Below are 56172 nucleotides of genomic sequence, written 5' to 3'. Positions count from 1 at the left end.
GGCACGCGCACGCCAAGCATGCGACCGTGAGCCTGTGCTTCGCGGACGAGAGCCTTCGTCTCACAGTCTCCGACGACGGGCGAGGAATCGCCTCGACGGGGCCGCGGGCGGGCCCGCGGGTAGCCTGGGACTCATCGGCATGCGCGAGCGGGTCGACATGGCCGGGGGGACGTTCGCCATCGCCGCGCTGCGGCCGCACGGCACTCGGGTGCAGGCCATTATCCCGTTGAGTTCGGTGCGAGGGTCGCACCCCTGAGCTGTGGACCATGCACAACTCCGGCGATCAGCAGGCGGGCGCAAGGGCGTCATTGAGCCATTACAGTGGCCGGTGTGATGCACACTGGAGCGGTCGCCGTCGGACAGCTGCTGGTCGCCACGCAGCCGGGCCGCGGGGGCTACTTCGACCGTTCGGTCATCCTGCTGCTCGAGCACAACCCCGAAGGCACCCTCGGCGTGTGTCTGAACCTCCTCTCGGACCTGCCGGTCTCCAGCATCCAGGAGGGCTTTCGCGACCACATGAGCCCCCCCGTGCGCGTGTTCGAGGGCGGCCCAGTCAACCCGGATGTGGCCATCGCGCTCGGCGAGCCGGCGACTCCGGATTCACCGCCTCCGGGGTGGGAGCGGATCGTCGGAGACATCGGGGTGGTGGATCTCAACTTTCCCACCGAGTTGATGGACACGTCGTTCAGCCATCTCCGCCTGTTCGTGGGGCTGTCGGGGTGGGCGCCGGGCCAGCTCGAGAGCGAACTCATCCGCGGTTCCTGGTTCCGCACCCGGGCGCGCCCGGAGGACGTGTTCGGTCACCCCGAGGGACTCTGGCGGCGGGTACTGCGACGCATGGGAGGCACCGCGGGCCGCTGGTCCACCTGGACCGACGAACCCGGCCACAACTAGCACCGCGCTGTCGCGGCTACGATGGGGACGCGAACGCAAGGAGGCCGGTGTGAGCGACGCCAAGGGCAAAGCCCGCATTCTCGTCATCGATGACGACGCGGCGCTGTCCGAGATGCTGCAGATCGTGTTGAGGCAGGAAGGCTTCGACACGGTGCACTGCACCACAGGGGAGGCGGCTGTGCAGGAATTCCGGCACTCCCACCCCGATCTGGTCCTGTTGGACCTCATGCTCCCGGGTCGGGACGGCGTTGCGGTCTGCCGCGACATCCGCGCCGAATCGGGGGTGCCCATCATCATGCTGACCGCCAAGTCGGACACGGCGGACGTGGTGGGAGGCCTGGAGGCCGGGGCAGACGACTACGTCGCCAAGCCGTTCAAGTCCAAGGAACTCATCGCCCGCATCCGCACCAGGCTCCGGCGCACCAACGGCGACGCGGGCGACGATGCGCTCTCCATCGGGGATCTCACCATCTCGGTGTCGTCTCATGTGGTCCGACGCGGCGGCACGCACCTACCGCTCACGCCTCTCGAATTCGACCTGCTCCTCGCGCTCGCGAAGCGGCCCACGCACGTGTTCACCCGCGAGGCCCTGCTCGACGAGGTGTGGGGTTACCGCAACGCGGCGGACACCCGGCTCGTCAACGTGCACGTCCAGCGGCTGCGGGCCAAGGTGGAGAAGGACCCGGAGCGTCCCGAGATCGTCATCACCGTCAGGGGAATCGGGTACCGGGCCGGTGAATCGGCGGCGTAGGGCCCGGACGGGGGTGCGCCAGCTGTGGTGGAGCTCCCTCCCGCTGCGGGTCCTCATCTCCACGCTCGCCCTCTCGATCGTGCTCATGATGCTCGCGGGCATGGTGCTGCTGCAGCAGGCGACGGTGGGCGTCGTCGCCGCGAAGAAGGCGGCGTCTCTCAACGAGGCCACGGGCGTGTACGCGTTCATGCAGGATCAGCTCCGCAGCCCCGAGAACCGGGGAGTCGCGGTGAACGAGGCACTGAACCGTCTCGCCGATCTGGCGGACGCGCAGGCGGCGCAGTACCGCGTGGTCATCCAGGGCCCCACCTCGCGGCTGGTGTCGGCTGGCATCCGCCCCGAGTCGGTTCCGGGTTCCCTCATCGCCCAGGTGGAACAGGTCGAGGGCATGTTCGTGACCCCCACCACCGTGGTGTTCACGGATCCCGACGCTCAGGCGGAGCCGGGGTGGGCCATCGGGACGGCGCTGACCGGGTCCACGGGGGAGCGGTACCCGATCTACTACATCTTCCCCATGACCACGGAGACCCAGACGCTGCGTGGCCTGCAGGGCGCGGTCACCGGGACCGGGATCGCGTTGGTGGCCGCCCTCGCGCTGGTCGCCTACCTCATCACCAACCAGGTGGTGCGGCCCGTGCGGCGCGCGAGCCAGGCCGCACTCAAGCTTGCCTCCGGACAGTTGGGGGAGCGCATGGCCGTTCGCGGCACCGACGATCTGGCCAGCCTCGCCAAGTCCATGAACCGGATGGCGGCCCAGCTCCAGCAGCGCATCCGTGAACTCGAGACCCTGTCCACCCTCCAACAGCGTTTCGTCAGCGACGTGTCCCACGAGCTGCGCACGCCCATGACCACCATCAAGATGGCCTCGGACGTGATCTACGACTCCCGCTACGCCCTCGACCCCCTCACGGCCCGCTCCGCGGAGTTGATGAGCCTCGAGATCGAACGCTTCGACGGCATGCTGGCAGACCTGCTGGAGATCTCGCGCTTCGACGCCGGCGCCGCGGTGCTCTGCCTCGACGAGACCGACGTCGCCGCCCTCGTGGAGGCCGAGGTCGAGGCGGGTCGTCGGATGGCGGACAAGCTCGGTGTCGCCGTCACTCTGGAACGCAGGGGGCTGGACACCATGGCCGCGGTCGACTCCCGGAGGATCCGTCGCATCCTGCGCAACCTCATCACCAACGCCATCGAGCATGCCGAGGGCAGGCCCGTCCGAGTCGTGGTGGCGGCCAACGAGGCGGCCGTCGCGGTGACGGTGCGCGACCATGGTGTCGGCTTCGAGGCCGAGGACGCGGCGCGCGTGTTCGACAGATTCTGGCGGGCCGATCCCAGCCGAACCCGCGTCGTCGGCGGCTCCGGGCTCGGGTTGGCGATCTCCATGGAGGACGCCCGCCTGCACCACGGATGGCTGACCGCCTGGGGCCGTCCGGGCCGGGGGGCCCAGTTCCGGCTGACGATTCCCCGCGAGCCGGGACATGAGCTGACCACGTCGCCCCTCTCGGTGATCCCCGTCGACGACCGGCCGCCGGAGGTGACCCGGTGAGGCCCCTGATGGCGGCGATCCTGGCCGTGATGGTTTTTGCCGCTGGATGCACGCAGATCCCCACGTCGGGTCCTGTCGAGGAGGTCCCCATGTCGGCGGAGCCGTGGGGCGTCGATCTCGCGCCCCAGCCACCCGAGGAAGGCGTCCAGCCCGCGCGGCTGGTAGAGGGCTTTCTTCAGGCCATGGCCTCCCCTGAGGGCGGATACGCCATCGCCCGACGGTACCTGACGGAGGCCGCGGCGGCGCGCTGGGACCCCACCTCGGCCGCCGTCGTGGACGCGCTGGTCGTCGGGCTGTCCGACGGCACGGTTGAGGGTGTCCAGGTGGGCGTGCTCGACGGCAACGGGCGCTTCGCGGCCGTCCCGCAGGAGTTCGAGCACGACTTCCGCACCGTCCAGGAGAAGGGCCAGTGGCGCATCGCCTCCCCGCCGGCAGGGTTGCTGCTCTCGCGCTACATCTTCGAGCGCTACTACGAGCGCGTTCCGCTCTACTTCACCAGCCGCTCGGGGACCCATGTGGTCCCGGACCCCATCCACGTCCCGGAGATGGTGGTGACACCGACGGCCATCGTCGAGGCCCTGCTCAGCGGACCGTCGGAGGCCATCGCCCCCGCCGTCGCCGACGCCGTCCCCAGCGGCGTCCACCTGGCCGACGGCGGGGCGACCATCGATTCCGCCGGCGTCGTGACGGTTCAGCTGACCGGCTTGTACGACAGGCTGAGCGACGACGCCCGACGCAGGCTGGGGGCGCAGCTCCTCTGGTCCCTGACGGCGGTGCCGCGGGTCACCGGGCTGGTGGTGACCAACGACGGCATCCCGTTCACCCTCCCGGGGGCGCGGGCCGACGGGGTGGTGGAGCTTGCCGGCCAGCAGGGGTACCAGATCCTCTCGCGTGCCTCGACCGTCGACCTGTTCGGCGTCCGCGACGGTGCCCCGGGCCGGGTGCTGGGTGACGATCGCTTCGAGCCCTGGCGTGGGGTCGAGGCGGCGGTGGCGGACCTGGCAGTGTCGCTGGACGGGGACTCCGCCGCCCTCATCGACGAGGGCCGGACGGGTCTGCTCATGGGAACCATCCAGGGTGAGATGACCCCCGTCGAGGTGCCGTACGTGAACCTCAGATCCCCCCAGTTCGTCCTGGGGACGCTGTGGCTCCTCGGCGAGGATGCCGAGGGCAGCACCCGGCTGTTCACGGTCAACCGGATGGGTGACGTGGAGGAGGCCACGGTCCAGATCCCCGACGGGAGAGGTCTTGAGCAGTTCGCCGTCTCGCCCACCCGGGCTCGGGTGTCGCTTCTGCTGTCGGCGGGGGGAGTGCGCGAGGTGGGGATGGCCACGGTCCTCCCGGGGGGCCCGCTCACGGTGGTGGAGTGGCGGCCCCTGCCGTTGGTGGCCCCCTCAGGCCAGATCCTCACGGATCCGAGTGCCGTAGCGTGGCACGGCGAGACATCGGTGGCGGTGGCCGGTGTCGCGGCAGGTCTGCGGTCCGTCTACAGCGCGGAGGTGGACGGCTCCCTCGTCGAGGAGCTCGGCCCCCTCTCCGGTGAGGTGGAGGAGCTGACGGCGATGGCAAGGTTGGGCGGTGGCGCGGTGGCGATCCGGACCTCGGCCGGTGTCACCTGGCGATATGAGGCGCGCACGCGGTGGACGCGGCTGGCCGAGGACCTCACGGCCATCGCCTACGCCAGCTGAGTTGCCCTGTGGAGGGGCGGTGAGGTGCGGCCGGGGCTGACGATCATGGGGGCATGACCCGATTGATCGACGCAGCCGCTGATCTCCTGCTGGGGGCCACCTGCCCTGGATGCTCGACGCCGGGTTGGGGCCTCTGCGGGCTGTGCCTCGCTGCCCTGTCGGTCCCGGTGAGGTGGGTTCATCGGGGGCTTGATGTTCCGCTCAGCGCCGCCTGTCCCTATCGCCCGGTGCTCGCCCATGTTGTCCCGCGCTACAAGGACGACGGCGCCCTCCACCTCGACCGCATGCTGGGCCGTCTCCTGGCGCGGGCCGTGAGCGTCCACGACCCGCCACCGGAGGCCATTCTCGTTCCGGTCCCGTCAAGGCCCGCGGCGGTGCGGGCGCGCGGCTACGACCATGCCCACCGGCTCGCCGTCGCCGCGGCCGGCCGCCTCGGCCTGAGAGCGGTGCGGGTGCTCCGGAGGAGCCCCGATGGTGCGGACCAGGAGGGCCTCGGCAGGGCTCAGCGCGCCAAGAACCTCGCCCACTCCATGCGGGCGCGGCCCACCGTCGCGCCCGTGATCCTCGTCGACGACGTGGTCACCACGGGGGCCTCTCTCGGTGAGTCCCTCAGACGCCTCACGGCGGTGGGGGTGCAGGTCCTGGGTGCCGCAGTCGTGGCCGACGCTGACTACCGTTGAGACACTTCCCGTCAAGCCTGACAGCGTTCGCCGGCAGGGGTAGCGTTGGTACATGTTGAGGCCGCAGGATGGATCGTCAGATCCCCTGCGGTCTGCTGCATCCGTCGCGGGGGAACTCCCCGCGGTGGAGTTGGAGTCGGGCCCCTGGGGCCCCACGACAGACGGAGGAAACATGGACATCGTCGTCACGGGTCGGCACTGCACGATCAACCCCGAACTGAAAGAACTCGTCACGGATCGATTGGCCGCTGTCGAGCGCCTGCGGGATCGGGTCATCCGCGTTGAGGTCGAGTTTCATGCCTCGGAGGGGACGAAGGATCCCTCAGACGCCGTCGAGGTGCAGCTCACCCTCCGGAGTCGCGGGCCGGTCGTCCGGGCGGAAGCCAGGGCCAACGACAAGGTGGCGGCATTCGAGATGGCGTTGGAGCGGCTGAAGGCTCAGCTACGGAAGGCGGCCGACCGCCGCAAGACCCACCGCGGGCTCCGTGCGGGCAACATCGCCGAGATCGCGCATCCTGTGGCCGAGGTCAACGGGCACGCGCAGGACGACGTGGAGACCCATGAGGTCGCCGGTCTTGTCGTCACGGGGGACGGGCCACTAGTGGTGCGCGAGAAGGAGTTCAGCACGGCTCCACTCACTCTGGCCCAGGCCCTCGACGAGATGGAACTCGTGGGACACGACTTCTTCCTCTACCAGGACGCGGACAGCGGCCGCCCGTCGGTGGTGTACCGGCGCAAGGCCTACAACTACGGCGTGATCCACCTCAACGTCTCCTGACCGGTTCTCTGACAGCGCCCCGGCCGTGGCCGGGGCGCTGTCGCGTGTCGTCGTTGCCGGCTGGCGTTAGGATGGCTGGCGGTACCGCCGCGTGAAATCGCGGTGTTCGCGAGATGTGAGGAATCGACCTGTGGGTGTCATGGATTTTCTGAGCGGCCTCGGCTCCGGAGCCCAGCTTCGACGGCTGCAGAAGGTGGCCGACCAGGTCAACTCCATCGAAGAGGAGTTCCAGGCCATGTCCGACGCCGAGCTGCGGGCCGAGACGGACACCTTCCGTCAGCGCATCGCGGACGGTGAGTCGCTGGATCGCCTCATGCCCGAGGCCTTCGCCACGGTACGCGAGGCGTCGGTGAGGGTTCTGGGGAAGCGTCACTTCGACGTGCAGCTCATGGGCGGCGCAGCGCTCCATTGGGGCAACATCGCCGAGATGAAGACCGGTGAGGGCAAGACGCTCGTGGGCACGCTCCCCGCCTACCTCAACGGCCTCACCGGCGAAGGCGTGCACGTCGTCACCACCAATGACTATCTCGCCAAGTACCAGTCCGAGCAGATGGGGCGAATCCACCACTTCCTGGGGCTCGAGGTGGGTGCCATCCTGGCGTCCATGACCCCGGCGGAGCGCCGCGTGGCGTACGCCTCGGACATCACCTACGGCACCAACAACGAGTTCGGCTTCGATTATCTGCGTGACAACATGGCGCTGCGCAGTGACGATCTCGTCCAGCGCGGGCATCACTACGCCATCGTTGACGAGGTGGACTCCATCCTCGTCGACGAGGCCCGCACCCCACTGATCATCTCCGGCCCGGCCGAGGACACCCACGAGTGGTACCCGGTGTTCTCCAAGCTGGTGAGGACCCTGCGCCGCGACGTGGATTACGAGGTGGACGAGAAGAAGCGCACCATCGCGGTGCTGGCGCCCGGCATCGAGAAGGTGGAGGACCGGCTGGGGATCGAGAACCTCTACGAGTCCGCGAACACGCCCCTCATCTCGTACCTCAACAACGCCATCAAGGCCAAGGAGCTCTTCAAGCGGGACAAGGACTACGTTCTGGCCGGCGACGAGGTGCTGATCGTCGACGAACACACCGGCCGCACGCTCGCGGGCCGCCGCTACAACGAGGGCCTGCACCAGGCGCTGGAGGCCAAGGAGGGCGTCCGGATCAAGGACGAGTACCAGACTCTGGCCACCATCACGCTGCAGAACTACTTCCGTATGTACTCCAAGCTGGCGGGCATGACGGGCACGGCCAAGACGGAGGAGTCGGAGTTCCAGAAGATCTACGGGCTCGGCGTCATCCAGATCCCCACCAACCGGCCGATGATCCGCAAGGACCAGCCGGATCTGATCTACCGCACCGAGGAGGCCAAGTACGAGGCCATCGTCAAGGACGTGGTGGACCGGCACGCGCAGGGGCAGCCGGTGCTCCTCGGAACGGCCTCTGTCGCCAAGTCCGAGTTGCTGTCCGGGCTGCTCAAGCGCGCCAACGTGCCGCATGAGGTGCTCAATGCCAAGCACCACGAACGCGAGGCCTCCATCGTCGCCGAGGCGGGCCGCAAGGGCGCGGTCACGGTGTCGACCAACATGGCCGGACGCGGCACGGACATCATGCTGGGCGGCAACCCCGAGTTTCTGGCGGACCTCCAGTTGCGGAAGGCGGGTTTGGACCCGCACGAGACCCCCGAGGCGTACGAGGCCCGGTGGAACGAGACATTGGCGGCCCTGGAGCAGCAGGTGGGCTCCGAGCATGACGAGGTGGTGGCCACCGGCGGCCTGTACGTTGTGGGCTCCGAACGTCACGAATCGCGCCGCATCGACAACCAGCTGCGCGGCCGCTCCGGCCGCCAGGGGGACCCCGGCGAGAGCCGGTTCTATCTGTCGCTCAGCGATGATCTGATGCGCCTGTTCCGGCCTGAGCTGCTGGAACGTGCACTGCTGATGATGAAGGTCCCAGATGACGTGCCCATCGACATGAAGTCGGTGTCGAAGTCCATCGAGAGCGCCCAGAAGCAGGTCGAGGGCCAGAACTTCGAGATGCGCAAGAACGTGCTCAAGTACGACGATGTGCTCAACCGGCAGCGTCACGCCATCTACGGGGACCGTCGCCGCGTCCTGGACGGCGCCGACGTGTCCGAGCAGCTTCGGACCAACGTGCGGCGAGTGGTCACCGACGTGGTACGCAACCACACCGTCGGCATCCCCGAGGAATGGGATCTGGAGACCATGCTCACAGAGCTGCGGACGCTCTACCCGGTGACCATCACCCTCGCCCAGCTCGACGAGCAACTGCCGGAGCAGCATGAGCTGGTGGACATGGTCACCGAGGACGCGCTGCGCGCCTACGACGCACGGGAGGAGCAGCTCGGCGCTGAAACCATGCGGGAGCTGGAACGCCAGGTGCTGCTGACGGTGCTGGACCGGAAGTGGCGCGAGCACCTGTACGAGATGGACTACCTCCGCGAAGGCATCGGCCTACGGGCGATGGCGCAGCGCGATCCGTTGGTCGAGTACCAGCGTGAGGGCGGCGACATGTTCGTCGCCATGATGGACGCCTTCATGGAGGAGGTCGTGGGCTTCCTGTTCAACCTGGAGGTCACGGCGCGTCCGGCGGAGCCGGCCCTCGCCGTCGGCCTGGTGACCGACGAATCAGGGGCACCCATCCGGGTGCCTTCGGAGGAGGAGACACCCGAGCCGCTGGCCAAGGGCCTGGAACGTCACGCCGACACCAATCTCAGCTACTCCGCGCCGGACGAGACCGGTGAGGTGATCCAGACGAACGCGCCGATGGCACGGGCCGCGGAGAAGGTGGGCCGCAACCAGCCCTGCCCGTGCGGATCGGGGCGCAAGTACAAGGTCTGCCACGGCCGTCCGGGGGCCGCTGCGGTCTAGACCCCGCCGAGTCCGTCGGCCTCAGGCGGCCCATGCGGCGGACTGCACACCCACAGGAGTGAGGATCACCAACTCCGAGCACCGCCATGTCGTGGGGCCGGCATCGAGGCGCAGGATGCAACTGACCGAGCGGCCGCCGGAGCACACCCGAACCGTTGCCTCCACTGATCTCTCAGTGGGCATCTGAGACCGGACCCTGCCGACCCTGACCCGGCGGAAACGGCCGCTGTCGACGTAGTGGACCAGGTTCTCAAACGCCGCCGGCGCCAGATGTGGACGCAGCTGGTGCAGCGGCCGCCTGCCCATCACGGCCTCGAGAACCGCCCGGATGAGGTTCATGGCCTGTGAGGGCACCGGATCCGGCGCAGGATGCCTGGGGCGGACACTGGCGAGATGCGTGACAGGTAGTTGGAGGCTCATGGCCTCGACGCTAGGGTCGCCCGGCCGCGACGGCAGCGCCGGCGAGTCCCACCGACAACACATCGGAGCGTTCGGACAACACCTGGGCGGCTCAGGACAACAACTCAGCCACCGAACATCAGCAGGAGTCCGCCGACGGTGAACACCACCATGATGCTCAGCAACGGCAGATGCACCGCCACCCGGCCGGGGTGGGTGCGCAGCGCGATGTCGTGGGTGACCAGCACCCCCGCCACGTGGCCGCCGACGATGAGCAGCACCTGCAGGACGGCGATGAGGGTGGGGTACGCGAACAGCGTGGTGACGGGGGCCGCCTCGGCCATCCCGAACAGGTCCCAGCCTGCCCCCAGCGGGTCGCTGAACCGGATGAGAGTGCGCTGACCCTCCAGGTACAGCATGGTGCCGTAGTGCGCCAGAGCGTAGGCCACGACGAGGGGGATCAGGCCCGGGGCCAGGGAATCCATCTGTATCCCGCGGTAAGGGCGGGTGCCGATCCAGAACAGCGCGTAGATCACCCCGACGCTCGTGAGCAGGCCCAGCGTGCCGATCGGCCAGGCCCACCCCTCTAGCCCCTGGGTGGCGCGCACCCACCAGGCGGTGTTCGACAGGGCGTCGAAGAGCGTGCCGCCCAGCAGCACGCTCGCCAGGGCGGCCAGGTGCTGCGGTGCCCGCCAGGACCCGAGGTTCCGGAGTGGGTCGACCAGCAGCAACACGCCACGGCTGGTGCGACTCCACGGCGACAGCCGCGCCACGATCGTCGCGTACGCCTCGAACGGATCCGCCTGCGCGATCCAGCGCTGGCCCTGGAACAGGACGCCCCCGACCACCCACGCCACCCAGGCGGCGGCGAAACCCCGAAGCACCGGAAGCGTCGCGCCTTCGGGCTGAACCAACTCCAGGTAGAGGAAGGCCAGCAGTGCGGCCGCGGCGGGCAGTCTCGACGCCGCGGCGTTACCAGCCGGGGCGGCGGCCCCCGTGAAGCGGAGCAGCAGCCGAAGCGGGTTGGTCCGCCGGTAGACGGCGCCGAACAGTAACGACATCGGCACGAGGCCCACCCAGAGCAGCACGTAGACGAAGCCGAAGGCGGGATTGTCGATCCGATCCACCCCGAACGTCAGCGCCAGACCGGCCACCAGCCACCCGGACCCTACGAGGATCCGGAGCGGTCGGGAGAACCAGGGGGAGTCCACGACGGCGGTCAGGCGCGGCAACTCCACGCCGTGCTGGTCCCGGAGGCGCGGCGTCCTCCAGGCGAACAGCGCGACCCAGAAGGTGACCACCAGCACGGCCCCCCCGCCGGCGAGCACGAACCCGAACGGGAGCGGCAGGTCGCCCCGGGAGGCGATGCCGTGCAGCGGCGTCACCGGATGACCAGGTCCAGCCAGATGACGTCTGTGACGTGGGACTCCACCTCATAGGTCCCAGCCATCGCCGCCTCGAAGACGATGTCGGTGGGTTCCCCTGCCGCGAGGTCCCGCTCGATCTCATAGCCGTGCACGTGCGCCCGGTCCGCCGTCGGGGTGGTGATCCGAAGGGTCACTTCCGCGCCCAGCTGCACCTCGACCCGCCGCGTGTCCGCCGGCGGATCGGTGACCACCAGCTCGATGGTCTGGGGGGCGGCCGTCGGGGTGCCGCACGCCACGAGCAGGACGACGGCGGTGGCGGCGGCAAGGGACCTGATCGTGCGCAACATGTCGTCGTCGAACCTACTCCGATTCCTGCCTCGGTGCATCTAGTCTGGTCGGGTGAGACGCCACCTCGTGTTCATCCCCATCGCCGCCGAAGAGTTGGGCATCCTGGCGGGCGATCCGGTTGTCGCGGACCGGCCCGCCTACACCGTGACGCCGGAGCTGCTCGAGGAACTCGAGTACACCGAGGCGGAGGCCGAGGACGCGGAGTACGCCGCCCTGGTGCTCGCGTCGATCGCAGGCCTGAGCGAGTACGGAACCAGGCTCGTCGTTGTGGCGGAGGTCGACCCGGCGCTGATCGCCGCGTCGGATGACCCGGCCAACGGCAGGGTCACGCTCACCGGGTGCCCGCCGTCGGCCATGACCGCCTGGTTCTGCGAGGAGCCTGGCGTGGATGTGGCGGACGCGGCCGCCATCGCCCGGGGCCTCACCATCGATCAGGCCTGGGATCTGCCCCAGGTCCAGCAGCTGTTACAGGAGCACGAGCTGCTGTGGAACGACGTCGTCGAATACCGGCGCGGAGAGTAAGGGAGGGTCCTGACATGCCACGTTCCATCTGGAAGGGCGCTGTGTCCTTCGGCCTGGTGTCGATTCCCGTCAAGCTCTACGGCGCCACGGAGGACCGTGACGTGTCCTTCAGGCAGGTCCACGCCAGCGACGGCGGCCGCGTGCGGCAACAACGCATCTGCGAGAAGTGCGGCGAGGTGGTGGCCTATGCCGACATCGCGAAGGGCTACGAGTCCGCAGACGGCCGCGTCGCCATCCTGACCGACGAGGACTTCGACAACCTGCCGCTGAGCACCCTCAAGACCGTGGACGTGGTCCAGTTCGTCGACGGCCACGAGGTGGATCCCACCTTCTTCCAGCGCACCTACTTCCTGGAGCCCGAGGCCGCGGGCCAGAAGCCCTACGTGCTCCTGCGCGAGGCGCTGGCCAAGGAGGACAAGGTGGCGGTGGTCAAGGTGGCCCTGCGCAGCCGCGAGTCGCTGGCGCTGATCCGCCCCAAGGACGATCTCCTGCTCATGCACACGATGTACTGGCCAGACGAACTCCGCGACGGGGAGTTCGCGGCTCCCTCGACCGAGGTCAGGATCTCGGATGCGGAGATGGAGATGGCGAAGCTGCTCATCGCGCAGTTGGAGGGGGAGTTCGATCCCGCCGCCTACCAGGACTCCTACCGCGAGGCCCTCCTCGAGGTGGTGGAGGCCAAGCTTGCTGGGGCTCCCGCGCCGGCGGCGTCGGAGACGTCCCAGCCTGTCGGCGACGTGGTGGACCTCATGGCCGCGCTCAAGGCCTCCGTCGACGCCGCGAAGAAGCGCCGCGAGGCGGCCGCCAGCTGACCGCGGGTCAGCTGCTGAGCCAGGCTGCCGCCCGGCGCTCCAACCCGGCGAAGGCTTCGCGGATGAACGGCTCGATCATGGACTCCACCTTCTTGCCCACCAGCGGAATTCTCACCTTCAGGTCCCCGCTGTAGCGGCCCTGCGTTCCCTGGCCCTGGGGCGTCAGGGCGGTCTGGGCATTGACGTCGATCGGCATCCCGGGCACATCGACCTCGACGGTGCCGCGGATCGACCCGTCCGCCGACGGCGGCTGGAAGCGGAACACCTGCGCGAGAGTCACGGCCTCACCCACGAACTTCGCCAGATTCGCCGGCACCGGCAGCTTCATCTCGAGGCGGGTGGCGTCGTCGGCGATCGTAACGCGGTGCTCGAGGGCCCCGGCGTGCCGGGCCACGTCGGCGATGAACTCCTCATTGCGCATCAGCGCGACGACCGCATCCGGAGCGGCGGCGTACTGGTGGGTGTAATCCAAATCCATGCCTGTCAGCGTAGCCGGACGGACGAACCCTAGGATTGGCCCATGAAGATCGACCTGCACACCCATTCCCGGGTCAGCGACGGGACGGACACCCCGACCAGCCTGGTGATGAAGGCCCACGATGCCGGGCTCGACGTGATCGGGCTCACCGATCACGACACCTTCGGCGGCGTGGCCGAGGGTCAGGAGGCCGGCAAGAGAATCGGTGTGAAGGTCCTGGGCGGCATCGAGATGTCGGCCGAGCACGACGGCGCCTCGGTCCACCTGCTCGGCTACGGCTGTGACCCGTTCGACCGGGAGCTCAACGCAGAGCTGGCCCGCATCCGGTTCGGCCGGACGGACCGGCTGCCGGCGATGGTGGCCAAGCTCACGGCGGCCGGACTCGATGTCACGATGGACGAGGTCATGACGGCTGCGAACGGCGCGCCCGCCATTGGCAGGCCGCACGTGGCGGACGCGCTGGTGGCCAAGGGTTACGTCGCGGATCGCGACGAGGCGTTCGCACGGTGGATCGGTGAGGACGGCCCCTGCTACGTCCATCGGTATGCGTGCGAACTGGAGCGTGCGATCGGCCTGGTGCACGCCGCTAAGGGCGTCGCCGTCATCGCGCACCCGTGGGGCCGCGGCGGCCAGCGGGTACTGCCCGCCCCCTACCTGGAGTCGCTGGTGCAGGGCCACGGGCTTGAGGGAATCGAGGTGGACCATCCCGATCACGACGATGAGACCCGTTCGCTGCTGTTCGAGATGGGCGCGCGGCTGGGCCTGGTGCGCACCGGATCCAGCGATTATCACGGCCTGGGGAAGAAGCGCAATCCACTGGGCGCCAACCTGACCCGGCCGTCGGCCTACCGGGACCTCGTCGCCCGGATCCGCCGTCGCGGCGGCGTCGTCTAGGGCCGCTAGGCTGGGGCCCCGCACCCCGTCGCACCCGTACAGGCAGGCACATCCATGTCAGTTACCCCCGAGGACACGTTCGACCCGGAGGCCTCGCTCGCCCGTTCCACCGAGCGCAGCCTCGAGATCGAGCGGCAGATCGCCCTGGACCCGTCGCGATTCAGGATCCTCACCGGGGACCGCCCCACCGGAAACCTGCACATCGGCCACTACTTCGGCTCCCTGCAGAACCGCGTGCGGCTCGCCTCCCTCGGCGTGGAGACGTTCGTGGTCATCGCCGACTACCAGGTGGTCACGGACCGCGACGGGGTGGGTCCGCTCCGGGAACGCGTCTATTCCCTCCTCACGGACTACCTGGCAGTGGGGCTGGACCCTGAGCAGGTGACGATCTTCACGCATTCGCAGATCCCTGCCCTCAACCAGCTGATGCTGCCCTTCCTCTCGGTGGTCACGGACGCCGAGCTGCGCCGCAACCCCACCGTGAAGACGGAACTCGACGACACGGGGGACCGGCCCATGTCCGGCCTGCTGCTCACCTACCCCGTGCACCAGGCCGCGGACATCCTGTTCTGCAAGGCCAACCTCGTGCCGGTGGGGAAGGACCAACTGCCGCACCTGGAGCAGGCGCGCGTCATCGCCCGTCGATTCGACGAGCGCTACGGCCGTGTGGACGAGAGCCGTGCCGTGTTCCCCGCGCCGGAGGCCCTGCTCAGCCGGTCCGGCATCGTCCTGGGGCTGGACGGCACGAAGATGTCGAAGTCCAAGGGCAACACCATCGAGCTGGGTATGACGGCAGACGAGACGGCCAGGCTCCTCAAGAGGGCCGTGACGGACTCGGACCGCCACATCACCTACGACCCGGCCACCAGGCCGGAGGTGTCCAACCTGGTGAACCTCGCGGCGTTGTGCCTCGACAGGGATCCGGCGGAGGTGGCCGCGGAGATCGGCGACGGTGGCGGTGGCGGGCTGAAGAAGCTGGTCACCGCGGCGGTCAACGACTACTTCGCTCCCATCCGCGCGCGCCGCGCCGAGCTCGCCGCGGACCCCGGCTACCTGGCACAGGTGCTCGCGTCGGGCAACCGGCGGGCCACCGAGGTGGCCGACCGGACGCTCGACGAGGTCCGGGAGGCCATGCAGATGGTCTACTGAGCCACGGCTCAGTCCGCCGTCGGTGCCTCCGGGGCCACGTCCACCCCGCCGCGGGTGCGACGGCGGCGACGGCGGGGCTTGCGCTCGGCGTCGGCGTGCTTGTCCTGCGCGGGGTGATCGCCGGCGGGCTCTGTGGACCGCCGCGAGCGGTGCTTGCGGGCCTCGGTGGGGGAATGCCTGGCCTCGACGGCCTTCTCGCGCGCCGCGATGGTGCCGGGCACCCGCCCCTTGGTGCCCTCGGGGATGTCGAGATCTGTGTAGAAGTGCGGTGACGACGAATACGTCTCGGGCGGCACGGCCAGCTCGAGGTTGAGCGACTCGTTGATCAGCTTCCAGCGGTGCAGGTCCGCCCAGTCCACCAGCGTCACCGCGACCCCTGAATTGCCGGCGCGGCCGGTGCGGCCGATCCGGTGCACGTAGGTGGCGTCGGTGTCCGGGCACTCGTAGTTGATCACGTGGCTGACGCCGATGATGTCGATGCCGCGGGCGGCGACATCGGTGGCCACGAGCACCGTGATGGTGTCCGCCCGGAACTTCTTCAGGGAGCGTTCGCGTGCCTCCTGGTTGAGGTCCCCGTGGATGGCGGCGGCGGCGAAGCCGCGGTCCACCAGCTCGTCGGTGAGCCGCTGCGCTGCGCGCTTCGTCCGGCAGAAGATCATGACCTTCGTGGTCTGGTTGCCCTGCAGGAGCCGCCCCACCATCTCGGGCTTGTCCAGGTCATGGGCCTGGTAGACGAACTGGTCGATGTCCGGAACGGTCATCTTCGCGTCATGGCCCTCGGCGCGGATGTTGACGGGCCGGTTCAGCGTGGCCCGCGCCAGCGTCAGGATGGGCGCCGGCATCGTGGCCGAGAACAGCATGGTCTGGCGGTCCTTGGGCGTCTTGCGCTGGAGGCGTTCGATGTCCGGGAGGAACCCGAGGTCCAGCATCTCGTCGGCCTCGTCGAGGACCAGAACCTGGATCTGCGACAGGTCCAGGGCTCCGCGGTCCGCGAGGTCCAGGAGACGGCCGGGTGTGCCCACCGCGATGTCGATGCCGGACTCGAGGGCGCGCAGCTGCTCGTCGTAGCCGGTGCCGCCGTAGATGGTGAGCACCCGCATCTTGAGGTGCCTGCCGGCGACATCGAGGTCTCGGCCCACCTGGAGGGCGAGCTCACGCGTGGGGCACACGATCAGGGACCGCGGCTTGCCGTGCGTGGGCTTCTCTCCGCCGGACATGGTGACCATGCGGTGCAGGAGGCTGACGCCGAACGCCAGGGTCTTGCCCGTGCCGGTGCGGGCCTGACCGATGAGGTCCACCCCGCTGATGGCGAGGGGGATCGCCAACGTCTGGATGGCGAAAGGATGGACGATGCCGACCTCCGCCAGCGCCGAGGTGATGGATTCGTGGATGCCGAGGTCGGCGAAGGTCTCGTCGATCGGGGTCTCGTTGTCGCTCAGGGCTCAAACCAATCTGGAAGAACTCACGGCGCGGTTGGCGCGCCGGAGGCGGTGCGTTGCTGCCCGCAGGCCCTCAGTCTAACGTAGGCCGCTATACCGCGCCGAAGCCCACCGTTCGGGAGCTGGGTGAGCCGAGGTCCAGGTACGCGATGCGGGCCCCGGGGATCAGCACGCGGCGACCCTTCTCGTCCGTCAGCTCCAGCAGCGACGAGTTGGCCACGGCATCGCGGAGTTGCTCGGCGAGCTCCTCGGCGGAGGCGGTGGCTTCGATGGTGACCTCGCGGGGGACGTCGGTGATGCCGATCTTGACTTCCATGCCGCCACTCTAGCCAGATCCGCCAAGTCAGCCGTGCAGGCGGGCGACGATGACCGTCACGTTGTCCTTGCCGCCCTGCTCGTTGGCCCATACCGTCAGCGCCTCGGCCAGGGCGCCGGGTCCGGCGCAGGTGGGGGAGAGGGCGGCGACGACGCCGTGCAGTACCTCAGGGGCGCTGGCGTAGTTCCACAGCCCGTCGGTGCACAGCAGCAACCACCCGGCTCCGGCGGGGCGGTGGGAGGTGACCGACGGCGTGACGTCCGTGGACTGCCGCCCCAGCCACTTCGTGAGCGCGTGCGCCTGGCGGGACCGTTCGGCCTCGTCGCGTGTCATGCCCAGCAGCATGCGCGCCTGTGCCATGGAGTCGTCGGTGGACAGCAGCCGCGCCTCGCCGTCGTCTCCGAGCCAGTAGGCGCGGGAGTCACCCACGTTGGCGACCGTGACGAGCCCGGACTCGATGGTCGCGGTGATGAGCGTGCAGGCCGACGGGTCCTCCCGGCCCTCCAGGATGGCGCGGTTGGCGCGGGCGAAGGCCTCCTCAACGGCTGCCCCGGGCGGATCGATGAGTGCCGCCACGACGGTGTCCACGGCCACGAGCGAGGCGCGCTCCGACCCGCGGGCAGTGCTCACCCCGTCGGCCACGGCCAGGACGGCCGAGGGCGGCGGCTCAGGGCGGACGGCCATCGCCATGGCGTCCTGGTTGGTGGCGTGCCGCCTGCCCGTGTCGCTGGCCCCGCCCACCCAGTGGGCCGGCTCGCGCACGTAGTGGGCCCGTGCCGAGTGCTGCGGGTGTGCATCCATGCGTCCTCCGTCCGGCCCTGCTGGTTTCATCCTGTCAGAACTCGGCGGGTGGGAGGGCGGGTGAGTCCGCGGTGGGGAGGGTCCGGGCCCAGAGGTCGCCGTGGGTGGCCACCCGCTCCAGCACCCGCGCGGGGCTGATCCGCAGCGGGCCGTCGGGGGTGAGCGCGGCCACCTCCTCCCACGTGAGGGGTGTGGCCACCGAGGGCGTCTCCACCCCCCTCACCGAGTAGGCCGTCACGGTGTTGCGGGCGGCCAGGTTCTGCCCGTAGTCGACGAAGATGAGGTTGGCCCTGGCCTGCTTGCTCATCGTGGCGACGAACTGCGTGGGGTAGCGCTGCGCCAGATGCTGGGCCAGCGCCGTCGCGAAGGCGTGCACCGCGGAGGCGGGGGTGGGCCGGATGGGAACGCTCAGCTGGAGCCCCTTGTTGCCGGAGGTCTTGGGAAATGCCTCGAGACCCATCTGGGCGAGCAGGGTCGCGGCGAGGATGGCGCCCTTGGCGGAGTCGGCGGGCGTGATGCCCGGCCCCGGGTCGAGGTCGACGACGAGGGTGCTCGCCCTCGGCTCGTCGACCCCCGTGAGGATGAGTCCCTCGGGTGAGCCGGTGGCGTCCCGGAGACGCCACTGCGGGGTGTGCAGCTCGACGGCGGCCAGGTTGGCCAGCCATGCCAGGTCCGCCCGGCGGCCGGCGGTGACGTAGCTGACGGTCCCGGCGGAGGTGGACACGTCAACCGTCCGCACCCAGTCCGGGGCACCGGGGGGCAGGTTCTTCTCGTAGAACGACTCGCCGGCGGTGCCGTTGGGGAACCGCACCCTGGTGATCGCGCGGTCGCTGAGGTGGGGGAGCATCACGTCGGCGATCTCGACGTAGTACGCGATCAGCTCGCCCTTGGTGAATCCGGTGGGGAACAGCGGCTTGTCGAGGTTGCTCAGGGAGAGGGGCAGGCCGTCGATCTCCGTGGCGATGCGCTCGCTCATGCTGTCTCCCACACCCCGCCCAGCTTGCCACGCCCAGGGTGAAATTGTCCGTGGTTGCTGGTTGCATAGGGGGCATGCGCTTCCGGGTCCTGCCTCCACCCCATGTGGGGCCTCCTGCCCTGACGCCGGAGCAGGACGCCGCGGCTGCGCCCTTCAGGGGCGTGTCGGTGGTCGTGGGAGCTCCCGGCACCGGCAAGACCACACTGGTCGCGGCCGCCGCGGCGCGGCGGGTCCGGGCCGGCGGCAGCTTGGACAGGCTCATCGTTCTGGCGCACTCACGCTCCGCCGCCCAGCAGCTCCGCAGACAGATCGCCCGGCAGGTGGACCGCGCCCAGACGTCGCCGCAGGTCACCACCATCCATGGGCTGGCGCTGGGCCTGCTGCGGCGCTACTGGCCGCACGAGGACAGCCCCTGGCGCCTCCTTCGGGCACCGGAGCAGGAGCAGCGCATCCGCGAGCTGCTGGCCGGCATGCCTCCACGGGCCTGGCCGGAGGACGTGACGGCGGCCGTCGGGACGCGCGCGTTCGCCCGGCAACTGCGCGAGGTGCTGGCCCGCGCGCGCCAGCTCTCACTGGATCCGGAGACCATCGCTCGCTACGCCGCGCAGGCGGAGGACGAGTTGTTCGCGTCCGCGGCCCGCTTCGTCGAGGAGTACCTGACGGTGGGGGACTTCTCCGGCACGCTGGACTACGCCGAGCTGGTGTACCGGACGCGCCTGCTGCTCAGGGAGCCGAGCGTCGCGGCGGGGGTGGCGGCCGCATTCGACGAGGTGCTCGTCGACGACGCGCAGGAGGCGGATCCCGCGCAGGTGGGGCTGCTGGCGGACCTGTCGCGGATCGGGCTGCCGCTCATGGCGGTGGGAGATCCGCACCAACGGATCGGCGGGTACCGCGGGGCCAGCCCCACGGCGGTCGCGGATCTCGCTGCGCTGCCCGGCGCGACACTGCACACGCTCGGCACGGGGCACCGGGCCTCTCAGCGGGTGGCGGAGGCCCTTCGGACGCTCAGCTCGAGGATGGACGCGCGGTATGCCCCTCCGTCGCCACTGGCGAGCCTGCTGGCCGGAGAGGTGCGCGCGAGGGTGTTCGACGACACGTCGGCCGAGCTGGCGAGTGTCGCGGCAGACCTGCGCCACTCGGTCGCGGTGGAGGGACTCGCCTGGGCGGACCTCGCGGTGATCACGCGCGCGGGCCGCGCCCAGCTCAGCGCTGTCGCGGCCGAGCTCATGCGCCTCGGGGTCCCGGTCGACGTTTCGGGAGACGAGATTGCGCTCGCGGAGCAACCCGCGGTCGCGACGCTGCTGTTGGCGGTGTCGGTCGCGGCCCGGGGTGACGGGCCGGAGGCTGACGAAGCTCGCCTCCTCCTGTCCTCCCCGCTGTGCGGCCTCGACGGGGTGTCCCAACGCAGGCTTGGCCGGGAACTTCTGGAGCGGCACCGCTCCCTCGGGTCCTCCTCCGTTCTCCTGGGTCGCTGCCTCACCGAGCCGTCGCTGCTGGAGGGCGTGGACACCGAGGAGGCCTCCTCGGCCCGCGCGCTTGCCGCCCTCCTCGCTGAGGCGCGCCGCGCTCTGGCCGAGGAGGCGGAGGTGCAGCAGGTCCTGTGGGGCCTCTGGGACGCCACCCCATGGCCCTCCACCCTCCGGGACCGGGCCCTGCGCGGGTCCCGTCGGGCCAACGCGGATCTCGACGCCATCGTCGAACTGTTCGACCAGGCGTCGCGGCAGCCGGAGCTGCGCGGCGCCCCGGGCGCCAGGACGTTCCTCAACGAGATCTCCGGTCAGGAGATTCCGGCGGACACCGGGCGGGAACTGGCCGTGTCCCGCCGGGGCGTCCGCGTCGTCACCGCGCACCGGACCCGCGGCCTGGAATGGGAGCGGGTGTGGGTGATCGGTGTGCAGGAGGGGCTGTGGCCCCGCATGACCCGGGCGGGGATGCTGCTGGACGCCTCGCGTCTGGGTCCCGAGCGGCTGGAGCCCAGGGGGCCGTCGTCCCAGCTGGCTGACGAGCGCCAGCTCTTCTATGTGGCGTGCAGCCGCGCCCGGACGGGCCTGTCGATCAGCGCGGTGCAGGGTGTCGACGGGGAAGGCGGGCACCCGTCGCGGTTCATCGCGGAGATCGGGGTGCCCGTGGAGCGAATCCACGGCCGCCCGGGCATGCTGCTGTCCACGGCCGCCCTCGTGGGTGACCTTCGGCGCGCGGTCGTCGACGAGGCCGCCTCGCCTGGCCTGCGGCGAGCGGCCGCCCTACGCCTCGCGGACCTCGCCTCCGTGGCTGCCGCGGACGGCACCTCGGCGTTCCCAGGTGCACACCCGGGCACCTGGTGGGGCATCGCGGAGCCCACGTCGGCACCAGCCGTTCCGGGGGGACCCGTGGTGATCACAGGCTCGTCGCTCGAGGTGTTACTGGAATGTCCCCGTCGCTGGTTCCTCGGGAGGAGGGCCAGGGCGGACACCGGACGCGTCTCGAAGGCCTCCGTCGGCGACGTTGTCCACCTCCTGGCCAAGCACGCCGCCACGGACCACCTCACCGCGGATGAGCTGCACGCCAAACTCGACGAGGTGTGGGAGCGCATCCCGTTCGAGACGGAATGGCTCTCGGCCACGGAGCGCTCCGAGATCGACGAGGCACTCGACAGGTTCGCGCGCTATCACGACCACAACCCCAACGAGCTGCTGGCCGTGGAACGGAGATTCCGCGTCCCGCTCACTGTGGCAGGGCGGGAGGTGCTCCTGGACGGCACGGTGGACAGGCTGGAGCGTCAGCCTGACGGGCGCCTGCGGATCGTGGACATGAAGACGGGCCGGCGCGTGCTGCGGGAGGCGGATGTCGTGGATCACGCGCAGCTCGGGATCTACCAACTGGCTGCCACGCTGGGGGCGTTCGACGACATCGCCGCGGGTGAGCGGGCTGTCGCCGCCCCCGCCCTGCTCTTCCTCCGGGACGGTGACGCCCTGCCCACCCTGGTGGCGCAACCCTCGATCGACGAGTCGCCGGCTCTCCCGAAGGCCGAACTCACCGTCGGCCCCACGTGGGTCCACGACAAGATCGCCGAAGGGGTGGCCATCATCGACGGCGGCCGGTTCGACGCGGTCGAGTGCGGAGCGTGCAGGTACTGCGCCTTCACCGCGTCGTGTCCCGCCCGGGGCCCCAGGACGGGGGCCCAGAGATGAGCGTCCACCCCATCCGGACAGCGCGGATCACCTCCCCCGAGCAGCTGATCGACGCCCTGCGGATCCCGTTCTCGCGGGAGCAGCTGGACGCCATCACCGCCCCCCTTGAGCCGGCGGTGATCATCGCGGGGGCGGGCAGTGGGAAGACCACCGTGATGGCTGCCCGCGTGGTGTGGCTGGTCGGCACGGGGCAGGTGCGCCCGGAGGAGGTTCTCGGGCTGACCTTCACCCGCAAAGCCGCGGCCGAGTTGGCCTCGCGGGTCGCGTCGGCGCTGGACCGGGCGGGCGTGCTCACCGGTCAGGAGGGAGAGGGCGCCGAGCTGGTGATGACCTACGACTCGTTCGCCGCCCGCCTCGTCAGCGAGTTCGGCATCCGGATCGGGATCGACAGGGATCCCGTGATGGTCACCGGCGCCAGCCGGTTCCGGCTCGCCACGCGGGTGGTGGCCAACGCGCCCGGTCCCTTCCACAGCATCAGCCGCTTGAGTCACCACACCATCCCGGAACGGGTCCTGGCGTTGGACGCGGAGTTGCAGTCACACCTGGTGAGCGCGGTGGCAGTCGAGAAGGAGTGCGACCGCACGGAGCAGAAGTTCGCCCAGGCCCCGCTCTACCGGGGGGCAACCATGCGCGACGTCGCCAGGGCTTTGGACGCCACGGCGGAGAGACGCGAACTGTTGCAGCTGGTGGAGCGCTATCAGGAGCTCAAGCGGGCGTTGGGGGTGGTGGAATTCGCGGACCAGCTGCGCGAGGCGGTGCGTCTGGTCACCCAGGTCCCGGCCGTCGGGGAGGAGCTCCGGGCGAGATTCCGCGTCGTCCTCCTCGACGAGTACCAGGACACGTCGGCGGCCCAGGCGCGCCTGCTCCGCGAGTTGTTCACCGGCAGCCCTTACTCAGACGCCATGGGCTTCCCTGTGACGGCGGTAGGGGACCCTTACCAGGCCATCTACGGCTGGCGTGGGGCGGCCTCGGGCAACATCCTGGAGTTCCCCCACCAGTTCCGTCGTACCGATGGCACCCCCGCTACGCGGCACACGCTCAGCATCAATCGGCGCAGCGGCCAGCGGATTCTCGACGTCGGCAACGCCCTTGCCCGGGGTCTGGCCGCCGCCCCCGGGGAGGACGGGGTGTCCCTGGTGGCTGCGGAGGGCGCACCCCGAGGGATGGTGGCCGCCGCCACCTTCGACACCTTCCGGGATGAGGTGGACTGGATCGCGGAGTCCGTGGTGGCGAGGCACGAGACGGGCACCGGGTGGGCAGAGCAGGCCATCCTCGTTCGGCGCAACGCGCTCCTCGCTCCGCTCTTCGAGGCGCTGCGGGAGCGGGACGTGCCCGTGGAGATCGTCGGCCTCGGCGGACTGCTGGGCCTGCCGGAGGTGGCCCCCGTCGTGTCGACGCTGCGCGTCATCGACGACGTCACCGCCAATCCCGACGTGGCCACCCTGCTGGCTGGGCCCAGGTGGCAGCTCGGGCTGGCGGACCTGGAGCTGCTGGGGGAGCGGGCCAGGCAGCTGGGAGCGTCGTCGCGGGCGCCTGAGGTCCTCGACGACGCCCTCGTGCACGCCGTGACGCAGGCGGACCCGGGAGAGGTGGTGTGCCTCCTTGACGCGGTCGCGGACCCGGGGGAGGACCTTCCGTTCAGCGCCGCCGCCCGGCGCAGGCTGGCACTCTTCCACAGGGAGATCACCGGGCTGCGCCGGCACGCGTCGGATCCCGTGGCGGAACTTGTCACGCGAGTGGTCTCCACACTCGGACTGGAAGCGGAGCTGCTGGCCGCGGGGGCGGACACCGGCCAGATCGCGCGGTTCGTCGCTGAGGTGTCCGGTTACACGGATGTGGACGGCGACGGCACGCTCACCGGCCTTTTGGCCTATCTCGATGCGGAGGAGGACTTCGGCGAGGGCCTCCAGCAGGCGGTGCCCACCGAGGCGGACTCGGTCAAGCTGCTGACGGTTCATCGGGCCAAGGGTCTGGAGTGGGACACGGTGTTCCTGCCGGGCCTGGTGGACAAGGTCTTCCCGTCCGAGCCCCGCTCCGGCATCTGGCCCAGCCGCGCCGAAACCCTCCCGGCCACACTGCGCGGCGACGCTGCCGGTGTCCCGCAACTGCAGCACTACACCAAGGACGGCCTGGCCGCGTACCGGGAGGCCACCAAGGTGGACCACCGGCTCTCCGAGGACCGGCTCGCCTACGTTGCCGCCACCCGCGCCAAGCACCTGCTGGTGGCTTCGAGTCACGTGTGGACGCCCGGCAACATCCGCCCGAGACTGGAGTCGCCGTACTTCACCGTGCTGCGCGAGGAGGCCGCGTCGGCAGGCTGCTATCTCGACGAGGCACGGCGGGGCACCGATACCAACCCGGTGCCGGCCGAGCCGCTGCGCGCGTCCTGGCCCGCGTCGATGAACGCGGAGGTGGTGGCCCAGCGGCGGGCGGCGGCGTCGCTGGTGGGGCGGGCGGCCGGCATCGGCGCGGACCCGGCCACGCGGTTGTCCTGGGTCTGGGAGTCGGGCACGTTGTCGGCGGAGGACGAGGCCCGCGTCGCCGCGTGGGATGACACGGCGCGGCACCTCACCGCCCTCCTCCAGCGGCGTGGAGACTACGACGTTGAAGTCCCCGAGGGCCTCTCGACCACCGCCCTCATGGCGCTACGCACGGACCCCTCCGGATTCGCGGGCTCCCTCGCCCGGCGCATGCCGCGGCCTCCCTCGAGGGCGGCCAGGGTGGGCGACGCCTTCCACACATGGCTGCAGCGCCGGTTCGAGTTGCCTGCGACGTTGGACGAGGTGGACGCCGCGGCCGCGGCGGAACCTGGCGCGGTGTCCCGGCTGATCGAGGCTTTCGAGGCCGGGCAGTTCGCTCACCTCGTGCCTCTGGGGGTGGAGGTGCCCTTCGTGATGGCCCGCGGCCGCCACGTCCTCCGGGGACGGATCGACGCCGTGTACCAGTGGCCCCGGGACGGGGTGGAGTACCTCGTCGTGGACTGGAAGACCTCGCAGAGACACGCGGATCCGCTCCAGCTCGCCGTCTACCGGCAGGCCTGGGCCGAGGCCCGGAGGATCGATCCGTCGCGTGTGGGGGCCGCGTTCTATCATGTGCTGGCAGACCAGTTGCGAGTCGTCGACGCCCCAGTGGCCCTGATCGATGCCGCGCTGGATGCGGGGAAGGAACCACGATGACCCACTGGAGCGGGCCGTCCGGCCTGGACCGGGGTGCGGCGGCGCGGCTGACCGGTGAACTGGACGCGGCATGGTCAGGAGCCGTCGTGTTGGTGGTCGACGCCGCCGGCAACGTCGCCTCCGCGGGTGGCCGGCCACTGCCGATGCCCCGTCCCGGACAGCGGGCGCCCCACGACATCTACCTGGGGCGGTTCGACGGCAGGTCGTGGTTCGCGCGCCCCGTAGAGAGGCTCGGTGGTGAGACACTCGGCTGGCGCGACGTGGACCCGGCGGACTACGACCCGCTGGCCGCCGCCGTCGCGTTGAGCCGCTGGCATCTCCAGGATCCGGTGTGCGAACGCTGCGGATCCGCTACCCTGCCGGACCAGGGGGGCGCCCGCCGGGTGTGCGTGCAGTGCGGCACGCTTGCCTTCGCACGCATCGATCCCTGCGTGATCGTGGCCATCACGGATCCGGCGGATCGGCTCCTGCTGGCGCGTCAGCGGCAATGGCAACCCGGGAGGGTGTCCATCGTCGCCGGGTTCATCGAAGCGGGGGAGTCCGCGGAGCAGGCCTGCCACCGCGAGGCGGCGGAGGAGGTCGGGGTCCGGCTGGAGCGGGTGGAGTACGTCTCCAGCCAGCCCTGGCCACTGCCCCGCTCACTGATGCTGGGCTTCACGGCGCGCGCCCGGGACGCCCGGGTTAACGTCGACGGCGACGAGATCGCCGAAGGTGCATATTTCACCCGTGGAGATCTCGCCGCCGCCGTGTCGTCGGGAGAGGTGACGCTGCCGGGTCCGGCCTCGATCGCGCGTCACCTGATCGAGCGGTGGCTCAGCGCGCGCTGAGCCTGTTGGTCTCGTCCTGGATGCGGCTGGCCACTTCGGTCAGCTTCTCCCGGTGCCGGGCCGCGTGGTGTGCGCAGAACAGCAGTTCGCCGCCTGAACGCAGGAAGACGCGGAGGTAGGCTTGCGCGCCACAGCGATCGCAGCGATCGATCGCGGTGAGCGTCGGGTCCATGGCCAATTCAGTCATTGTGGGCTCCCCACCTTTCTTCTTCTCGGTAATCAACGTAGCGGGCCTCCACATTGTTCCCGGGAGGCCCAGGTAATCTGGGCCGGTGCAGACCCCGAAGAGCAAGCAGCCACACTCCAGAGACTATGAGGCGAAGAACCTCCTGGTCCTCGAAGGGCTCGAAGCGGTGCGCAAACGGCCCGCGATGTACATCGGGTCCACGGACACCCGCGGCCTCATGCACTGTCTGTGGGAGATCATCGACAACTCGGTCGATGAGGCGCTGTCCGGCTTCGGCGAGGTGATCGAGGTCACCCTCGGGGAGGATGGCTCCGTGGCGGTGACGGACCGCGCGCGCGGCATCCCCGTCGACACCGAGCCCCGCACCGGACTTTCCGGCGTGGAGGTGGTCTTCACCAAGCTGCACGCCGGAGGAAAGTTCGGAAACTCGTCCTACAACGCGACCGGCGGGCTGCACGGCGTCGGGGCCTCGGTCGTCAACGCGCTCAGCTCCCGGCTCGACGTGGAGGTGGACAGGAACGGCGCCATCTGGGCCATGAGCTTCCGGCGAGGGGTACCCGGTGTGTTCGACGGCGAAGGCCCTACCGCGCCGTTCACACCGCAGGGTGGCCTGCGAAAGGTGGGTCGAGTCACCAAATCCACCACGGGCACCCGGGTGCGGTACTGGCCTGACAGGCAGATCTTCCTCGCTGACGCCGAGCTGTCGCTCAGCCACCTCCACGACCGTGCACGGCAGACCTCCTTCCTCGTGCCCGGCCTCCGGATCGAGGTGGACGATCGCCGCTCCGGTGAGCCGCAGCAGCTGTCCTTCGAGCACCTGGGCGGCATCACGGAGTTCGCGGACTTCCTCGCCCCCGACGCGCCCCTCACCGAGGTCCTGCGGCTGCAGGGACACGACTCGTTCGTCGAGACGGTGCCCATGCTCGACGAGTCCGGCGCCATGACGCCTACCGACGTGGAGCGGGACCTGGAGGTGGACGTCGCCGTCCGATGGGGGACAGGCTACGACTCGCTGGTCAAGTCGTTTGTCAACATCATCGCCACGCCGAAAGGCGGCACGCATGTGGCGGGCTTCGAGCGTGGCCTGACCCGCGCCTTCGTCAAGTCCCTGGACGGCACCCGGCTCCTCAAGGCGGGCGAGGAGGTCATCAAGGACGACTGCATGGAGGGACTGACGGCCGTGGTCACGGTGCGCCTGGCCGAGCCCCAGTTCGAGGGCCAGACGAAGGAGGTGCTGGGCACCCCGCCGGTGCTGAAGCTCGTCACCGGCATCGTCGAGCGCGAGATGAGCGACTTCCTCACCAGCTCCAAGGCCTCGGTCCGTCCTGTGGCCAGGCTTCTGATGGAGAAGGTGGTGGGCGCCTCACGCACCAGGGTCCAGGCGAGGGCACACAAGGAGAACCAGCGCCGCAAGAACGCCCTGGAGTCCTCCACCCTCCCGCCGAAGCTCAAGGACTGCCGCTCCAACGACGTCGACGCCACGGAACTGTTCATCGTGGAGGGTGACTCCGCGCTCGGGACGGCCAACGTGGCACGCAACTCGGAGTTTCAGGCGCTGCTCCCGATCCGCGGCAAGATCCTCAACGTGCAGAAGGCATCCGTGGGCGACATGCTGAAGAACGCCGAGTGCGCCTCCATCATCCAGGTCGTCGGCGCCGGCTCGGGCCGCACGTTCGATGTGGATTCCGCCCGCTACGGCAAGATCATCTTCATGGCGGACGCGGATTCCGACGGCGCCCACATCCGCTGTCTCCTGGCCACGCTGTTCTTCCGCTACATGCGCCCGCTCGTCGAGGCCGGCAGGGTGTACTCGGCGGTGCCGCCCCTGCATCGCTTCGAGTTGATCAACCCCAAGCGTGGGTTCGAGAAGTACATCTACACCTACTCGGACGCCGAGTATCAGCGCAAGGCGGCGGAACTGGCCAAGCGCGGGCAGGCGTACAAGGAGCCTCAGCGCTACAAGGGCCTGGGCGAGATGGACGCCGATCAGCTGGCCGACACCACCATGAGTCCCAGGCACCGGACACTCCGCCGGCTCACCGTCGATGACGCGGGGGACGCGGAACGGGTGTTCGAGATGCTCATGGGCAACGACGTTGCGCCGCGCAAGGAGTTCATCATCGAGGGCGCCTACGCGCTGGAGGCCGACCGCATCGACGCCTGATGCGGCCGGCCTCCACCGGTGTGGCACGGATCAGTCGACCAGGACCACCGAGAGGTGCCGGGGTCCGTGCACGCCTTCGACGCGGCTGAGTTCGATGTCGCTGGTGGCGGAGCCGCCGCTGAGCCAGGTCACGGGCCGGCGGGCCCGCAGCGCCGGGGCGAGCCGGGCGATGCCCTCGGGGACGTCGCTGACCACCTGATCCGAGCGGACCACGCAGATGTGGCGGTCGGGGAGCAGGGACAGGGCACGGCGGCCCTGCCCCTCCGAATGGTCGAGAGCGATCGTGCCGGAGTCCGCCATGGCGACGGCGCAGGTGGACACCATCGCGTCGATGGTGTTGAGCTGCGCGTAGGACAGGGCGGGCTCGTCGGAGTAGAGGATCAGCCCCGCCGCACGCAGGGCGCCGGTCCACTCACCCGGGAAGCCGTCCGGCACGACGACGCTGGTGGCGCCGAGGTCCTGGAGCGCGGTGACGAGCGACCGGCCCACCTGAAGCTCGCCGCACCGGGTCACCGTGGCCTTGTAGTCCTCGACCTTCTCGACGAAGTCCGCGAGGACGTCGACGGTGGCAAGGGGACGCCCATAGGTCCAGTCGACGGGCACGTCGACCTCGGGACGTTTCTCGGTGACGTCCTGCGTTGCCGCCCGCACGCGGCGGAGCACCTCATCACGCGCGCTCACTTCGCGCCTCCTTCGTGGTTCTTCTTCCACCACTGGCGGAAGGTCTGGGTGGGTGGTGCCTCCGTGTCTCGGGCTTCGAGCCAGCGTGATGCGATCGGGATGGGCATCGGGCCCAGCCACTTGCCTGTGAACATCCGCCCGGCGAGGCGGCTTCCCCTCTGCACCGCTTCCAGGTGCGACCCGTCTGCCATGACCCATCCGGCCCCCTTCATGATCGCCTGCTCACCCGTCGGGTGCTTCGAGGTCTTGTAGTCGACCACCTTGTGGCGCAGGTGCACGAGGATGTCGGTGAACGGGATGCGCACCGGACACACGTCGTTGCAGGCGCCGCAGAGCGTCGACGCGAACGGGAGGGCCCTGTCGTTGGGATTGTCCATCCCGCGCAGCTGTGGGCCGAGGATCGCACCGATCGGGCCCGGGTACGGGGAACCGTAGGCGTGGCCACCGACCCGCTCGTACACGGGGCAGATGTTGAGGCACGCGGAACACCGAATGCAGCGCAGCGCCGCCCGTCCTTCCGGGTCCGCCAGGACGTTGGTCCGGCCGTTGTCGAGGAGCACCACGTGCAGGTCCTGCGGGCCGTCCCCGGGCGTGACTCCGGTCCAGAACGAGGTGTACGGGTTCATCCGCTCACCGGTGGAGGAGCGGGGGAGGAGCTTGAGGAACACCTCGAGGTCCTCCACCGTGGGCAGGATCTTCTCGATGCCGACGATGGAGACGAACGTCTCGGGCAGCGTCAGGCACATGCGACCGTTGCCCTCCGACTCGACGATCACCAGCGTGCCGGTCTCGGCCACGATGAAGTTGCCACCTGAGACCCCCATCTTCGCGCGGAGGAACTTCTCCCGCAGATGGGCCCGGGCGGCGTTGGTCAACTCGGTGGGGTCGTCGGAGATCCCCTCGGGCGCCGGAACGCCGTAGCGGCCCATCTCCTCGGTGAAGATCTCCCGCACCTCTGACCTGTTGCGGTGGATGGCCGGCACCAGGATGTGGCTGGGCAGGTCATGGCCGAGCTGCACGATGAGCTCCGCCAGATCTGTCTCCCACGCGGCGATGCCCTCGGACTCGAGGTGTTCGTTGAGATCGATCTCCTGCGTGACCATGGACTTGATCTTGACGACCTCGTCCACACCCTTGGCCTTGGCGATGTCCGAGACGATGCGGTTCGCGTCCGCGGCGTCGCGCGCCCAGTGCACGGTGATCCCGGCAGCGGTCATGGTCTCCTCGGCCTGGATGAGGTACTGCTCCAGGTGGCGGGCCACGCGGTCCTTGATCTGCGCCCCCGCGGTGCGGAGTTCCTCCCAGTTGTCGACCTCGGCCGCGCGGACGACGCGCTTGCCGCGGATGGTGCCGGTGGCGTGGCGCAGGTTCTTTCGCTGCTCCGCGTTCTCCAGTGCTCCCTTCGACGCCTCCGGGAACGGGGGGATGCCCAACCATGAACCGGGCTCCGGTGTGCGACGGGTGTTCATCGCTGTGCCTCCTCGGTATTGGCCAGGATCTCGGCCAGGTGGATGGTCTTGATGCCGGCACGCTGGCGATGCAGCACACCGCCGATGTTCATCAGGCAGGCGTGATCGCCGGCCACGAGGTATTCCGCGTCCGTCGAACGGACATGTCGGGCCTTGTCGGAGGCCATCGCCACCGAGACTGCCGGGTTCTTCACCGAGAAGGTGCCGCCGAATCCGCAGCACTGGTCCGCGTATGGCAGATCGACCAGGTCCATGCCGCGCACCGCCTTCAGCAGCCGAAGCGGCCGGTCGCCGACCTTGGCGATGCGCATGGAGTGGCAGGTGGGGTGGTAGGTGACGCGGTGCGGGAAGTAGGCGCCCACGTCGGTGATGCCGAGGACGTCGACGATGAACTCGGTGAGCTCGTAGGTGCGCGAGGCCACGGCCGTCGCCTCGGCCTCCAGACCCGAGTCGCCCGCGTGGCGGGCCAGCATGGCGTGCTGTTCCCGCACCGAGCCGACGCAGGAGCCCGACGGGGCGACGATGTAGTCGTAGCCACCGAAGGACGACGCGTAGTTGCGCACCGTCGGCAGCGCCTCCTTCCAGTAGCCCGTGTTGGTCATGATCTGGCCGCAGCAGGTCTGCTTCTCGGGATAGGAGACCCGGCAGCCGAGGCGCTCGAGGAGCTTGACTGTGGCGATCGGGATGGAGGGTTTCATGGTGTCGGTGATGCAGGTCGCGAAGAGCGCGACGTGGGGTGCTGTGGTCATCGTTGGCCTTTCGATCAGGGGAGCAGCCAGCTGAGGACTGGCGTGGACATCAGGCCTGAGATCAGGCACAGGAGGACGAGCAGGATGACGCTCCAGATGATGATGCGTCGAAGGATCACCGACTCGGCCCCAGCGATGCCGATGGCGGTGGCGGCCACGGTCAGCGACTGCGGGGAGATCATCTTGCCGACGACACCGCCTGCGGCGCTGGAGCCGACGAGCAGTGCGCGCATGCCTTCGGTGCCGAGGTGGCTGCCCGGGCCGATCTCCGCGCCGACACCGGACTGGAGACCGGAGAACAGGATGTTTGCGGAGGTGTCTGAGCCGGTGACGTAGACACCGATGTATCCGAGGACCGGGGCGACGAACGGGTAGAGGGCGCCGGCTCCGGCGAAGAACAGGCCCAGCGCGAGCGTCTGCCCGGAGTCACCCATCACGTAGGCGAGCGCGACGACGGAGCCGATGGTCAGCATGGCGAACCGGAGCTTCTTGACGGTGGCCCACAGCACGGTGAAGATCCGGGACAGGGACATGCGGTAGATCAGGCCGGTGGCGATGGCCACGAACGCCAGCAGGATGCCGGGGGTTGAGGCCCAGGCCAGCGTGAAGGTCTGGTGTGATGCCGGATCGCCGGCCACGTTGAGCATCTCGGACAGGCCCGGCCACCCGAACTTCACATCGGTGCTGACCAGAGCCGTCTTGACCGCGGGCAGGGCCGCGATGCCGAACACGGCGATGACCAGGATGTAGGGCACCAGGGCCATGAGGATCTGGCGGACGGTGAGCTGGGCGGCTCCGGCATCGGAGACCATGACGTGCCGGTCCTGCCCTTCGATGGACGGATCGATCGGAATGCCGATCCGGCCGGTCGCGGCCCCGCCACCGGTGGGGTGCCAGACCTTGAGGAAGGCGATGGCCACGCCGACGCTGACGACGGCTGCGAAGACCTCGGTGAGGTTGTAGAGCGGGGTGGCGGAGACGATCCACTTGGTCACGCCGAAGCTGGCGCCGACGACGAGGCCGAAGGGCCAGACCTCCTTGAGCCCACGCTTGCCGTCCATGACCGTGAGGAGCAGGAAGGGCACGACCAGGCACAGGACCGCGGTGATCCTGCCCGTGATCGGCGAGATGGCCAGCACGTCGTCGAAGCCACCGGTCTTGGCGGCCATGAGGACGGGGAGGCCGACGGCGCCGAAGGCGACAGGAACCGTGTTGGCCAGCAGCGCCACCATGGCCGAGCGCAGGGGGGAGAACCCGATGGCCACGAGCATGGCGGCCGTGATCGCCACGGGCGCGCCGAAGCCGGCGAGGGCCTCGAGGAGTCCGCCGAAGCAGAACGCGATGAGGAGGCCCAGGACACGCGGATCGTCGCTGATGAGGAAGAACGTGCGGCGGAGATCGTCGAAGCGGCCTGAGGCCACCGTGACCTCGTACATCCAGATGGCGGTCAGCAGGATCCAGACGATCGGAAAGATGCCGTAGACGAAGCCGTGGGCGCTGGTGGCCAGCGCAGTGGTGACGGGCATGCCGAAGGCCGTGACGGCCACCACCAGGGCCGTCGCCCACGAGGCCGGGCCGGCGTGGTGCGCCTTCCAACGCAGCACGCCGAGCGTCAGCAACATGGCCGCTATCGGGACCGCCGCGATCAGGGCGGAGAGCCACTGCGTACCCAGGGGGTTGGTGTCGGGTTGGAATGTCTCCAAGAGCATCGGTGAACTCCGTCGTTCAATTTGGTCAGACCTTAATGTCTGGTCCGACCATATGCAGCGGCGGGTCCGATGTCAACCCCGCGTGGCATGCGCCACAATGGGCCCATGACCACAGGAGGATTCGAATCGGTTCTGGACTTCCTGACCGGTGAGATCCTCTCCGGCCGGGTGCTCCCGGACGCCCGCCTCCCCAACGAACGCGAACTCGCCGCGCAGCTCGGCACGAGCCGGAGCGCGGTCCGCGAGGCCATCAAGGTGCTGCAGGCTCAAGGCGTGGTGACGTCGCAGACCGGTCCGGGACGCGGCACCAGGGTGGTGGCCAGCCAGGGGGTCGCGCTCGGGCGGATCCTCAAGCTGCACGTGGCTCTCGACGCGGTGTCCTTCGAGGAACTGACCGAGACGCGGGTCGTGCTGGAGCGCGCGGCCGCGGAGGCTGCCGCGACGCACGCCGACGATCCGGCGCTCGTGGAGTTGGGCCTCATGGCTGACGGTATGGCTGACGTGTCTGACACGGCGTTGTTCAACGAGTTGGACACCGCGTTCCACGTCGCCATAGCTGGATTGGGGTCCAACCGGCTGATCCGCGACATGACGATCGCCATCCGGGAGGCCGTGGCAAGCCCCATCCTCGACGCGGAGAAGCGGCTCACCGACTGGGAGACGCTCCGACGGCGCCTCGTCGCCGAGCACCTCGGCATCCACCGGGCGCTGCGCCTGCGGGACGGCGCGCAGGCGGCAGACCTCTGCGAGGCGCACATCCGTGGGGCGCACATGGTGCTTCTGCCCCAGGCCTGACCCGGCTCAGATCAGCTGGGTCAGCAGCCCGGTGTCCACGTCGTACATGAAACCGCCCACCTCGGCATGGCCCTTGATGAGGGGATGGTTGGTCACCATGTCGACGTCTGCTCGCAGGCGCGCCTGCTGGTCCGGGCTGGCTCCGAACGAGATCCAGGACGTGTCCGAGCCCGTCTTCGCGGCGATCACCCGGCGGATGTCGTCATCCGTGCCCGAGGCCATGGCGCAGCGCGTGTGGGGCACGATCATGATCCGGGTGACGTGCAGGAGCTGCACGCTCAGGACGCAGCCGGTGAGGACGGAGGTGGAGACCCGACCCCCGGGCGAGCGGAGGATCTTCGCGTCCCCGATACGCAGACCCAGCATGCCCAGCGGCTCGATCCTCGAATCCATGCACGTGACCATCGCGATGCCGGCCCGGGCGATGCCGTCGAAGCCCCCGTCGGTGAAATCAGCCGCGTAGGCAGCGTTGTTGGCCAACAGGTCCTCGAAACTCATGCAGTCTCCCTTCCGCGCGTGATGCTACTCGCCCGGATCCGGTGATCCGGCCCGTCCCGCCAGCGAGGCCACCGGCTGCGACACGGGTGTGCCCGACCCGTCCCGGCGGCCATGAGCGGTGGGCAGGTCCACCGGCGAGCCGCTGGCGGCGGCGGCCACGACCGGTGCAGGGCCGATCGCGGCGATCAGCAGGGTGTCCTCACCCCTGAGGAAGCGGTGGGCTCGGACGCCTCCGGTCGCACGTCCCTTGGCCGGATACTCCGTGAGCGGCGTCACCTTCGCCAGCCCTGTCTCCGTGCCCGGAAGCGAGGAGGAGGAGCCGGAGAGCGTGACCACCACGTCGTGGGTGGGATCCACGGCGCCGAACCAGATCACGGTGGCCCCCGCGTTCAGCTTCACGCCCGACATCCCACCGCCGGAACGACCCTGGGGTCGTACAGCGGCGGCTGGGAAGTGCAGCAGTTGAGCGTCGGAGGTGATGAAGCCGAGATGCGTCGCCGGATCGTGGAGTTCGAGTGCGCCCACCACCTCGTCGCCGTCCTTGAGCGTGATGACATCCCAGCTGTCCTTGGCCAACACGTCGGGATTGACGCGCTTGACCACGCCCAGGGCCGTGCCCAGCGCCAGGCCGTGGGACTCCGGCAGCAGTGTGGTGAGCCCCAGAGGGCGCTCCCCGGCGGCCAGCGGCCACAGCTCGTGCGCCAGGCTGCCGCCCTGCAGGCTGGGGGCGGAGGCGGTCAACGGCACGGTGGGCAGTTCGATGGCACGGCAGCGGATCACCCGTCCCCGGTTGGTCAGCACCCCGAACTCGCCGTGCGCGGTGGTCTTCACGCGCGCCACGACGACGTCGTGTGCGGAGCGCCCCGTGGACGGCAGGTCGTGCTGCGCGTCGGTGCGGGCCACCAGTCCGGATCCGCTGAGCAGCACCCAGCAAGGGTCGTCGGCCAGCTCGAGAGGCGCGGCCGCGGTGGTGATCGCTCCGGAGGAGGCCAGCAGGACAGTGCGGCGGGGGGTGCCGAACTGCTTCGCCACGTCCGCCAGGTCCGTGCTCACCACCCGACGCAGCACCGTCTCGTCATCGATGATCTCCCGGAGACCGGCGATGGTGTCGGCCAGTTCCCCGGCCTCCTTCTCCAGCTCGATCGTGGAGAACCGCGTGAGGCGCCGCAGCTGCATGTCGAGGATGTAGTTGGCCTGGACCTCGGTCAGGTCGAACGCGCCGATGAGGCGTGCCCGTGCCTCGGCGGCATCCTCGGAGGAGCGGATGATGGCGATGACATCGTCGATGTCGGCGATGGCGATCATGAGGCCACGGACGAGGTGCAGCCGGTCCTCGGCCTTGCGCAGCTTGTACTGGGAGCGGCGCAGTGTCACGTCCAGGCGGTGCGCGAGATAGACCTCCAGCATCTCCTTGAGGCTGAGCGTGCGCGGCTGCCCCTCGACGAGTGCCACGGCGTTGATCGCGAAGGTGTCCTCCAGCTTGGTGAGCTTGAACAGCTGCTCCAGCAGCACCTCGGGGTTGATGCCGTTCTTCACCTCGATCACCAGCCGGGTGCCGTGCGCGAGGTCCGTCAGGTCCTTGACGTCTGCGATGCCGGTGAGCTTCTTGTCGTCGACGCCCTTCTTGATCTGCTCGATGATCTTCTCCGGGCCCACCATGTAGGGCAGCTCGGTGCACACGATGCCCATGCGGCGGGGGGAGACCTTCTCGATCCGGGTGGTGGCACGCAGCCTGAACGTGCCTCGTCCGGTGGCGTAGGCGTCGCGGATGCCGTCCAGGCCGACGATCTTGCCGCCCGTGGGGAAGTCCGGCCCTGGGATATGGCGCATCAGGTCCTCGAGCGCGATACCCGGGTTGCGGATCAGCTGCTGCAGCGCCGCGACGACCTCGATGAGGTTGTGGGGCGCGATGTTGGTGGCCATGCCCACCGCGATGCCCGTGGCCCCGTTGACCAGCAGGTTGGGGAAGGCGGACGGCAGCACGACCGGCTCGGATTCCTTGCCGTCGTAGTTTGGCTTGAAGTCGACGGTGTCCTCGTCGAGGCCGCGGGTCATGGCGACGGCGGGGGTGGCCATGCGGCATTCGGTGTAGCGCATCGCGGCGGGGCCGGCGTCGAGGGAACCGAAGTTGCCATGCCCGTCGATGAGCGGCAGCCGCATCGACCACGGCTGTGCCACGCGTACCAGCGCGTCGTAGATGGCGCTGTCGCCGTGGGGGTGCAGGACGCCCATGACCTGGCCCACGACGCGCGCGCACTTCACGTGCCCACGGTCCGGGCGGATCCCCATCTCGTCCATCGAGAACAGGATGCGGCGCTGCACCGGCTTGAGCCCGTCGCGGGCATCGGGGAGGGCGCGGGAGTAGATGACGGAATAGGCGTATTCGAGGAAACTTGTCTCCATCTCCTCCGTGACGTCGACGTCGAGGATGTGTTCCTCCTCGCCCAGCTCGTCGTCGATCGTCGACCTGGCCATCGGGCCGCCTCCTCGCCTCGGGGTCGTTACAGCAACCCGCGCAGCTTATCGCCCAATCCGTCGCCGTCCGGGGCCCGCACCTCCGGGGCGGTGTCCGGGTGCCAACGCTCGTCGCTGGCCGGCACCTCCATGGGAAGACCGTGGGCGAGTGCGTGCTCGCCCGGCGTGAGCTGCCGCAGGGCACGCGCACGCACATGCGCAGGCTGCAGGGTGGCGAATTCGGCATAGAGATCCGGGTCGTGTTGCCCGTCATCGCCCACCAATAGCCACCTGATCTGGGGCAGGTCCCGGGCCAGTTCGCGCAGGCAGCGCCGCTTGTGGTCCATGCCGCTGCGGAACCAGCCGGTGTTCGTGGGACCCCAGTCCGTGAGCAGCATCGCGCCCTGCGGGATGCCGTGGCGGGCGGTGAACCGTTGGATCATGGGGTACGTGTTCCAGGCCCCCGTGGAGACGAAGATGATGGGCGCTCCCGGGTGCTCGGACAGCAGATGCTGATAAAGGCGTGCCATGCCGGGCACGGCCTGTCTCGCCTGCTCGGTGAGGATGAACGAGTTCCAGGCCGCCACCATGGGGCGGGGAAGCCAGGTGGACAGGATGGTGTCGTCGATGTCGCTGACGATCCCGAAGTCCACGTCGTCGGCTATCACCTGGATGCTCGCCAGCGCCGAGGACCCGCCGTCGCCCTCCAGCGTCACCGAGTGCCAGCCCGGGGGCAGCCCGGGGTTGCGCACGCGCACGTCGATGTAGCCGCCGCGGTCCGCCTGGACCTGGATCCGCACGGCGCCGATCACCACGGTGAGGCGGGCGCCGACCTTGGCGGCGTTGAGGAAGTTGCGCCAGCCGCGGCGGTAGATGAGTGCCGAGGCCGCCTGGACGATCCCGAGGTCCGCGGAAGGGCGCAGCACCACGCGGCCGAGAATGCGCAGTTGCTCGGATGTGCCGTACCCGGTGTAGGCGAGGATCGACTCCTGCCAGCCGCGGCCCTGGAGCGCGCGATTGATCAGCGAGTTGATCCTGTCCTCGATGCGGGCGGCGATGAAGGGGCGGGAAGCCATGGCCCTAAAGGTAGTGCAACGTGCCAGAATGGGCGGGTGCGTGAGTCCGTCGACATCGTGAAATTCCTGCCGCCGCAGCTAGTGGCGGAGATCGCCGAATGCGGGTTCTATCCGGATCTGGTGGGGGAGACCGTCGCGCTCGGCCTGGGTGACCGGGAAGTCCTAGACCATCTGGTGCAGCACGAGGCCACGTTCGCCGGCCATGAGTTGCACCGGCACATGACGGTCCTGGTCCGCACTGAGCGCCAGCTCCTCATCTGTCACATCGACGAGGGCGAGGGCAGTAAGACCGAGGCCGTCGCCACCACCGAGGTCGTGGCGCTCCGCGCGATCGATTCCGTGGTCCTCACCCGTGCACTGCAGGACCCGGAGAACCGGTCGGGGCTCAGCGAGACCTGGCTCAGCGTCGTGTGGGGCGCGGCCCGCAGGGTGGATCTGGGTCCGGCCGGCTGCGACGATCCCGCGTGCGAGGCGGATCACGGCTACACCGGCGTGGTCCAGCCCGACGACATCACGGTACGGATGAGCCCGCAGGCCGACGGCGACAATGCGCGGCGGCTGGTGGCGTTCGGAACGAGGCTGCAGAGCGTGATCGGCTGATGCACCACGAGTTCGTCGATCCACGCTACGAGGACCTGGCTCTCGTCAACCTGATGCCCAGCGTGGTGGCCAGGCTCGACGGTGCGGATCCGGTGATCGGGCTGCCCCCGGCGGACAAGTACGTGGTGCTGCTGGTCGACGGGCTGGGGTGGCACCAGTTGCTCGCCTACGCCGACCATGCCGACACGATGTCCACCCTGGCCAGGGGCGCGGCCCGGCTGACGTGCTCCGTGCCGTCCACCACCGCCACGTCACTGACCTCACTCGGCTGCGGCGTCCCCACGGGGGAGCACGGCATCGTCGGCTACAGCTTCTACGAGCCCATGGTGTCCAGGGTGATCAATGCGCTGACCTGGGAGGGAGGTCCCCAGGATCTGAGGTCGTTCGCGCAGACCCCCACCCTGTTCCAGCGTCTCGCATCCGCGGGCCGGTCCTCTGGGGCCGTGACTCTGGGCCGGTTCGCCGGGAGCGCACTGACCCGGTTGGCGTTCAGCGGCAGCACGCTGCACCCCGTCTCCACGGAGGGGGATCCTGAGGAGTTCTCCGGGCTCGTCGTCGACGCGCTCCGGGACGCCGACGTCGTGTACTGCTACGAGAGGATGCTGGACCACGACGGCCACGGCTTCGGCGTGGGCTCGTGGCAGTGGCTGCACCGCCTCGAGATGGTCGACGACCTCGTGGCCCACATCGCTGACACGCTCCCGGCCGGGGTCTGTCTGGTCATCACCGGGGATCACGGCATGATCAACGTGCCCGAGGGCTCACGCATCGTCGCCGAGGACGAAGCCCGCCTGGGGGGATACACCCACCTGGGCGGCGAGCCACGGTTCCGGCACGTGCACGGTGAGGATCCGAGGGCCCTGGCCTGGTCCTGGGAGAGCGTGCTGGGGGAGCGCGGGCACGTGCTCCGGCGTGAGGAGGCCATCGAGGCGGGCTGGTTCGGGCCTCAGGTGACGGGGCTCAGCAGTGCGCGCATCGGAGACGTGGTGGTGGCCATGACTGCGGACTTCGCCGTCATGAGTCACCAGACACCGGGTGAGTTCAGTCTGGTGGGGATGCACGGATCGCTGACCGCGGAAGAGATGGAGGTTCCTCTCCTTCTCCACGGCGGTCGGGGATGAGGATGCGGATCGCGATCGTCATCGACGACTTCTATCCGGCATCCGGGGGCATCGGGCGTTCGGTCGAGACGCAGCTGTCTGAGCTGACCGCGCTGGGACACGAGGTGACCCTGATAGCTCCGGACCGGCATCTGCAGAAGCCCCGGATCGGGCGGATCATCGAATGCCCCACCGTCTACGTCGAGGGGCTGCCTGCCCATCTCAGCATCCTGCACTGCTCGGACCGGCGCGCGCGTCTCATCAGTGACGTGGCCCGCTTCGACGTGGTGCACAGCCAGACGGAGCGGGGTGCCCTGGTGCTCGGCTCGAAGATCGCCCAGTTGCAGGGTGTGCCGCACCTGCACACGTTCCACGCCAACATCGCCGGCACCCACCAGACCGTGCCGGGCTCATTCTTCGGCACCCTGGGCTACCAGGCACTGGTACTGCCCACGCTCCGCCTCGTGAAGCGCGACGGAGTGGCCGGGCGGACCAGATTCCCGGCTGCCACGCGGGAGACCGGAGGGTTGGCGGCCCGGACGGACTGGCGGTCGTTTGCCACGATCGCGCAACTGGTCGACGGCTACACCGTGCCGTCGCCGTTCATGCGCGAGCTGATCGAGGATGCCGCGGGCCGCCCGCTCCGGGGCTACGTCGTCCCCACGGGCTACAACCGGCGGATGAAGCTGGCCATCGACGCGGCCCCTCGCGAGCGCGACGACGCCGTCGTCAGGTTCCTCTCCGTCGGCCGCCTCGCGAAGGAGAAGCGTCTTGATGTGCTGATCAAGGCGTTCCGCCGCGCCGCCCTGCCGAACGCCGAGCTTGTGATCGTCGGCGACGGGGACCAGCGCGACCGTCTCAAGGCACTCGCGGCCGGGTGCGACAGGATCGACTTCCGGTGGCACCTGGCCTCCACCAGTGCCCTGGCCTACGAGTTCCGCAACGCGGACGCCCTCGTCCTCAGCTCCTACCGCTTCGATTCACAGGCCCTGGTCATCGCCGAGGCCGTATCCGCCGGCCTCCCCGTCATGTACTGCGACGACAGGCTGTCGGTCGGCGTGTCGCCGGAGAGTGCGCTGCTGACGGGACCCGACGTCGCCTCCATGGCGGCTGGGTTCCGGTCGTTGATGGATCCTGGCCGAAGGGCAGTCATGTCCGCGGCCACCTCCGGCATCGTCGCGGATCTGGCGCCCGAGCGCACCGCGGAGCGGTACACGGCCGCCTACACCGATCTCATCGAACGAAGGGCGAGGCATGGCTGAACTCGTGTTCCACACCGGCACCATGGACTGCGGCAAGTCGACCCTGGCGTTGCAGTTGGACTACACCCAGTCCACGCACGGACGCAAGGGGCGGGTGTTCACCTCCCAGGACCGGGCGGGCGAAGGGGTGATCGCCTCCCGGCTCGGGCTGAAGGCCGCAGCCCTCGAGGTCGACGGCGCGTTCGACTTCTGGCGCTACATCATCGGGGAGCTGACCTCCGGTCTCAGGGTGGACTACATCATCTGCGACGAGGCCCAGTTCTACACCGCCGCCCACATCGACCAGCTGGCCCGCATCGTCGACGAACTGCAGCTCGACGTGTACGCCTTCGGCATCCTGTCGGACTTCCGGACCAAGCTGTTCCCCGGGTCCCAGCGCCTCATCGAACTGGCAGACCGCGTGGAGACCCTGCCACTCGGGCCCCTCTGCTGGTGCGGCTCGAAGGGCACGCACAATGCGCGCAGCGTCGGCGGTCTGATGGTCACAGAGGGCTCACAGGTGGTGGTGGGTGACACGACCGACGGCTCGGAGGTCCGCTACGAGGTGCTGTGCCGCGCCCATCATCGCCGCCGGATGACGGCCACACGTGCCCGAGCCACGCTCTCGCCGGATCCCTTGCCGTTCGACCCCGAGGACTTCTGACCCAGGATCGCTAGGGCGTGGTCGGGCCGCCGAACATGATCTCGTCCCAGGTGGGGATCTTCGCCCTGCGCTTCCGGGGGCGGGGCTTCCTCGGTTCCTCACCACCGACCAGGGGGTCCTGCGTGGGCTCGGCGGGCGCCGCCACCGCAGCAGCAGGCTCCGACGCGTGTCCGCCCTCGCCATCGGCCACCGGCTCCGGCGCAGTCGCATCATCGAGTTCCTCATCGGCGGACTCGCTGCCGGCCGAGAGCTCCGGCTCCAGCCCTGGCTCGAGGATGCCGGTGTAGATCCGCACGGAATCCTCACTGATGCCACTGAGCATGTCGTAGAGCCGGTCCAGCTGGGAGGTGTCCTCAGTGCCGTCGTGCATCAGCTCCGACGCCGGCATCTCGTCCCCGGGAGGGGGTGGCTCGGGGCTGGAGATGGCGCGCACCAGGGCCATCTCGTCCTTGAAGTCCACCGTGTTCTCCTCCTCGACGGTGGCGTCCACGGACTCCTCGCCGATCATCCAGCGAGCGTCGGCATTGTGCGCCACGGAGAACCTGGCCTTGGGATCGAAGACGAACTCGGCGGTGCGTGATTCCGCCTCAAGGACGAGCCTTCCGACGATGCGCCACTTGAGATCCTCCTGCCGCCAGGCGTCCCACTCGATAGCGTCCGCGTCGATCGCCCGTGACCGGAGGCGCTGCACGATCAGCTCGCCGAGGCGCCGGTGCGTCCCCGCCTCGCCGCGGCGGCGGACCGTGGCCGTCGTCGCCGAGCGGGCGATGTGCTCGCGTTCGGCGATGACGGGCCCCGCGAAGGCCTCGATGCGCTCGGGTTCCATGCCCGTCTCCTCGGCGACGTCGGCCACGGAGGCGCCGGAGCGAATCCGCAGCTGGATCTCGCGGGGGGTCAGAGCATTCACTGTCGGTCCTCGTTCGTCCACGTCGGTGATTTCCTCCACAACTTACCAGCGAGGACCCCACCGCTGCGGGAGGTGCTTGAGCGGCAGCGCACAATGGTGTCCGACACACCACCGGAGCGCGCCCCCGCGCTGCGGATGTGATACACATAGGCCCGTTCGCGGCACAGGAAGGGACACAGAGGTATGGCAACCGATTACGACGCACCCCGCAAGACCGACGAAGAGATGAGCGAGGACTCCCTCGAGGAGCTCAAGACGCGTCGAAACGACAAGAACTCGGGGAAGGTCGACGAGGACGAGGTTGAGGCTGCCGAATCCTTCGAGCTACCCGGCGCGGACCTGTCCCACGAGGAACTGACGGTGCGGGTTCTCCCGCGCCAGTCCAACGAGTTCACCTGCTCGTCCTGCTTCCTGGTGAAGTCGCAGAGCCAGCTCGCCGAGGTCCGCAACGGGCAGAGCTACTGCGTCGACTGCGTCTGAGGCGCGCTCAGAGATCGAGCCTGCTCCGCAACTTCGTTGGGCCCACGTGGGCGAAGGTGGACACCCAGCGGCGTTGGATGAAACGGTTGATCACGATCTGCGACATGCCCACGCCCAGCCCGCTCGCGGCGGCCCAGATGAAGGCGCGCACCATCGGGGTCTCCGGGTCGTTGATGTCCGGCACCTCTTCGCCGGTCGACGCCTCCCAGACCTTGGTCACCAGCTTCTGGGCCACGAGGGTGGTCAGCGCACCGATGACGCCGGCGTACAGCTTCCACATGAGCTTCTCAGTCAGGGCCATGGAGGGGCTTCCTTTCGGTGGGACCGTGACTCCCACCTTAGGGGCTTGGAGGTAGTGTTGAAAGGTGACCTACCGCGAACGCCTGCACATCCCCTGGTGGTGGGTGCTCATCGCTCTGCTGCTCTGGCTGAGTCTCGCTGTGGCGGTGCTGGCCTACGTACCGCAGGGCCCCGCGGTGGCGTTCGCCGCCCTGGCTGCGGCCGGGATCGCGATTGCACTCGTGGCCTACAGCCGGACGCTCATCGTCGTCGACGGTGAGGGGATGGCAGCCGGCCGACACCGCGTGTCCGGGGAGTACATCGGCGGGGCGGTCGCGCTGACCGGCGAAGCCGCTCGCCGGGCCGTCGGGCCTGAAGCGGACCACCGCGCCTTCCTGTTCACCCGGCCCTTCGTCGGGGGCGTCGTCCGGGTGGACCTCGCTGATCCCGCGGATCCCCACCCCTACTGGTTGGTGAGCACGCGACGTCCGGAGGCGCTGGCCGAAGCGATCGACGCCGTCAGGGCGCCCACATGATCATCCCCACGGTCGCGGCAGCTGGCAGCGTGCCCGCCTATGCGCATCCAGGCGACGCCGGGGCTGACCTGCGCGCCGCGCACGACGTGACTCTGAGCCCAGGGGAGCGGGCCCTCGTCGGCACCGGAGTGGCCGTGGCCCTGCCCGCCGGGTGTGTGGGGTTGGTCACCCCCCGGTCGGGGCTGGCCGCCCGTCACGGGCTGAGCATCGTCAACTCTCCGGGCATCATCGATTCAGGTTACCGGGGCGAGATCAAGGTGAGCCTGATCAACCTCGATCCGGCGGAGCCTGTTCGTCTCGCGGCAGGGGACCGGATCGCCCAACTCGTCATCGTGCCCGTGGTGAGCGCCACGTTCGAGGTGGTCGACACGCTGGATGAGACCGTCCGCGGCGCGGCTGGCTATGGTTCTACGGGCGGATTCACCACCAAGTAAGGGACATCAGTGATTTTCGGACGCAAGAAGCGCAACGAGGACGTCGACGACGTCGAACTCGACGAGGCCGATCCGGCTGTCGAGGAAGGCGATGACCCGGCGCCGCACCTCGACGAGGCGGAGCGCTGGGACGCGGAGTTCACCCGCGACGAGGGCCCCTTCGACATCTCGGAGGTGGATCTCGAGGCTGACGCCGACGAGGTGAAGCGGCTGGACCTCGGCACGCTCATCATCACGCCCTTCCAGGACATGACCATGCAGCTGCAGGTCAATCGCGAGACCAACCAGGTGCAGTCCATCCTGGTGGGCGACGGCCAGTCCGCGCTCGAGGTCGCCGTGTTCGCCGGCCCGGGGAAGTCGTCGATGACCGGCGAGATCCGCGACGAGGTCATCGAGGCCACGCGCAAGCAGTCCGGCCGGTGCCAGGCTGTTCGCGGCCCCTTCGGCGCGGAGCTGAGACGGGCGCTGCCGGTGAAGGATCCCAACGGCAACCCCGCCACCCACCTGTCGCGCACCTGGCTGGTGCCCGGTCCGGGGTGGGTGTTGCGGGGCGTACTCCTCGGCAAGGCGACGTTCAACCCCGACGACGAGGAGGCCCAGGTTCACCTCTTCGAATTCTTCAGCAACCTGGTGGTGCGTCGGGGCACCACTCCCGCCGCACCCGGCAGCCTTCTGCCGATGCGCGTCCCCGAGGTGAAGGACTGACAGATGGGCAAGGTGACGTTCGCGGAGCGGATGCGCCGCTACTTCCTCTCCCATGAGGAGCTGGAAGCCGAGGAATTGCGTGAGCAGGCGGAGGATGCCGGGGCGCAGCCGCTCACGGCGTGCGAGATGCGCTCCAGGGTGACGCTGCGGGGCACCATCACCGCGGTGACCTCGGACGCGGCGCATGGCTGGCTGGAGGCCGAGGTCAGCGACGGCTCAGGCACGGTCAAGCTGGTCTGGATGGGGCGCGGCAGGCTCGAATGCCTGCTCCCGGGCAGGCACATCCGCGTCCAGGGGCGGTTGGCCCAGGCCGACGGCGAGTGCGTGATCTACAACCCGGACTTCGAGATCGTCCCTCAGGCGTCGTAGTCGTCAGAGCCGAACAGGGCCGCGAGGTCCGCCTCGGACTCCTGCGTGACCAGGAACAGCAGCTCGTCGCCGCCCTCGAACGCGCGGTCACGCTCGGGGGTGAGGGGGGCTCCGTCGCGAATGATGGCCACCAGCACCGTGTCCCCGGGAAGCTCGACGTCCCTGAGTCGACGACCGGACAGGTGGGAGGACTGCGGCAGGGTCACCTCGGCCAGGTGGGTGGTCGACTTGTTGAACGTCAGCAGCCGCACGAGGTCTCCGGTGGAGACGGCCTCCTCCACCAGCGCAGACATCAGCCTGGGCGTCGACACGGAGACGTCCACCCCCCATTGAGCGTCGAACAGCCACTCGTTGCCGGGATGGTTGACGCGCCCGACGGTGCGCGGAACCCCGAACTCGGTCTTGGCGAGGAGCGAGTGCACCAGGTTGACCTTGTCGTCCCCGGTGGCGGCGATGGCCACGTCGCAGTTCTCCAGCTCGGCCTCCTCCAGGGACTGCAGTTCGCAGGCGTCGGCCTGGAACCAGTCCGCGCCGGGCACCGAGTCCGGTTTGATGGCGGCAGGATCCCGCTCGATGAGGAGGACCTGGTGACCGTTGGCGATCAACTCACGGGCGATGGACCGGCCCACATTGCCGGCCCCGGCGATGGCGACGCGCATGATGCTCCTAGTGCTTGGCCGGCGGATTGGCGAAGAGTGTCTCCAGCTCGTCCGTGCGGTCCGTGTGGCACGCGATGTAGACGAGATCACCGTCCTGGAAGATGGTGTCGCGATCCGGCACCAGGCCGCGACCCACGCGCTGGATGAAGGGGATCGGGGTGCCCGCCGCGGACTGCAATTCGCTGATCCGACGGCCGACCCACCCGTTGTGCACCTTGATCTGCAGGAGTCTGGCGGTGCCCGTCGGGTCACGCCAGACCGGTTCACTCCCCTCAGGGAGCAGGCGACGGAGCACCTGCGTGACCGTCCACTTCACCGTCGCGACGGTGGGGATGCCCAGGCGCTCGTAGACGGCGGCGCGGCCCTGGTCGTAGATGCGCGCCACGACGTTGTCGACGTGGTAGTTCTCGCGGACCACGCGTGCCGCGAGGATGTTGGAGTTGTCCCCCGACGACACGGCCGCGAACGCGTCCGCCTTGCGGATCCCGGCGGCCTCGAGAACCTCGCGGTCGAAGCCGACGCCCTTGATGGTCAGGCCCTTGAAATCCTGGCCCAGGCGGCGGAACGCGTCCACGTTCACGTCGATGATGGCGACGCTGTGGCCACGCTTCTCGAGGCCGGTCGCGAGCATCGAGCCGACTCGGCCGCATCCCATGATGACGATGTGCACCCTGACTCCTTCGGAGACTGTCGCCACAGAACCTACACCCCGATGGCCCAACGGCGCGCAATGACTTTGGGGGACAACAGGTCTACCGTAACCCCGTGAACGTGATGTCGGCGCTCAAGCGCATGGTGGTGGGGCGGCGTCTCACCAACGCCCAGATGGGCGAGACGCTGCTGCCCAAACGGCTGGCTCTCCCGGTCTTCGCGTCGGACGCCCTGAGTTCGGTCGCCTATGCCCCTGATGAGATCCTGATCACCTTGTCCCTGGCGGGCATGGCCGGATTCATGTTCTCCTGGCAGATCGGGCTCGCGGTCGCGGTGGTCATCGCCGTGGTGGTGACGTCGTACCGGCAGACGGTGCACGCCTACCCCAACGGTGGAGGTGACTACGAAGTGGCCCGTGAGAACCTGGGTCACTACGCAGGGCTGACCGTGGCGTCGTCGCTGCTGGTCGACTATGTCCTCACCGTCGCTGTGTCCGTGTCGGCGGGCGTGATCAACGCCAAGGCGATGGCGCCGTTCCTCGACGGCTACGAGGCGTGGACCGCCGTAGGCGTCATCGTGTTCCTCACCGTGATGAACCTGCGCGGAGTCCGGGAGTCGGGCAGCGCGTTCGCCATCCCCAGCTATGTCTTCATCGTCTCGATGCTGCTCATGATCGTCATCGGACTCTTCCGCATCCTCGTCCTGGGCCAGCCTCTCAAGAGCGAGACCGCCGATCTCATCGTGGTCACGGCGGACGGGATCGAGCACACCGCGGGATGGGTCTTCATCGCCATCCTCGCGCGGTCGTTCTCCTCCGGAGCCGCCGCCCTGACCGGTGTCGAAGCGATCGCCAACGGGGTCCCCGCCTTCCGTCAGCCCAAGAGCAGGAACGCCGCGACCGTGCTGGGCCTGCTCGGCGTGCTGGCGATCACGCTGCTGATGGGTATCGTCACGCTGGCGAACCTGACCAAGGTGCACCTCATCGACGAACTGACCGGGACGCACTACGTCAACGAGGCCGGCGAGACCATCCACTCGGCGGCGACCACGGTGACCGGCCAGCTCGCCCGCGTCGTGTTCATGGACTGGTTCGAGCCCGGCTTCTACCTGGTCGTCACCGCCACCATGCTGATCCTCTTCCTTGCCGCCAACACCGCGTTCAACGGCTTCCCGTCGCTGGCCTCGCTGCTCGCCAAGGACGGATTCCTGCCACGCCAGCTCCACACCCGAGGTGACCGGCTCGCCTACTCCAACGGCATCGTGATGCTAGCCCTCGCCGCCAGCGGACTGGTGCTCGCGTTCGACGCCTCGGTGACCGCCCTCATCCAGCTCTACGTGGTGGGCGTGTTCCTGTCCTTCACGATCGGGCAGATCGGTATGAACCGGCACTGGACCCGCGCCCTGCGCACCGAGCATGAGAGCAGGGCCCGGAGCAGGATGAAGCGTGCCCGGGTCATCAACACCGTGGGTGCCACGGCCACCGGTGCGGTGCTGATCGTCGTCCTGCTGTCCAAGTTCGTCCACGGCGCCTACCTGGCCCTGGTGGCGATGGCCGTGATGTTCGCGATGATGATGGCGATCTCGAAGCACTACCAGGCCGTGGCGGAAGAGGTCGCGCTCAGGCCGGACTCCGATCGCGCCCTGCCCAGCCGGGTGCGGGGCGTCGTCCTGGCCCAGCGTGTCAACCTCCCCACGCTCCGCGCCATCGCCTTCGCCCGCGCGGCCCGATCCACGACGCTGACGGCAGTGACCGTGGCGGTCGACGACGACGAGGTGGAGCAGATCCTCGACGAGTGGGAAGCAGAGGACTTCGGTGTCCCACTCAAGGTGATCGCGTCGCCCTACCGCGAAATCACCGGCCCGTTCATCAAGTACGTGGCGGAGCTGCGCAGCGAGAATCCCCGTGACGTCGTGATCGTCTACATCCCGGAGTTCGTCGTGGGCCACTGGTGGGAGCAGCTCCTGCACAACCAGACCGCGCTGCTGATCCGGACCCGGCTGCACTTCATGCCGGGGGTGATGGTCACCAGCGTGCCCTACCAGCTGCGGTCCTCCGGCAAGGCGAAGGAGGCCGCACACAAGGCCTCGGAACCGCGCCGACGATGAGCGTCGAGGTGACGCTCGAACGCGTCGCGCACGGCGGGTACGTGGTCGGCCGCTCCGAGGGGAAGGTCCTGTTCGTCACCGGAGGGCTCCCGGGGGAGCGGGTGGTCGTCGAGGTCACGGAGACCGGCAGGCGGTTCGACCGGGCGAGGGTGATCGGCGTGCTGGAGCCGGCCGCCGGGCGTGTCCCGGCGCCGTGCCCGATCGCCGACCGGTGCGGCGGATGCGACTGGCAGCACGCGGACCAGGCGACTCAGCTGATCCTGAAGACCGCCGTCGTCGCGGAGCAGTTGGAGCGGTTGGCGGGGCTGCGCTGGGACGGCCAGGTCGAGGCCGCGCCCGGTGGCCTGCTGGGGTGGCGTACCCGGGTGCGCTACGCCGTCGACGACGCGGGCCGGGTGGGTCTGCGCGCCAGGCGATCGCACCAGGTCGTCCCGCTGCCACCCCAGGGCTGCCTCATCGCTGCGCCGGGCCCGTCGGTGGCCGACCTGGAGCGGGTCGCCCGACCGGGCGGGGAGGTGGAGGTGACGGTCGCGGACGACCGGACCGTCGTGGTCGCGGTCCCGGGAACACGCCGGGAGGCGACAGTCCGCCAGGAGGTACGTGGACGCACCTACCACGTGGAGCCCGGAGGATTCTGGCAGGTGCATCCGCACAGCGCCGAAATCCTGACCGGCGCGGTGCTCGAGGGCCTTCGGCCCCGGGCGGGGGAGCGGGCATTGGATCTCTACTGCGGCGTGGGGCTGTTCGCCGGTGCGCTCGTCGACGCCGGCTGCGTGGTGCAGGGGGCCGAGGTGGCACGCGAGGCGGTTCGTCTGGCCAGGCTCAACGTGCCCGAGGCGGAGTTCGTGGCGGGCCCGCTGGAGCGCGGTCACCGTGACCTGCCGGACTGGGCGGATCTGGTGGTGCTGGACCCCCCGCGCAAGGGTGCCGGGGCCGAGGTCGTGGCGGCCGTCGTGGCGCGGCGACCGCGGGCTGTCGCGTACGTGGCCTGCGATCCGTCGGCGCTGGCCCGGGACCTCGCCACCTTCGCGGCGGCGGGCTACAGCGCCGGCTCCATCAGGGCATTCGACCTGTTTCCCATGACACATCACGTGGAGTGCGTGGCGATCCTCCACCCTCGTCCACGCACCGCTGAGGTGCCCTTAGACTGACCGTGACCGGCGATGGCGCCGACCGCGCATCGCATGGTATCTTGATGTCAAGAGAGTTTGGCGACAGCCAAGTGAAGGAGAAGGATGAGCGTCAACAGTTTCGGGGCCAAGGCGAGCCTCGACGTCAACGGCACCTCGTACGAGATCTTCCGCATCGATGCGGTTCCGGGCTCCGAGAAGCTGCCCTTCAGCCTCAAGGTCCTCCTCGAGAATCTGTTGCGCACCGAGGACGGCGCCAACATCACCCGCGATGACATCGAGTTTCTCGGCGGCTGGGACCCCGCGGCCCAACCCGACCACGAGATCCAGTTCACGCCCGCACGCGTCATCATGCAGGACTTCACCGGCGTGCCCTGCGTGGTGGACCTGGCGACCATGCGGGAGGCGGTCGCAGCGCTCGGGGGAGACCCGGAGAAGGTCAACCCCCTCTCGCCCGCCGAAATGGTCATCGACCACTCCGTCATCGCAGAGGTCTTCGGCATCGCGGGGGCCTTCGAGGCCAACACCGACATCGAGTACCAGCGCAACCGCGAGCGCTATCAGTTCCTGCGGTGGGGTCAGATGGCCTTCGACGACTTCAAGGTCGTACCGCCCGGCACCGGCATCGTGCACCAGGTCAACATCGAACACCTGGCTCGGGTGATCTTCCCCCGCACCGTCGGCGGCGTGCTCCAGGCCTACCCGGACACCTGCGTGGGCACGGATTCGCACACCACCATGGTCAACGGACTCGGCGTGGTGGGCTGGGGTGTGGGCGGCATCGAGGCCGAGGCCGCCATGCTGGGCCAGCCTGTGTCCATGCTGCTGCCGCGTGTCGTCGGCTTCAAGCTCACCGGGAAACTCCCCGAGGGCACCACGGCAACCGACCTCGTCCTCACGATCACCGAGATGCTGCGTGAGCACAAGGTCGTGGGCAAGTTCGTCGAGTTCTACGGCGACGGCGTGGCGCAGGTCCCACTGGCCAACCGCGCCACCATCGGCAATATGTCCCCGGAGTACGGCTCCACGATCGCCGTCTTCCCGATCGACGACAAGACCATGGACTACCTGCGCCTGACCGGCCGCGAGGAGCAGCAGCTCGCTCTGGTGGAGGCCTACGCCAAGGCTCAGGGCCTGTGGCACGACCCGAGTGTCGAGCCGAAGTTCTCCGAGTACATCGAGCTGGATCTGGGCACCGTGGTCCCCTCCATCGCGGGTCCGAAGCGGCCGCAGGACCGCATCCGCCTGGACGAGTCCAAGGCGGCTTTCCGTGAGGCGGTCGCGGGTTTCGTCGGCGCACCGCACGAGGATGCCGTGTACTCGGGCTACGACCGCGCGGTCGCGGCCACCATGGAGGCCTCGGATCCCACCGGACCCGATCCGTCGGCGGTCGACAATTCGCCCGCGCCCGCGGACCCGACGCACCACACCATGCGGCCCCGCGTCCATGCCGCGGTCCCGGTGACCCTCGCCGACGGCACCACCTTCGAGCTGGACCACGGCGCTGTCACGATCGCGTCGATCACCTCGTGTACCAATACCTCCAACCCCAGCGTCATGATCGGCGCCGGCCTGGTGGCGAAGAAGGCCGTGGAGCGCGGGCTCACCCGCAAGCCCTGGGTGAAGACCTCACTCGCGCCGGGCTCACAGGTGGTCACCGACTACTACGACAAGTCCGGCCTGACGCAGTACCTCGACGCCATCGGGTTCAACCTCGTGGGTTATGGCTGTGTCACCTGCATCGGCAACTCCGGGCCCCTCATCACCGAGGTCTCCGAGGCGATCAACGCCAACGACCTCGCGGTGTCGGCGGTCCTGTCGGGCAACCGCAACTTCGAGGGCCGGATCAACCCGGACGTCCAGATGAACTACCTGGCATCGCCGATGCTCGTGATCGTCTACGCGCTCGCCGGCACGATGGACATCGACCTCTTCACGGAGCCTCTGGGGCAGGATCCGGACGGCAACGACGTCTACATGCGTGACCTGTGGCCGACGGAGTCGGAGATCAACGAGGTGATCGGCGGCTCGATCAGCGCGGAGATGTTCACGTCGCGCTACGCGGACGTCTTCGCGGGCGACGAGCGGTGGCGGTCGCTGCCCACGCCCGACGGCGAGACGTTCGAGTGGGAGGCCGATTCCACCTACGTGCGCAAGGCTCCGTACTTCGACGACATGCCGGCCGAGCCGACGCCGGTGCGCGACGTCTCCGGTGCGCGGGTGCTCCTCAAGCTGGGGGATTCGGTGACCACGGACCACATCTCCCCGGCAGGCAGCATCAAGGCGGATTCACCTGCAGGGGTCTACCTCACCGAACGAGGTGTCGAGCGGCGGGACTTCAACTCCTACGGATCACGGCGCGGCAACCACGAGGTCATGATCCGCGGCACCTTCGCCAACATCCGCCTGCGCAACCAGATCGCCCCGGGCACCGAAGGCGGATTCACCCGCGACTTCACCCAGCCAGGCGCCCCCGTCACGACCGTCTACGACGCGTCGGTCAACTACGCAGCGGCCGGCACCCCGTTGGTGGTCCTTGCCGGCAAGGAGTACGGTTCCGGCTCGTCGCGTGACTGGGCGGCCAAGGGCACCGCCCTCCTGGGTGTCCGGGTTGTCATCGCGGAGAGCTACGAGCGCATCCACCGCTCCAACCTCATCGGCATGGGTGTGCTTCCGCTGCAATTCCCGGAGGGCCAGTCCGCCCAGACGCTCGGGCTCACCGGCGAGGAGACCTTCTCCGTCGCGGGCGTGACCCAGCTCAACGACGGGGAGACGCCGTCCACCATGACGGTGACCGCGCAGCGGCCTGATGGAACCGCGGTCACGTTCGACGCGGTGGTCCGCATCGACACGCCGGGGGAGCGCGGCTACTACGTCAACGGCGGCATCATGCAGTACGTCCTGCGCAACCTCGCCAAGGCCTGAGAGCCGAGGCCTCTGAGGGGCGGTCCTCCTGGTGGGGACCGCCCCTCAGCCCGTTCGCGAGGCCTCTCTTTACTTCTGTCGGGGGCGTGCGGTTCAATAGAACGTATGTTCGATGATGACGAAGTGATCCGCGTCTACGTGCCTCCCGGCTGGCCGGGCGCGGTGCGGCCTCCGGGTTCCCAGGGTTGGCTGGCGTCAGCCGAGGGGTTCCTGTTGGACTGCTGTCCCTCGGAATACCGCGGATACCAGGTGCTGAGGCGCCATCCCGTGGTGCTGGCGCGCCTGACGCAGGAATTCGTCGCATCGCAACTGGTGGCTACGCGCACCGGCCTCACCGGCCTGCGGTCCTCACTCGCCGGGGTGGTGGACGCCGCCACCGCGGACCAGGCGGCAGCGGTGCTGCAGCAGGAGGAGGCCAGGCTCGTGCGTGTCGCGCGCGGGGTGGATCTGGTGAATCAGGCGCTCCGTGACGCACGATTCGTGCCCAGGCTGTAGTGGTGGTACGCCGGGGGCCTGGGCCTTTGGGCCTACTATTGTCCGCATGTCCTTGGTGGAAACGGTCCAGAGCCCGCGCGACCTTCGTGCGCTCTCGCGTCGGCAACTGGTCCAACTCGCCGCCGAGATCCGGTCCTTCCTCATCACCAAGGTGAGCCGCACGGGTGGCCACCTGGGTCCCAACCTGGGTGTGGTCGAGCTCACCATGGCCATCCACCGGGTCTTCGATTCGCCGTCGGATCCGATCATCTTCGACACCGGACATCAGAGCTACGTGCACAAGATCCTGACGGGACGTGCCAAGGGATTCGACACGCTGCGGCAGCGTGGCGGCCTGTCAGGCTACCCCGAGCCCGCGGAATCCGAGCACGACTGGGTGGCCAACTCACACGCCTCCACGTCGCTGTCCTGGGCCGAGGGGCTGGCCAAGGGGTTCAGGCTCCGGGGAGAGCAGCGCACGGTCGTGGCCGTCATCGGCGACGGTGCCCTCACCGGCGGCATGGCCTGGGAGGCGCTCAACAACATCGCCGCCAGCCACGACCTGAGACTCGTGGTGGTGGTCAACGACAACGGCCGCTCGTACACACCCACAGTGGGAGGGCTGGCCAATCACCTGGCGGGCCTGCGCACGGATCAGCGCTACGAGAAGACGCTGAGCCTGATCAAGCGCGGCGTGAAGAGGCTCCCGGTGGTGGGGCGGCCGGTCTACGACCTCATGCACGGTGTCAAGACCGGTGTGAAGGACGTGCTGGCCCCGCAGTCGATGTTCTCGGACCTGGGCATCAAGTACATGGGACCTCTCGACGGCCACGACATCATCTCCCTCACCAACCACCTCGAACAGGCGCGTCATTACGGCGGCCCCGTCCTCGTGCACTGCGTCACGCGCAAGGGTCGCGGCTTCCAGGCCGCCGAGGACCACGAGGAAGATCGCTTCCACGCTGTGGGGCGGATCAACGAGATCACGGGTGAGCCGCTCTCGGCCGCGGTGCAGGCCACCTGGACCGACGCGTTCGCCGAGGCCATGGTGCAGGTGGGCCAGCGGCGCCCGGACGTCGTCGCGGTCACGGCGGCGATGCTGTACCCCACAGGCCTCGGCCGGTTCGCCGCGGCATTCCCCGAGCGCACGTTCGACGTGGGCATCGCAGAACAGCACGCCATTGTGTCGGCTGCCGGCCTCGCCAGGTCAGGCCTGCACCCCGTCGTGGCGCTGTACGCCACCTTCCTCAACCGGGCGTTCGACCAGGTGCTCATGGACGCCGCGCTGCACGGCGTGGGAATCACCATCGCCCTGGACCGTGCCGGTGTCACGGGCACTGACGGCCCCAGCCACAACGGCATGTGGGACATGACGCTGCTGGGCATCGTGCCGGGCGTTCAACTGGCCGCGCCGAGGGACCAGGCCAGGCTGGTGGCCGCGCTGGACCGGGCCGTCGACGTGGCGGACGCGGTCACTGTGGTGCGCTACTCGAAGGAGCGTCTGCCTGACGAGCTGCCGGAGGTCGCGCACGTCGGAGAGGGGCTGTCGCGGGTGGACGTCCTCCGGCGCTCCGCGGATGCCCGGGTGCTCATCGTCGGCTATGGCCAATTCGCAGGCATGGCGGTAGCGGTGGCCGAGCGGCTCGGAGACCAGGGCGTGCCGGCCTCGGTGGTCGATCCGCTCTGGGCGCTCCCGGTGAGCGCGGACCTGGTTCACCTCGCAGCCGATCATGACCTCGTGGTGACGATGGAGGACAACCTCGTCGAGGGGGGCGTCGGGCAGAAGCTGCGCGCGCGCCTGGCCGAGGCGGGCGCCGCGTCGCGGGTGCTCACCTTCGGGATTCCGCAGCGCTTCCTGCGGCACGGCTCCCGCGAGGAGGTGCTGGAGGAGATCGGGCTCACCGCCGCCAAGGCGTCGCTGGAGATCCTGGGCGTTGTGCTCAGCGACGCACCCCAGGACGAGACGGTGGGTCGCCCGGCCTAGGGATCCGCTGATCATTTGGGGCATCCGTCCGGGGGTGGGCTTGACGGTGGCTGTGGGGCCGCCGGTGGGGCCGGTGAGGGCCGGTTGCTTGCCCTCCGGCCCTTGTTCAGGGCCCTTTTCTGCGGTTCTGGGCAGGCTGCCGCCAGGGGCTACCCGGTAGCAGCGGCGGTCTTGAGTCTGGTTTCGATCGTGTTCGCGCGGGCGAGCATCAGCAGGTTCGCCGAGGCCATCGCGACCTGGAGCTGGTTCAGGTTCTTCGCCAGCCCGCGGTAGCGGGTCTTGGACAGCCCGAAGTCCCGCTTCACGATCAGGAACACGTGCTCCACCTTCGCCCGCACCGACGCCTTCCTCGACTCGAGTCGCTGCTCGTGAGGGTGCATCGCTCTCCACGTGCCCTGCCGGGCAGCGACCCGCCACTCGACGTGTGACAGGTGGTCGTCGCCGCGGATCTCGGGGCGTTTCGTCACACCCGAATAGCCGGCGTCGGCGTAGACGACCTGGTCATCCTCGCGCACCAGATGGGTGATCTGGTCCAGGTCGTGCACGTTGGCTGCTGTCGCGGTCACCGAGTGCACTAGACCCGTGCCGGCATCGACCCCGGCGTGGGCCTTCATCCCGAAGTACCACTGGCGCCCCTTCCTGGTCTGATGCATCTCGGGATCCCGGGTGCCGGTGGCGTTCTTCGTCGACGAAGGTGCGGCGATGATCGTGGCATCCACGATGCTCCCGCCACGCATGACCAGACCGTCGGCCTCCAGCCGGGCGTTCAACGCGGAGAACATCGCCTCACCCAGCTGGTGCTCCTCCAGCAGGTGCCGAAAATGCAGCAGGGTCGTGGCGTCAGGGACCTGCCTGGTAGCGAAGTCCACACCCATGAACTTGCGCATCGCGTACGAGTCGTTGATCTGATCTTCCACGCCTTCGTCGGAGAGGTGGAACCACACCTGCAGCAGGTACATCCGCAGCATCGTCTCGAGCGGTATCGGCCGCCTGCCGCGGGTCTTGTTGTAGTAGTGCGGCTCGATCAGCTTGACCCAGTCCGCCCACGGCACCACCGCGTCCATCCGCTTGAGGAACTCCTCCCGCTTCGGGACCCGGCGACGCTGACCGTACTCGACCTCAGACAAACTCGGCTGCAACTCATCCACAACCAGCATTCTACCTAGCCAACACGCCATTCACCGGCCAAACACCCACCGACTGCGCATCCACCGACAAACCAGGCTGGCCCATTAATCAGCGGTTCCC

51 protein-coding genes and 2 pseudogenes (1 of these 53 only partly in view) are annotated in these 56172 nt (G+C 69.1%); 32 read left to right on the top strand and 21 right to left on the bottom strand.

All coding sequences use genetic code 11. From position 1 onward, the window contains the following. The 9 genes and pseudogenes from ACZK5N_RS02260 to ACZK5N_RS02220 form a co-directional block, all read left to right on the top strand. Nucleotides 1–230 carry the final stretch of a sensor histidine kinase gene (locus tag ACZK5N_RS02260; RefSeq protein WP_459019857.1) on the top strand. The gene continues 970 nt to the left of window position 1, outside the view, so the window shows 230 of its 1200 coding nt (coding positions 971–1200); its start codon lies beyond the left edge, outside the window; the stop codon is at nucleotides 228–230. 103 nt (nucleotides 231–333) lie between these two features. Beyond that, complete coding sequence (locus tag ACZK5N_RS02255) at nucleotides 334–894, top strand: YqgE/AlgH family protein (RefSeq protein ID WP_459020392.1); 561 nt, start codon at nucleotides 334–336, stop codon at nucleotides 892–894. A gap of 49 nt (nucleotides 895–943) precedes the next feature. Further along, nucleotides 944–1645 carry an MtrAB system response regulator MtrA gene (gene mtrA, locus ACZK5N_RS02250; protein ID WP_459019856.1) on the top strand — a complete coding sequence of 234 codons (702 nt, stop codon included), beginning with the start codon at nucleotides 944–946 and terminating at the stop codon, nucleotides 1643–1645. 85 nt (nucleotides 1646–1730) lie between these two features. After that, complete coding sequence (gene mtrB / locus ACZK5N_RS02245) at nucleotides 1731–3188, top strand: MtrAB system histidine kinase MtrB (RefSeq protein ID WP_459020391.1); 1458 nt, start codon at nucleotides 1731–1733, stop codon at nucleotides 3186–3188. Beyond that, nucleotides 3185–4876: an LpqB family beta-propeller domain-containing protein gene (locus tag ACZK5N_RS02240; RefSeq protein WP_459019855.1), complete on the top strand. Its 1692-nt coding sequence runs from the start codon at nucleotides 3185–3187 to the stop codon at nucleotides 4874–4876. The genes mtrB and ACZK5N_RS02240 overlap by 4 nt, the downstream gene beginning before the upstream one ends. A 53-nt stretch (nucleotides 4877–4929) precedes the next feature. After that, nucleotides 4930–5556, top strand: coding sequence for a ComF family protein (locus ACZK5N_RS02235; protein WP_459019854.1), 627 nt, complete (start codon nucleotides 4930–4932; stop codon nucleotides 5554–5556). A 172-nt stretch (nucleotides 5557–5728) separates the two neighbouring features. Continuing rightward, the gene (hpf, locus tag ACZK5N_RS02230; protein WP_459019853.1) at nucleotides 5729–6334 is read left to right on the top strand and encodes a ribosome hibernation-promoting factor, HPF/YfiA family; all 606 of its coding nucleotides are present in this window, start codon (nucleotides 5729–5731) and stop codon (nucleotides 6332–6334) included. 139 nt (nucleotides 6335–6473) lie between these two features. Beyond that, nucleotides 6474–8994: pseudogene (secA, locus tag ACZK5N_RS02225) on the top strand (preprotein translocase subunit SecA); the annotation flags it as partial. Between the two features lie 125 nt (nucleotides 8995–9119). Next, on the top strand, nucleotides 9120–9224 hold the full coding sequence (locus tag ACZK5N_RS02220) for an SEC-C metal-binding domain-containing protein (protein WP_459020390.1): 105 nt from the start codon (nucleotides 9120–9122) through the stop codon (nucleotides 9222–9224). Between the two features lie 21 nt (nucleotides 9225–9245). On the opposite strand, the gene ACZK5N_RS02215 is transcribed toward ACZK5N_RS02220, so the two are convergent. The 3 genes from ACZK5N_RS02215 to ACZK5N_RS02205 form a co-directional block, all read right to left on the bottom strand. Continuing rightward, nucleotides 9246–9644: an Rv3235 family protein gene (locus ACZK5N_RS02215; protein WP_459019852.1), complete on the bottom strand. Its 399-nt coding sequence runs from the start codon at nucleotides 9642–9644 to the stop codon at nucleotides 9246–9248. Between the two features lie 104 nt (nucleotides 9645–9748). Beyond that, complete coding sequence (locus tag ACZK5N_RS02210) at nucleotides 9749–11008, bottom strand: hypothetical protein (protein ID WP_459019851.1); 1260 nt, start codon at nucleotides 11006–11008, stop codon at nucleotides 9749–9751. Further along, complete coding sequence (locus tag ACZK5N_RS02205; protein WP_459019850.1) at nucleotides 11005–11337, bottom strand: cupredoxin domain-containing protein; 333 nt, start codon at nucleotides 11335–11337, stop codon at nucleotides 11005–11007. Before ACZK5N_RS02205 ends, ACZK5N_RS02210 begins: the two co-directional genes overlap by 4 nt. A gap of 52 nt (nucleotides 11338–11389) precedes the next feature. On the opposite strand from ACZK5N_RS02205, the gene ACZK5N_RS02200 reads away from it, so the two are divergent. Next, nucleotides 11390–11860: a DUF6912 family protein gene (locus ACZK5N_RS02200; protein WP_459019849.1), complete on the top strand. Its 471-nt coding sequence runs from the start codon at nucleotides 11390–11392 to the stop codon at nucleotides 11858–11860. A 14-nt stretch (nucleotides 11861–11874) separates the two neighbouring features. Then, complete coding sequence (gene ku, locus ACZK5N_RS02195) at nucleotides 11875–12672, top strand: non-homologous end joining protein Ku (RefSeq protein WP_459019848.1); 798 nt, start codon at nucleotides 11875–11877, stop codon at nucleotides 12670–12672. Nucleotides 12673–12679: 7 nt separating this feature from the next. Here ku and ACZK5N_RS02190 read toward each other — a convergent pair whose 3' ends face one another. Next, on the bottom strand, nucleotides 12680–13150 hold the full coding sequence (locus ACZK5N_RS02190; RefSeq protein WP_459019847.1) for a DUF2505 domain-containing protein: 471 nt from the start codon (nucleotides 13148–13150) through the stop codon (nucleotides 12680–12682). Between the two features lie 42 nt (nucleotides 13151–13192). Here ACZK5N_RS02190 and ACZK5N_RS02185 point away from each other — a divergent pair, with 42 nt between their 5' ends. Both ACZK5N_RS02185 and trpS read left to right on the top strand, forming a co-directional pair. Beyond that, a complete protein-coding gene (locus ACZK5N_RS02185; protein ID WP_459019846.1) occupies nucleotides 13193–14044 on the top strand; it encodes a PHP domain-containing protein in 852 nt (283 codons plus the stop codon). 54 nt (nucleotides 14045–14098) lie between these two features. Beyond that, complete coding sequence (gene trpS, locus ACZK5N_RS02180; protein WP_459019845.1) at nucleotides 14099–15193, top strand: tryptophan--tRNA ligase; 1095 nt, start codon at nucleotides 14099–14101, stop codon at nucleotides 15191–15193. Nucleotides 15194–15201: 8 nt separating this feature from the next. Here trpS and ACZK5N_RS02175 read toward each other — a convergent pair whose 3' ends face one another. The 4 genes from ACZK5N_RS02175 to ligD form a co-directional block, all read right to left on the bottom strand. Next, nucleotides 15202–16632, bottom strand: coding sequence for a DEAD/DEAH box helicase (locus tag ACZK5N_RS02175; protein WP_459020389.1), 1431 nt, complete (start codon nucleotides 16630–16632; stop codon nucleotides 15202–15204). Between the two features lie 91 nt (nucleotides 16633–16723). Next, entirely contained in the window at nucleotides 16724–16948 is a 225-nt protein-coding gene (locus ACZK5N_RS02170; protein ID WP_459019844.1) for a DUF3107 domain-containing protein, read from the bottom strand. A 27-nt stretch (nucleotides 16949–16975) separates the two neighbouring features. After that, a complete protein-coding gene (locus ACZK5N_RS02165; protein WP_463624605.1) occupies nucleotides 16976–17749 on the bottom strand; it encodes a PP2C family protein-serine/threonine phosphatase in 774 nt (257 codons plus the stop codon). A gap of 34 nt (nucleotides 17750–17783) precedes the next feature. Next, nucleotides 17784–18725 carry a non-homologous end-joining DNA ligase gene (gene ligD, locus ACZK5N_RS02160; RefSeq protein WP_463624604.1) on the bottom strand — a complete coding sequence of 314 codons (942 nt, stop codon included), beginning with the start codon at nucleotides 18723–18725 and terminating at the stop codon, nucleotides 17784–17786. Between the two features lie 74 nt (nucleotides 18726–18799). On the opposite strand from ligD, the gene ACZK5N_RS02155 reads away from it, so the two are divergent. The 3 genes from ACZK5N_RS02155 to nudC are packed head-to-tail and all read left to right on the top strand — an operon-like array spanning nucleotide 18800 to nucleotide 25898. After that, on the top strand, nucleotides 18800–21895 hold the full coding sequence (locus tag ACZK5N_RS02155) for an ATP-dependent helicase (protein WP_463624603.1): 3096 nt from the start codon (nucleotides 18800–18802) through the stop codon (nucleotides 21893–21895). Beyond that, nucleotides 21892–25071, top strand: coding sequence for an ATP-dependent DNA helicase (locus tag ACZK5N_RS02150; RefSeq protein ID WP_463624602.1), 3180 nt, complete (start codon nucleotides 21892–21894; stop codon nucleotides 25069–25071). The genes ACZK5N_RS02155 and ACZK5N_RS02150 overlap by 4 nt, the downstream gene beginning before the upstream one ends. Beyond that, complete coding sequence (gene nudC, locus ACZK5N_RS02145; protein ID WP_463624601.1) at nucleotides 25068–25898, top strand: NAD(+) diphosphatase; 831 nt, start codon at nucleotides 25068–25070, stop codon at nucleotides 25896–25898. The genes ACZK5N_RS02150 and nudC overlap by 4 nt, the downstream gene beginning before the upstream one ends. Here nudC and ACZK5N_RS02140 read toward each other — a convergent pair. Further along, nucleotides 25885–26085 carry a DUF7455 domain-containing protein gene (locus ACZK5N_RS02140; protein ID WP_459019838.1) on the bottom strand — a complete coding sequence of 67 codons (201 nt, stop codon included), beginning with the start codon at nucleotides 26083–26085 and terminating at the stop codon, nucleotides 25885–25887. The two genes, nudC and ACZK5N_RS02140, sit on opposite strands and share 14 nt — an antisense overlap. An 85-nt stretch (nucleotides 26086–26170) precedes the next feature. On the opposite strand from ACZK5N_RS02140, the gene ACZK5N_RS02135 reads away from it, so the two are divergent. Further along, complete coding sequence (locus ACZK5N_RS02135; protein ID WP_459019837.1) at nucleotides 26171–28249, top strand: DNA gyrase/topoisomerase IV subunit B; 2079 nt, start codon at nucleotides 26171–26173, stop codon at nucleotides 28247–28249. Between the two features lie 30 nt (nucleotides 28250–28279). Here ACZK5N_RS02135 and ACZK5N_RS02130 read toward each other — a convergent pair whose 3' ends face one another. Genes ACZK5N_RS02130 through ACZK5N_RS02115 form a run of 4 tightly spaced genes read right to left on the bottom strand, consistent with a single transcriptional unit; the run spans nucleotide 28280 to nucleotide 32857 of the window. After that, a complete protein-coding gene (locus ACZK5N_RS02130) occupies nucleotides 28280–28930 on the bottom strand; it encodes a LutC/YkgG family protein (protein WP_459019836.1) in 651 nt (216 codons plus the stop codon). Further along, complete coding sequence (locus tag ACZK5N_RS02125; RefSeq protein WP_459019835.1) at nucleotides 28927–30399, bottom strand: LutB/LldF family L-lactate oxidation iron-sulfur protein; 1473 nt, start codon at nucleotides 30397–30399, stop codon at nucleotides 28927–28929. The genes ACZK5N_RS02130 and ACZK5N_RS02125 overlap by 4 nt, the downstream gene beginning before the upstream one ends. Next, nucleotides 30396–31148, bottom strand: coding sequence for a (Fe-S)-binding protein (locus tag ACZK5N_RS02120; protein WP_459019834.1), 753 nt, complete (start codon nucleotides 31146–31148; stop codon nucleotides 30396–30398). The genes ACZK5N_RS02125 and ACZK5N_RS02120 overlap by 4 nt, the downstream gene beginning before the upstream one ends. A gap of 14 nt (nucleotides 31149–31162) precedes the next feature. Beyond that, nucleotides 31163–32857, bottom strand: coding sequence for an L-lactate permease (locus ACZK5N_RS02115; protein WP_459019833.1), 1695 nt, complete (start codon nucleotides 32855–32857; stop codon nucleotides 31163–31165). 105 nt (nucleotides 32858–32962) lie between these two features. On the opposite strand from ACZK5N_RS02115, the gene ACZK5N_RS02110 reads away from it, so the two are divergent. Continuing rightward, nucleotides 32963–33652 carry a FadR/GntR family transcriptional regulator gene (locus tag ACZK5N_RS02110; RefSeq protein WP_459019832.1) on the top strand — a complete coding sequence of 230 codons (690 nt, stop codon included), beginning with the start codon at nucleotides 32963–32965 and terminating at the stop codon, nucleotides 33650–33652. A gap of 6 nt (nucleotides 33653–33658) precedes the next feature. On the opposite strand, the gene ACZK5N_RS02105 is transcribed toward ACZK5N_RS02110, so the two are convergent. The 3 genes from ACZK5N_RS02105 to ACZK5N_RS02095 are packed head-to-tail and all read right to left on the bottom strand — an operon-like array spanning nucleotide 33659 to nucleotide 37680. Further along, nucleotides 33659–34150 (bottom strand): beta-class carbonic anhydrase, encoded by a 492-nt coding sequence (locus ACZK5N_RS02105; protein ID WP_459019831.1) that lies wholly within the window; start codon nucleotides 34148–34150, stop codon nucleotides 33659–33661. A 24-nt stretch (nucleotides 34151–34174) separates the two neighbouring features. Continuing rightward, nucleotides 34175–36625, bottom strand: coding sequence for a DNA gyrase/topoisomerase IV subunit A (locus ACZK5N_RS02100; RefSeq protein ID WP_459019830.1), 2451 nt, complete (start codon nucleotides 36623–36625; stop codon nucleotides 34175–34177). Nucleotides 36626–36651: 26 nt separating this feature from the next. Then, nucleotides 36652–37680: an App1 family protein phosphatidate phosphatase gene (locus ACZK5N_RS02095; protein WP_459019829.1), complete on the bottom strand. Its 1029-nt coding sequence runs from the start codon at nucleotides 37678–37680 to the stop codon at nucleotides 36652–36654. 36 nt (nucleotides 37681–37716) lie between these two features. On the opposite strand from ACZK5N_RS02095, the gene ACZK5N_RS02090 reads away from it, so the two are divergent. Genes ACZK5N_RS02090 through ACZK5N_RS02075 form a run of 4 tightly spaced genes read left to right on the top strand, consistent with a single transcriptional unit; the run spans nucleotide 37717 to nucleotide 41285 of the window. Beyond that, a complete protein-coding gene (locus ACZK5N_RS02090) occupies nucleotides 37717–38280 on the top strand; it encodes a DUF5998 family protein (protein ID WP_459019828.1) in 564 nt (187 codons plus the stop codon). Continuing rightward, nucleotides 38280–39401 (top strand): alkaline phosphatase family protein, encoded by a 1122-nt coding sequence (locus tag ACZK5N_RS02085; RefSeq protein ID WP_459019827.1) that lies wholly within the window; start codon nucleotides 38280–38282, stop codon nucleotides 39399–39401. The genes ACZK5N_RS02090 and ACZK5N_RS02085 overlap by 1 nt, the downstream gene beginning before the upstream one ends. Continuing rightward, complete coding sequence (locus ACZK5N_RS02080; RefSeq protein ID WP_463624600.1) at nucleotides 39398–40642, top strand: glycosyltransferase; 1245 nt, start codon at nucleotides 39398–39400, stop codon at nucleotides 40640–40642. The genes ACZK5N_RS02085 and ACZK5N_RS02080 overlap by 4 nt, the downstream gene beginning before the upstream one ends. Continuing rightward, the gene (locus tag ACZK5N_RS02075) at nucleotides 40635–41285 is read left to right on the top strand and encodes a thymidine kinase (protein ID WP_459019825.1); all 651 of its coding nucleotides are present in this window, start codon (nucleotides 40635–40637) and stop codon (nucleotides 41283–41285) included. Before ACZK5N_RS02080 ends, ACZK5N_RS02075 begins: the two co-directional genes overlap by 8 nt. A 10-nt stretch (nucleotides 41286–41295) precedes the next feature. Here ACZK5N_RS02075 and sepH read toward each other — a convergent pair. Beyond that, nucleotides 41296–42177: pseudogene (gene sepH, locus ACZK5N_RS02070) on the bottom strand (septation protein SepH); the annotation flags it as partial. 198 nt (nucleotides 42178–42375) lie between these two features. On the opposite strand from sepH, the gene ACZK5N_RS02065 reads away from it, so the two are divergent. After that, on the top strand, nucleotides 42376–42672 hold the full coding sequence (locus tag ACZK5N_RS02065; RefSeq protein WP_459019823.1) for a DUF4193 domain-containing protein: 297 nt from the start codon (nucleotides 42376–42378) through the stop codon (nucleotides 42670–42672). 7 nt (nucleotides 42673–42679) lie between these two features. Here ACZK5N_RS02065 and ACZK5N_RS02060 read toward each other — a convergent pair whose 3' ends face one another. Then, on the bottom strand, nucleotides 42680–42973 hold the full coding sequence (locus ACZK5N_RS02060) for a DUF4235 domain-containing protein (RefSeq protein ID WP_459019822.1): 294 nt from the start codon (nucleotides 42971–42973) through the stop codon (nucleotides 42680–42682). A gap of 64 nt (nucleotides 42974–43037) precedes the next feature. Here ACZK5N_RS02060 and ACZK5N_RS02055 point away from each other — a divergent pair, with 64 nt between their 5' ends. The 4 genes from ACZK5N_RS02055 to ACZK5N_RS02040 are packed head-to-tail and all read left to right on the top strand — an operon-like array spanning nucleotide 43038 to nucleotide 44995. Then, nucleotides 43038–43487 carry a DUF3093 domain-containing protein gene (locus tag ACZK5N_RS02055; RefSeq protein WP_459019821.1) on the top strand — a complete coding sequence of 150 codons (450 nt, stop codon included), beginning with the start codon at nucleotides 43038–43040 and terminating at the stop codon, nucleotides 43485–43487. Beyond that, a complete protein-coding gene (gene dut / locus ACZK5N_RS02050) occupies nucleotides 43484–43921 on the top strand; it encodes a dUTP diphosphatase (RefSeq protein WP_459019820.1) in 438 nt (145 codons plus the stop codon). The genes ACZK5N_RS02055 and dut overlap by 4 nt, the downstream gene beginning before the upstream one ends. A gap of 9 nt (nucleotides 43922–43930) precedes the next feature. Next, nucleotides 43931–44626: a DUF3710 domain-containing protein gene (locus ACZK5N_RS02045; RefSeq protein WP_459019819.1), complete on the top strand. Its 696-nt coding sequence runs from the start codon at nucleotides 43931–43933 to the stop codon at nucleotides 44624–44626. Between the two features lie 3 nt (nucleotides 44627–44629). Continuing rightward, nucleotides 44630–44995 carry an OB-fold nucleic acid binding domain-containing protein gene (locus tag ACZK5N_RS02040; RefSeq protein WP_459019818.1) on the top strand — a complete coding sequence of 122 codons (366 nt, stop codon included), beginning with the start codon at nucleotides 44630–44632 and terminating at the stop codon, nucleotides 44993–44995. Here ACZK5N_RS02040 and ACZK5N_RS02035 read toward each other — a convergent pair. Both ACZK5N_RS02035 and ACZK5N_RS02030 read right to left on the bottom strand, forming a co-directional pair. Beyond that, the gene (locus tag ACZK5N_RS02035; protein ID WP_459019817.1) at nucleotides 44983–45654 is read right to left on the bottom strand and encodes a potassium channel family protein; all 672 of its coding nucleotides are present in this window, start codon (nucleotides 45652–45654) and stop codon (nucleotides 44983–44985) included. The two genes, ACZK5N_RS02040 and ACZK5N_RS02035, sit on opposite strands and share 13 nt — an antisense overlap. Nucleotides 45655–45661: 7 nt before the next feature. After that, nucleotides 45662–46309, bottom strand: a complete 648-nt coding sequence (locus tag ACZK5N_RS02030) for a potassium channel family protein (RefSeq protein WP_459020388.1) — start codon at nucleotides 46307–46309, stop codon at nucleotides 45662–45664. 110 nt (nucleotides 46310–46419) lie between these two features. Here ACZK5N_RS02030 and ACZK5N_RS02025 point away from each other — a divergent pair, with 110 nt between their 5' ends. The 5 genes from ACZK5N_RS02025 to dxs all read left to right on the top strand — a co-directional run bounded on the left by ACZK5N_RS02025 (nucleotide 46420) and on the right by dxs (nucleotide 54924). Next, the gene (locus tag ACZK5N_RS02025) at nucleotides 46420–48411 is read left to right on the top strand and encodes an APC family permease (RefSeq protein ID WP_459019816.1); all 1992 of its coding nucleotides are present in this window, start codon (nucleotides 46420–46422) and stop codon (nucleotides 48409–48411) included. Further along, the gene (locus ACZK5N_RS02020) at nucleotides 48408–49562 is read left to right on the top strand and encodes a class I SAM-dependent RNA methyltransferase (protein ID WP_463624599.1); all 1155 of its coding nucleotides are present in this window, start codon (nucleotides 48408–48410) and stop codon (nucleotides 49560–49562) included. Before ACZK5N_RS02025 ends, ACZK5N_RS02020 begins: the two co-directional genes overlap by 4 nt. An 84-nt stretch (nucleotides 49563–49646) precedes the next feature. Further along, complete coding sequence (locus tag ACZK5N_RS02015) at nucleotides 49647–52466, top strand: aconitate hydratase (protein ID WP_459019814.1); 2820 nt, start codon at nucleotides 49647–49649, stop codon at nucleotides 52464–52466. A 105-nt stretch (nucleotides 52467–52571) separates the two neighbouring features. Continuing rightward, nucleotides 52572–52961 carry a hypothetical protein gene (locus ACZK5N_RS02010; RefSeq protein ID WP_459019813.1) on the top strand — a complete coding sequence of 130 codons (390 nt, stop codon included), beginning with the start codon at nucleotides 52572–52574 and terminating at the stop codon, nucleotides 52959–52961. Between the two features lie 46 nt (nucleotides 52962–53007). Beyond that, the gene (dxs, locus tag ACZK5N_RS02005) at nucleotides 53008–54924 is read left to right on the top strand and encodes a 1-deoxy-D-xylulose-5-phosphate synthase (protein ID WP_459019812.1); all 1917 of its coding nucleotides are present in this window, start codon (nucleotides 53008–53010) and stop codon (nucleotides 54922–54924) included. Between the two features lie 149 nt (nucleotides 54925–55073). Here dxs and ACZK5N_RS02000 read toward each other — a convergent pair whose 3' ends face one another. Further along, entirely contained in the window at nucleotides 55074–56063 is a 990-nt protein-coding gene (locus ACZK5N_RS02000) for an IS5 family transposase (protein WP_459020358.1), read from the bottom strand. Between the last annotated feature and the right edge of the window lie 109 nt (nucleotides 56064–56172).

The sequence above is a fragment of the Tessaracoccus pujii genome, from assembly GCF_055326215.1.
This window is presented reverse-complemented; position numbering and strand designations above follow the sequence as displayed.

Bases quoted from the DNA above. Each gene is read 5' to 3' on its own strand.
- ACZK5N_RS02255 (WP_459020392.1), top strand. From the start codon at position 334: ATGCACACTGGAGCGGTCGCCGTCGGACAGCTGCTGGTCGCCACGCAG.
- mtrB (WP_459020391.1), top strand. From the start codon at position 1,731: ATGATGCTCGCGGGCATGGTGCTGCTGCAGCAGGCGACGGTGGGCGTC.
- ACZK5N_RS02235 (WP_459019854.1), top strand. From the start codon at position 4,930: ATGACCCGATTGATCGACGCAGCCGCTGATCTCCTGCTGGGGGCCACC.
- hpf (WP_459019853.1), top strand. From the start codon at position 5,729: ATGGACATCGTCGTCACGGGTCGGCACTGCACGATCAACCCCGAACTG.
- ACZK5N_RS02220 (WP_459020390.1), top strand. From the start codon at position 9,120: ATGGCACGGGCCGCGGAGAAGGTGGGCCGCAACCAGCCCTGCCCGTGC.
- ACZK5N_RS02215 (WP_459019852.1), bottom strand. From the start codon at position 9,644: ATGAGCCTCCAACTACCTGTCACGCATCTCGCCAGTGTCCGCCCCAGG.
- ACZK5N_RS02205 (WP_459019850.1), bottom strand. From the start codon at position 11,337: ATGTTGCGCACGATCAGGTCCCTTGCCGCCGCCACCGCCGTCGTCCTG.
- ku (WP_459019848.1), top strand. From the start codon at position 11,875: ATGCCACGTTCCATCTGGAAGGGCGCTGTGTCCTTCGGCCTGGTGTCG.
- ACZK5N_RS02190 (WP_459019847.1), bottom strand. From the start codon at position 13,150: ATGGATTTGGATTACACCCACCAGTACGCCGCCGCTCCGGATGCGGTC.
- ACZK5N_RS02185 (WP_459019846.1), top strand. From the start codon at position 13,193: ATGAAGATCGACCTGCACACCCATTCCCGGGTCAGCGACGGGACGGAC.
- trpS (WP_459019845.1), top strand. From the start codon at position 14,099: ATGTCAGTTACCCCCGAGGACACGTTCGACCCGGAGGCCTCGCTCGCC.
- ACZK5N_RS02170 (WP_459019844.1), bottom strand. From the start codon at position 16,948: ATGGAAGTCAAGATCGGCATCACCGACGTCCCCCGCGAGGTCACCATC.
- ACZK5N_RS02165 (WP_463624605.1), bottom strand. From the start codon at position 17,749: ATGGATGCACACCCGCAGCACTCGGCACGGGCCCACTACGTGCGCGAG.
- ligD (WP_463624604.1), bottom strand. From the start codon at position 18,725: ATGAGCGAGCGCATCGCCACGGAGATCGACGGCCTGCCCCTCTCCCTG.
- ACZK5N_RS02155 (WP_463624603.1), top strand. From the start codon at position 18,800: ATGCGCTTCCGGGTCCTGCCTCCACCCCATGTGGGGCCTCCTGCCCTG.
- ACZK5N_RS02150 (WP_463624602.1), top strand. From the start codon at position 21,892: ATGAGCGTCCACCCCATCCGGACAGCGCGGATCACCTCCCCCGAGCAG.
- nudC (WP_463624601.1), top strand. From the start codon at position 25,068: ATGACCCACTGGAGCGGGCCGTCCGGCCTGGACCGGGGTGCGGCGGCG.
- ACZK5N_RS02140 (WP_459019838.1), bottom strand. From the start codon at position 26,085: ATGACTGAATTGGCCATGGACCCGACGCTCACCGCGATCGATCGCTGC.
- ACZK5N_RS02125 (WP_459019835.1), bottom strand. From the start codon at position 30,399: ATGAACACCCGTCGCACACCGGAGCCCGGTTCATGGTTGGGCATCCCC.
- ACZK5N_RS02120 (WP_459019834.1), bottom strand. From the start codon at position 31,148: ATGACCACAGCACCCCACGTCGCGCTCTTCGCGACCTGCATCACCGAC.
- ACZK5N_RS02115 (WP_459019833.1), bottom strand. From the start codon at position 32,857: ATGCTCTTGGAGACATTCCAACCCGACACCAACCCCCTGGGTACGCAG.
- ACZK5N_RS02110 (WP_459019832.1), top strand. From the start codon at position 32,963: ATGACCACAGGAGGATTCGAATCGGTTCTGGACTTCCTGACCGGTGAG.
- ACZK5N_RS02105 (WP_459019831.1), bottom strand. From the start codon at position 34,150: ATGAGTTTCGAGGACCTGTTGGCCAACAACGCTGCCTACGCGGCTGAT.
- ACZK5N_RS02100 (WP_459019830.1), bottom strand. From the start codon at position 36,625: ATGGCCAGGTCGACGATCGACGACGAGCTGGGCGAGGAGGAACACATC.
- ACZK5N_RS02095 (WP_459019829.1), bottom strand. From the start codon at position 37,680: ATGGCTTCCCGCCCCTTCATCGCCGCCCGCATCGAGGACAGGATCAAC.
- ACZK5N_RS02085 (WP_459019827.1), top strand. From the start codon at position 38,280: ATGCACCACGAGTTCGTCGATCCACGCTACGAGGACCTGGCTCTCGTC.
- ACZK5N_RS02080 (WP_463624600.1), top strand. From the start codon at position 39,398: ATGAGGATGCGGATCGCGATCGTCATCGACGACTTCTATCCGGCATCC.
- ACZK5N_RS02075 (WP_459019825.1), top strand. From the start codon at position 40,635: ATGGCTGAACTCGTGTTCCACACCGGCACCATGGACTGCGGCAAGTCG.
- ACZK5N_RS02065 (WP_459019823.1), top strand. From the start codon at position 42,376: ATGGCAACCGATTACGACGCACCCCGCAAGACCGACGAAGAGATGAGC.
- ACZK5N_RS02060 (WP_459019822.1), bottom strand. From the start codon at position 42,973: ATGGCCCTGACTGAGAAGCTCATGTGGAAGCTGTACGCCGGCGTCATC.
- dut (WP_459019820.1), top strand. From the start codon at position 43,484: ATGATCATCCCCACGGTCGCGGCAGCTGGCAGCGTGCCCGCCTATGCG.
- ACZK5N_RS02040 (WP_459019818.1), top strand. From the start codon at position 44,630: ATGGGCAAGGTGACGTTCGCGGAGCGGATGCGCCGCTACTTCCTCTCC.
- ACZK5N_RS02035 (WP_459019817.1), bottom strand. From the start codon at position 45,654: ATGCGCGTCGCCATCGCCGGGGCCGGCAATGTGGGCCGGTCCATCGCC.
- ACZK5N_RS02030 (WP_459020388.1), bottom strand. From the start codon at position 46,309: ATGGGATGCGGCCGAGTCGGCTCGATGCTCGCGACCGGCCTCGAGAAG.
- ACZK5N_RS02020 (WP_463624599.1), top strand. From the start codon at position 48,408: ATGAGCGTCGAGGTGACGCTCGAACGCGTCGCGCACGGCGGGTACGTG.
- ACZK5N_RS02015 (WP_459019814.1), top strand. From the start codon at position 49,647: ATGAGCGTCAACAGTTTCGGGGCCAAGGCGAGCCTCGACGTCAACGGC.
- ACZK5N_RS02010 (WP_459019813.1), top strand. From the start codon at position 52,572: ATGTTCGATGATGACGAAGTGATCCGCGTCTACGTGCCTCCCGGCTGG.
- dxs (WP_459019812.1), top strand. From the start codon at position 53,008: ATGTCCTTGGTGGAAACGGTCCAGAGCCCGCGCGACCTTCGTGCGCTC.